This window comes from Burkholderiaceae bacterium (genome assembly GCA_024235995.1).
Classification (GTDB): Bacteria; Pseudomonadota; Gammaproteobacteria; order Burkholderiales; family Burkholderiaceae_C; genus Ottowia.
Genome location: JACKLI010000001.1, coordinates 557,727 through 610,946, shown reverse-complemented (window position 1 = coordinate 610,946; position 53,220 = coordinate 557,727). Strand labels below are relative to the sequence as shown.

Genomic DNA, 53,220 nt, shown 5'->3' with positions numbered 1-53,220 from the left:
CTGCTGCAGACGGACGACCCGCGGCCTTCACCAGCCGAATCGAAGCAGCGCTGGCTCTTGGTGGATGACAACCTCGAACTGCTGGCTTCGCTGCACAGTGAATGCCAAGTGCTAGGCATCGAGGCCGACATCGCACCGTCGCCGGCGATCGCCGCGAACATGATGGCCGTCAATTACTACGATCTGGCCCTTATCGATGTGAACATGCCGGGCCGGCGCGGCGACGAACTCGCGCGTGACTTCAGGCGCGGCAGTTCCATGGCAAATCCCCGGTGCCTGCTGTACGGCATGAGCGCCCTGCATCATGGACCCTCGCCGATTCGCTCGCCCTTTGACAAGCTGCTCGACAAGCCCATCCGCATCAAGTCGCTGCTTGCCGGCCTCACACGCCCAGCGTCAGGTTCGCCATCAGAACGCCGGCTGTGATCGGTTTCTGGCAGACGAAGAAGTGGTAGCGCTTCTGCGCCTGCTCGACGGCGCTGCTGTCGGCCTTTCCCCCGGCGCCCATTTCCCCAGTCAGCAGCACGATGCGCGCTTGCCTGGAGATGCGGCGCAGTTCAGCAAGGACGGTTTCCGCCGTGTCCTTGCCAAGCCACCAGTCCAGAACAAAGGCGTCGTACTCGTGGCCAGACTCTAGGTCGGCCAGCAGCGCGCGCGGTGACGTATAGGCCTTGCTGGTGCATCCCTCGTCGGCCAGCATGTCGGCAAGGCTAGCGGCCGTGTCGGCAACGTCGTCCAACACGGCCACGCGAAGCGGTGTCTGCCCGTCCTGGCCGTGAACCAGTTCGATGACCTTGATCGCTTCGAAGGAGAAAGGCACCTTATCGACCGTCATCACGAGCAGGCCGCCATCGGTGTTGAACGCCGCCCACATATCGCCGCGATCGGGCGGGCCGTCACCCAGGCGAACCATCACAGGCGCCTTGTGCTTGTCGTTTACCAATTGCGCAGCGAAGGTCTTGCCCATCACGCCGCGGATCATGCTCAACATGGACTCGCCGTAGTGCTCGCCCATGCGAGCCAAGTCATCCCAGGTCCATGCTGACGTTCCGGTGACCCGGTGGTGGGCGGCTGCGCGCGATAAGCCCAGAACCTCGATTACCGCCGTCACGTAGTGGCGGCGGTCCACCTTGTGGCGCGCCAGAAGCGCGCGAACGATCTCGGCAGCCGATGGCGCCGATCCGGTCCCTTGTGTCTGGCTGTCCTCTTGAGCAGGCATGCGCTGTCCCTGTGTTGTGTCAAACAAAATTTATGATAAGCTTATGTATCGTTGAACAATACAATTAGTGCGATTTGTATTGTATTTCGTTACACGGTGCGCCCAATCTGTCGGATTGTGCATTCCTTCCATGACCGGAGATGTAAGTGATTGACTTGCCGCCTGATCTCGCGCAGTGCGCTCCCCAAGTATCCCCGGTGTTGATGCAGGCCCTGGTCCGCACCGAATCGGCGTGGAACCCGTATGCCATTGGGCCTGATGCCGGCCAGCGCGCAATTGCCCAGCCGCAAACACTGGATGAAGCGGTCAAGACTGTAAAGCAACTTCAGGCGGCGGGAGCCAAATTCAGCGTGGGTTTGGCGCAGATTCATATCAGCAATGTCACCGGCCGGGGAATGACCTGGGAACAGGCATTCGACCCCTGCAGCAATTTAAGGATGGGACAGACCATCCTTTTTGAATATTACGGCAAGGCAATTAAAGAGGGTTACAGCGGGGTCGATGCGGTTTGGGCCGCGCTTCGCGGCTACAACTCGGGCGGCGTGCATAGAAAGGTCAGCGATAAATACGCTGAAAAGATATTCACGTATATGCAGGCCCAGCAGGCGTGGGTACGGACTTCCAAAGCCGCCAGAAGCACGCCGGCAAGCACCGATCCGCGATTTAACCAACTTGCCCGGTCCGTTCAGATCGACATTTCTGGCGCAAACGCGCCGCCGGCGCTGCCCGCCGCCATTGCGTCCAATCCCAATTCGCTGCGCGATGGTGAATCCCCTGACATTTTCCAGGCGCAGGAGGTTACCCAGGGATTTTGATGCTTTGCCTTTTCATTGACTCAACAGGAACCAACATGAATTCCCATATCTTGCAAACGAGTGAAAACACGCTGACGAAAATTATGCTGCTCAAGGGCATTCTTCTGATCGGAATCCTGGCTGCCTTGCTGTTCCATCCGGCCGAGGCCCAAACGCTCAAGCAGACGGGCGTTTCCATCTTCAATGCCCTGTACGCCGTCATCGGCGTAGTCGGAGCCATCTGCGTGCTGGTCACAGGCATCAACTGGGCGGCGGGCAACTTCCTCGGCGCCCACGATCCCAAGCGGCTCTTCTTCCAAGTGCTCGCGGGCACGGCCATCGCCTTCGCCTCGGTGGCCATCGTGCAGTTCATCAAGGAAGCCGTGGGCGGCAACGGCAGCATCGGGAACCTGTGAACCATGGCCGGGGGAAGCAACAAGCACGTCGATGAACCCTTGGAAAGGGTCCTCGTGTACCAGGGGCCGCAAACCAAGGCGATGCAGTTCTATGTGCCCTTGACGGTGTTTGCCGTGGAGTGCGTCGCCCTGCTGGTCTTCTTCCGATTCTTTCAGTTTTGGGCGCTCTTGTTCGTGCTCCCCATTCACTTGCTGCTGATGCTGAAAACGGCCAGCGATCAATGGTGGGTGGAGAACCTTGTCTGCAATATCAAGTACAGGTATTTCGCCAGGAACAAGGGCTTGCGGGGAAAGAACGTGGTGACATTCACCCCGCATGCCACGCGACGGGAATTGAGGGCGGAGCTTGGCCCCCAGCTGAAAACCAAGAGGCGCAAGCATGCTCAATGACCGAGTGGATGCCAAGGAAGTCAGCGACGCTTCCCAGCTGCCCTACAGCCAGCAGATCAGCCAGATGTTGATTCATCAGCACAACTGAGCCAGTGATCACGTTGAATATTGAGCCACTGGGTTGATGGATTCTTTGACTATTCGGTTGTGGATAAGTCTATCGGGTCTGCTGTTTTTCGATCTCCTTTCTGGCTCTTTGGGCGTTGCTTTGGGGGAGCCGCGCCAGCGGCACTGGAGTGCTTGAATCGCCAGCTCTCGTTGCCCGTCTCGACGATGTGGCAATGGTGCGTGAGCCGGTCAAGCAAGGCCGTGGTCATCTTGGCGTCTCCAAAGACGCTGCTCCACTCCGAGAAGGTGAGGTTGGTGGTGATCACCACGCTCGTTCGCTCATAGAGTTTGGAGAGCAGGTGGAACAGCATCGCGCCGCCCGACTGCGTGAATGGCAGGTAGCCCAGTTCATCCAGGATCACCAGATCGACGTACATCAGGCGGTGCGCCATTTGCCCGGCCTTGTTCTGCGCCTTCTCCAGCTCCAGGGCGTTGACCAGCTCCACCGTTGAGAAGAAGCGCACCCGCTTGCCATGCATGCGAATGGCCTCGATCCCCAGGCTCGTGGCCAGGTGGGTTTTACCCGTGCCGGGGCCACCAACCAGCACCACGTTGTGCGCCGACTCCACGAAGCGAAGGGTGTGCAACTGGCGCACCAGTGCTTCGTCGAGCTGCGCGTGGGCGAAGTCAAAGCCGGCGAGGTCACGGTGCGAAGGGAAGCGCGCCACGCGCATCTGGTAAGCCATGGAACGCACCTCACGCTGAGCGGTCTCGGCCTTGATGAGCTGGTGCAGCACGGCCTCATGATCCAGCGACTTCATGCGGGCGGTGCCCAGTACCTCCGGCCAGGCACTGGCCATGCCGTGCAGGCCCAGCGCTTTGAGGGCATCAATGACGTCATGCATGGTCGGACTCCGGTGATGCCTCATGAGGCTGGACGTTGCGCAGTGCGTCGTAGCGCTGCAGGTTGGCCAGTGGCGGCGTGTTGAGCTTGAGCATCGTGGCCACCGGTGGCTCGGGCACGCGCTGCTCCTTCAGACGCGAGAGCACGTTGAGCACGTGCTCGGCACTCACCCGCCCGGACTGCAGCGCCAGCTCTACCGCCACCACCACGGCCTCCAGTCCATGCAGGCTCACCCCCATGAGCACCTGCGCCATCACCCTGTCGCCACCGCTGTGGCGCAGCAACTGGCGCTGCATTTCCTGCAGTGGCTCGGGCATGGTCTTGAAGGGCGCGCCGTTGCGCAGCGCGCCGGGCTTTCGCTCGATGAGCGCGATGTAATGCATCCAGTCGTAGAGCGTCTGATCACGTTCGAAGCTGCGCGCCAGGCGCACCTGTCGCCCATCGGGCCCGACCACCAGCAGGCCATCCGCGTAGGCCCGCAGACTGACCACCGCATGAATCCATTCACACGGCACGCTGTAGCGGTTGCGCTGGAAGTGGATCAGTGCGGTCGCAGAGACCCGTACCGGCTGCTCCACGTAGCCATCAAACGCACGGGGGTTGGGCATGAGACGAGCACGTTCGTCCTGCCAGACATCGGCCACCGTGAGCTGAGTCCATTCCGGGTGACTCATCTCAGCCCAGGCCTTCACGCAGGCCTGCTGCAACCAGTCGTTGAGTTCACCAAGCGTCCCCCAGCGCCGCTCGCTGGCCTCACGCCAGATGTCCTTGCGCCGATCCTGAACGTTCTTCTCCACGACCCCCTTCTCCCAGCCGGCGGCCCGGTTGCAGAACTCCGGCTCGAACAGGTAGTGCCCGGTCATCGCCTCGAAGCGTGCATTGACGCTGCGCTGTTTGCCATGGCCGACCTTGTCCACAGCGGTCTTCATGTTGTCGTAGATGCCCCGCCGGGGCACGCCACCGAAGAGGGCGAACGCCCGTGCGTGCGCATCGAACAGCATCTCGTGCGCTTGGCTGTAGTACGCCACCAGGCAGAAGGCGCGACTGGCCGCCAGCTTGGTGTGTGCCACTTCCAGGCGGCGGCGCAGCCCGCCGATGAACAGGTACTCGCAGCTCCAGTCGAACTGGAACGCCTCGCCCAACTCGAAGCTCAGCGGCACGAACCCCGCACCACGCGCAGCGTTGCCTTGCTCTTGCTGCCAGCGCTGGGCAAAGGCGTAGACCGGCCCTCGGCTGCCGCTGTAGCCCTGCGCGCGCAGCGCCTCAAACATGGCCTTGATCCCGCGTCGATCGCGTTTGCTGCGATGGCTATCGGCCTTGAGCCATTGGCTCAACTGCTCCTTGTACGGATCCAGGATGCTGGGGCCCGACACCCGCTGCGGGTATCGGGGTTCGGCCATCTGCCCGTCTTTGAGCCACTTGGTGGCTGTGTTGCGCGAGATGCCCAGGCGCCGGCTGGCCTCGCGCACCGACACGTCCTGCCTCAGCACGAGGCGGCGTAACTTGCTCAATGTGCTCACGTTGATCACTCCTGCTCCCCCGTGCTGAAAAATTCAGCAGGATAGAGCGGCAACGTGGCTCAAATTTCAACGTGAATGCGTCCCGAAATGGCCCAGCTTTGGAAATGAATCAACACAGAGGGCCCGGTTCCGCAACAATCGTCGCTGATGGCGACTGCAGATCCTTGATCGGTGTGAGAGTGCTTCATGGATGATCCTTGCTTTTTCTATATTGAAAACCCTGTAGTCGGTGTAGAGTCAAGCCTTCTATACAGAAAGGTAGGATTTGCCCGTGAAGATTGGAGCACTGGCCGAAGCGACTGGAACGCCAGTTGAAACCATCCGCTTTTACGAGCGAGAGGGCTTGCTTCCGCCACCAGCGCGGGCTGAGAATAACTACCGCCTCTACCTGCCAATCCATGTTGAGCGGCTAGCATTCGTCCGCCAGTGCCGCGGGCTAGATATGACCCTGGACGAGATCCGCGCATTGATTGAGCTTCGCGATTCGCCTGCACAAGACTGTGGCGAGATCAATGCACTGCTTGACGAGCACATTGGCCATGTAGCGCAACGCATTCGCGAACTCCGCGTGCTGGAGAGGGACCTGAAGGCGTTGCGCGCGCGCTGCACGTCTCCGCATGCGGTCGCCGAATGCGGCATTCTCAGCGGCCTCGACCACGCGTCTGTATCAAAGCCTCTATCACCCAACTGGCCTCATTTGCACGGCACGCATTGATGCAGCTGTGGGGGCAGTCTCTTCATTGATTCACAGGATCAACCCAGCGGCCGCCGCGCTCGGGCTGGCCGACATAGATCGGGCGGACTGAACCCACGTCGAGGCCTGCGTTGTCGTAGTAGGCTTGGCAACTCGCCGGCATTGCATTGGAGATGTAGTACCCGTTGTCGCCACCGGCGGGCATCCAGCCGCGCCCATTGAGTGCGGCGGCGTCGCAGCGGCCGGAGCCGTCCACCAGTGCATTGACCAACTGGCGCGTGTAGCCGTCCTCTTTCGCCGTGGGGCACTGGTTCAGGAAGTCGCGCCGCGCGCCCAGTGTCTTGCCGAGGGTGCGCCTGACGATGGAGAAATAGCGCCGGATGGCGGGCTGGCACTCGCTGGGGCGCTCGCCGGTGGACAGGCACAGGATGGCTTCGCACGCCAGGCGGGTATCGCCCGTGAGCAGTTCCATGTCCGGGCTCTGGTCTGCCTGGGCCTGGGCGATGTTGCACAGAGCCAAGGCCAGGGCGGGCAGCAGATTCTTGGTGCGCGGTGTTGCCATGAGAAACCTCTTGCCTGTGTCGCCTTTGGGCTTTCATTGTATTGTCAAACGATAGTTAATATCCTTTTATGTTCTGATAAACGATACATATTCCCCTTTTTTAGGTTAATTATGTGGTGTAAAATGAGGTGTAGTTTTCAACATCTCCCATGAGGCCGACATGACCGACACCCCCCTGAAAAAACGTGTTCCGCAGCGCTGCACGCTGAAGGAGCTTGAAGAGGCGGTGTCGTATTTCAGGATCGCGCCGGCCACGATTGAGCGCGTGCAGCGCGTGCTGGTGGACGGCGAGGCGGTCTCAGTCGTGGCCCGCGGCGACAACCTCACCTACCAGCCGCTGGCCCGGACCTGCAACAAGGTGATGGACAAGGTGGAGGAACTGCGCAGCAATGCGCCCGTGCTGGTGCCGCCAGGCTGGGAAGAGGCCACGATCGTGGCGCCGGTGGAATTCATCGCCGAGACGCGCAAGCGCCTCGAACGCTACCTCTTGGACAAAGGATGGAAGAAATCGATCGCGTGATGCGGGACCCTGCCGCTTCCCGCTGGCTCAGGGACGCCCTGCGCGGCGCGCTGGTGCGCGACCCGGTAGATGCCGCCAACGATGCGCAGTTGCTGGCGCGACTGCTCGATGCGCGCTGCGCTGGCGTCCTGGCGCCCGGAAAGGACCCGCATGGATGCCCTTGAGCGGGAAAGCCGGCTGTGGCAGGCGCGCGCGGCGGTGGGCCAGGATCTGGACCGGCTTACCGCCGAGGCGGTGGCCCTGGCCCTGGACGCCGATCCTGGCCAGCGTGCGCGCGTGGCGGCGGCCAATGCCGCCAGCCGCCTGCTGCTGCGGCTGGTCGATCAGGTGGCCGATTCGGAGGCGAGGATCGAGGACGTGGCCGCGCTGTTCAGCTCGCGCCCGTTCACCTGGGATTTCACCGGCGGGGCAGGCGGCACGCGCATCGACGCGGCGCTGCAGCGCCTGTGCGTGTTGTCGGTTCTGACGCGGGCCGACGTCGAGCGCATGCGCGGCAAGCTGCACGGCGCTTCGCCGTGACGCCGGCCCACGCACGGAAAAGGTGGTGATGTATGGACCTGCTACTCGGCTGGCTTCGACTGCCCATCGTCCTGTGCGTGGCCGTGCTGCGGCTGTTGTCGTTTAGCGCCGGCATCGCCACCTTAGGCGGACTGCTAATGCAGCGCAGCGAATCGCGGTTCATCTGCTTCGTCGTGATGCCGCTCACGTCTTTCGCGTGCTACGTGCTGGCCTCGAAGCTGTCGGAGCAGTACCAGCGCGCGATGGCGCGGCGAGAGGCCGGTTCGGGTGCGCGGTGAGCGGGAGGCACTGGCGGCGCAGACGCGGCAGGTGGTCGGCATGCGCGCCGGCCGCGCGCACACCGGCGAGGAACTGAAGGAGTTGCAGGGACTGGAAAGCGTGGTTCGGCGGATCGCTTCGGCGCAGGGCTATGCGCTGGGCGAGTCCGCGCGGCCAACGCCCACGCCAGGGGCAAGGGTCTTTCCCCGGGCTACCCCCCCGATCTCGATTGGCGGCGGTCAAGCACGCCACCATGCCCGCTGAGGCGAAGCCTGCGGAGTCCAAAAGAGCCGCGCGCGATAGCGGGGTCTCCTCGTTTTCAGTGCAATAAGTGACGGTACGCAAAGCTAGCACTGGCGCGGGGGTGGTCTGGGTAGACCGTTGATTTCATTGACTTTCCTGTTCGCTTTGTAAACGGGTAAGCCATGGAACGCACCTCACGCTGAGCGGTCTCGGCCTTGATGAGCTGGTGCAGCACGGCCTCATGATCCAGCGACTTCATGCGGGCGGTGCCCAGTACCTCCGGCCAGGCACTGGCCATGCCGTGCAGGCCCAGCGCTTTGAGGGCATCAATGACGTCATGCATGGTCGGACTCCGGTGATGCCTCATGAGGCTGGACGTTGCGCAGTGCGTCGTAGCGCTGCAGGTTGGCCAGTGGCGGCGTGTTGAGCTTGAGCATCGTGGCCACCGGTGGCTCGGGCACGCGCTGCTCCTTCAGACGCGAGAGCACGTTGAGCACGTGCTCGGCACTCACCCGCCCGGACTGCAGCGCCAGCTCTACCGCCACCACCACGGCCTCCAGTCCATGCAGGCTCACCCCCATGAGCACCTGCGCCATCACCCTGTCGCCACCGCTGTGGCGCAGCAACTGGCGCTGCATTTCCTGCAGTGGCTCGGGCATGGTCTTGAAGGGCGCGCCGTTGCGCAGCGCGCCGGGCTTTCGCTCGATGAGCGCGATGTAATGCATCCAGTCGTAGAGCGTCTGATCACGTTCGAAGCTGCGCGCCAGGCGCACCTGTCGCCCATCGGGCCCGACCACCAGCAGGCCATCCGCGTAGGCCCGCAGACTGACCACCGCATGAATCCATTCACACGGCACGCTGTAGCGGTTGCGCTGGAAGTGGATCAGTGCGGTCGCAGAGACCCGTACCGGCTGCTCCACGTAGCCATCAAACGCACGGGGGTTGGGCATGAGACGAGCACGTTCGTCCTGCCAGACATCGGCCACCGTGAGCTGAGTCCATTCCGGGTGACTCATCTCAGCCCAGGCCTTCACGCAGGCCTGCTGCAACCAGTCGTTGAGTTCACCAAGCGTCCCCCAGCGCCGCTCGCTGGCCTCACGCCAGATGTCCTTGCGCCGATCCTGAACGTTCTTCTCCACGACCCCCTTCTCCCAGCCGGCGGCCCGGTTGCAGAACTCCGGCTCGAACAGGTAGTGCCCGGTCATCGCCTCGAAGCGTGCATTGACGCTGCGCTGTTTGCCATGGCCGACCTTGTCCACAGCGGTCTTCATGTTGTCGTAGATGCCCCGCCGGGGCACGCCACCGAAGAGGGCGAACGCCCGTGCGTGCGCATCGAACAGCATCTCGTGCGCTTGAGGGTGATGGCGGCATTGGGTGTGGCCTCTGACCTGGCGCTTGTGGCGGGCGACCTTTTGCGCGCGCCCCCGGCCGACTCTGCCGCTGGCCGCTCGCACCGCCCCAAGCCTCAGGTGAGCATCATCGTGAGCGCAGACAACAAGCGGCACCAGGCGCAGGACCTGCAAAGCCTTGTCTTGCATGAACTTGCTGTGGATTTGGTCAAAAAAGACCCCGAGCGCATCAAAGAGGCCCAGCAGGTGCTGGAACGCTGGATGGCGACGGCAGGTCCCCACTCCAGGCCACTGTTCGACAAGTGGATGGCGATTCTGCGCAACAGGCAGTGGTCCAAGGTGCTGGGACGAAATCGGAATGCGCAAGAGTTGCGCCAGTCTTCCCCCTTGACCGTCCTGCTCCCCAAGGGGACCAGGGAACAGGCCCTGGAGAGCGTTTCACGCCTCAAGGCTGGGTTGGTATTGAGCGACATGAGCAGCGCCACCCATGAACCGTGACGATCTTGAGCATCTGATTCGGGTCTCTGCGGAGATTGCCCAAGAATACGATCTGTTGATTGTGGGCAGTCAGTCCATTTTGGGGGCGATACCGTATCCGGCCCACGAGTTCAAGAGGTCCATGGAGGCCGACATGTACCCGCGGTACGCGCCAGAGAAGGCCACCAAGATCGAGGGTGCGATTGGCGAGGCGTCGGAGTTTCACAAGACCCATGGCTACTACGCTCAAGAGGTGGACCCCAGTACATTCACTGTGCCGCTGGGCTGGGAAGAACGCCTGTGCAAGATACAGAACGCCAACACAGACAGCAAAATTGGTTGGTGTCTCAGCCTTGTGGACCTCTTTCTGTCCAAGGCCGCTGCAGGCCGTGACAAGGACAGGGAGTTCTGTCAGGCCATGCTGCGCCATCGCTACGTCATTGCCTCCGAGGCTTTGGAGCTGGTTCCAGCCATGATGACCATGGATGAGGAAGAGCGCGAGCGCCTCGCGAAACGTATCCGCCGCTGGGACAAGACAAAGTAGCGGCACGCGCTAACAGGCCGTTGAAAAAATGCTCATCGAACGCGCCAGGGTCGTGGATTTCGAAGAAACGGATCGCGCAAACTGGCCTGCGCAGCGATTGGAGCGGCCATTTCGGCCTGTTTGCAGGCCGTTTTGCCCGTTCCGGGCGCACGTATCCCATGGTTCACGCATGATGCGCGTCCCACCAACCGCCCAGACTGCCCATGCGCACCAGGTTGTAGGTGGCAAAGCACAGCAGCGCCTGGCCCGCGAGCTTGGCCTGACCGATCAATTTGGTCTTGGCCAGACCGCCCACTGTCTTGATCCAGCCAAAGGCCTCCTCGATTCGCTTGCGCACTTTGAGGCTGGTTTTGTAGCCCTCGTGGCGCTTGATGCGCCCATCGACTGCAGAGTGCTTGTCCTTGGCCGCCACGTGCGGCGTGACCAAGAGCCGGCGACAGCCCTTGATGAAGGCCTTGCTGTCGTAGCCCTTGTCGGCGCCGACCGTGGCCCGCTTGTTCCTGTTGCCCCGGCGTTTGAGCATCGCCAGCGCCGCCTCGCGCTCGGCGGTGCCACTGGCATGTGTGATCTCCACATCCACGATCAGACCGTTGCGGTTCTCCATGAGGATGTGCCCCATGTGGCACAGGCGGGACTTGTCGCCCGCGCTCTTCTTGAACAGCCGGGCATCGGCATCGGTGGTGCTGGCATGGGTGCCGTTGCAGCGCTCCTGCCCTTTGAAGTTCACCTCGGGGTTGCGTCCGGGTGGCGTGCCGCTGTCGTCGTCTTTGCGTTTGAAACTCTTGTGCGAGGCCCAGGCCTCAATCAGCGTGCCGTCCACGCTGAAGTGTTCGTCGCTGGCAAGCCGGCCCCACTGGGCGCTGAGCTTGACGCGCTCGAAGAAGGCGCGCGCCAGGTCTTCGTTGAAGAGGCGTTCGCGGTTGGCGCTGAAGGTGGAGTGGTCCCAAACTTTGTCCTCGATGTTCAGGCCGACGAACCAGCGGTACAGCAGGTTGTAGTTGACCGCCTCGACCAGCTGGCGTTCGCTGCGGATGGAGAACAGGATTTGCAGCAGCAAGGCCTTGAGCAGCATCTCCGGCGGCACCGACGGTCGGCCACGGCGGGCGTACACCGCTTCGAACTCGCTGTTCATGCTCGCCAGCAGCGCATCCACCACGGCGCGCAACTTGCGCAGCGGGTGTGCCGCTGGCACTCTTTCTTCAAGGCTGATGTAGCTGAACATCGCCCCCTGGAAGTCTTGGTTGCCTCTCATCTTTCTTGTCGCAGTTGTTGCGGGATGGCTTCAGATCGTAGCGGCCGACGCGGACGCTCGCAGGGGATTTTTCAACGGCCTGCTAATGAGTGTGGCCAGCATTACGGGCCGTGCGCTCATTGGCGTGGGGCTGGGCCCTGTGCCGGGCGACTTTGAAATGGTCGAGGTGGGCACGGCCTTGGCGGTGTTCTTCTTTCTGCCCTGGTGCTACCTCAAGGGCGGGCACGCCACGGTGGACCTGTTCTACATGCACCTGCCCAAGCCGATGAAGTGGCTGGTGGACACCTTCAGCGACGTGATCATGCTGGTGCTGTGGCTGGCACTGACCTGGATGCTGTGGGAGGGCATGCTGGAAAAGCGTGAATACTTTGAAACCACCTTCATCCTGCAGATGCCGGTGTGGTGGGCGTATGCGCTGTGCATGGTGGGCGCCGTCATCGGTTGCCTGTCGTACATCGCCAAGACCCTGATCCAGTTTGGCCTGGCCAAGTACCCGCCAGGCTGGACGGTTGAATCCACCGGAGGACATTGACATGACTGGTATTGAACTCGCCTCCTGGTCCTTTCCGGTCCTGCTGGCTCTGATTTTCATTCGCGTGCCCATTGGCCTGGCCATGGCCGTCTGCGGCCTGGTGGGGGCGTACTTCATCTACGGTTCGCACGCACCCATCCTCAACCAGCTCAAGCAGGTCACCTACAGCACGTTCTCCAACTACAACCTGTCGGTGATCCCGCTGTTCCTGCTGATGGGGCAGTTCGCGGCGCTTGGCGGTTTGTCGCAGGCGCTGTTCAAGGCGGCTGAAGCCTGGGTGGGCCACCGCAAGGGTGGTGTGGCCATGGCGGCCATTGGCGCTTGCGCCGGTTTCGGTGCCATCTGCGGCTCGTCGCTGGCCACGGCTGCCACCATGGGCCAGGTGGCCCTGCCAGAGCTCAAGCGCGCGGGGTATTCCGGTGCGCTGTCCACGGCCACGCTGGCTGCTGGCGGTACGCTGGGTATCCTGATTCCGCCTTCCGTGGTGCTGGTCATCTACGCCATCCTGACCGAACAGAACATCGCCAAGCTCTTCCTGGCGGCGTTCATCCCGGGCATTCTGGCGGCGGTGGGCTACATCATCGTGATCTCGCTGTACGTTCGCCTCAAGCCGGGCAGCGCTGGCAGCATGCCCCCCATGCCCATGGCCGAACGCTGGAAGGCTACGTTCAAGGTCTGGCCTGTGCTGGTCATCTTCCTGGCGGTGGTTGGCGGTATCTACACTGGCCTGTTCACCCCCACCGAAGGTGCTGCGGTCGGCGCGTTCGGCACTGGTGTGGCAGCCTGGGCAGCAGGCGGCATCAACGCCAAGACGCTGCGAAACTCCATCTACGGCACGGCCATTGCCACGGGCATGATCTTCATGATCGTGCTGGGCGCGGGCCTGTACAACACCTTCCTGGCGCTGTCGCAACTGCCGCAGGAACTGGCGCAGTGGGTCATTGGCCTGGGCATGAGCCCCTGGCTGGTGCTGACCACCGTGCTGGTGGTGTACCTGCTGCTGGGCTGCGTGATGGACTCGCTGTCCATGATCCTGCTGACCATCCCGATCTTCTTCCCGATGATCATGGGCCTGGACTTTGGCATGAACCCGGAAGAAACGGCCATCTGGTTCGGCATTCTGGTGTTGATCGTGGTGGAGGTGGGTCTGATCACACCGCCCGTGGGCATGAACCTGTTCGTCATCAACAGCATGGCCAAGGACACGCCCATCACCCAGACCTACCGAGGTGTCACGCCCTTCGTGGTGAGTGATCTGGTGCGTACGGCGATCCTCGCGGCGTTCCCGGTAATAACGCTTGTTGCGCTGCGCATGACCTCCTGAGTCTGACGGTCAACGTGACAGATCAAATGACTCGGATGTGTTCAAGTATGTTTTAACTTGAAGGAAGCGGTTCACGGCGCCGCTTGCGACAACGAGATCCACAGTCATGAGCGGCGGAAATAAGTCGCAGACCTTACTTTCGTGCGGGACAGGCGACTGACCGCACGCGCTGTAGACTTGCCGGTCAAGACACGGATGTCGCAAGTAGGCTGGTTCCTGACATTCGCATGTCACGCCCCAGTCCAAGCCCCTACGCCTATCTCAAGGATGTGCTCACCCGGCTGCCCACCCACAAGGCCAGCCGGATTGAGGAACTGTTGCCGCACCTCTGGCAGCCCATTGCCAACACCTGATCCAGGCCAGGACCGCCCACAGCGGTCAATATGGGTTCACCGCGCGCTTACGGCGCATCTTCTGGATCTTTCCCTGCAGACGATCCGTCTTGGCCTGAATCTCCGCAGGCTGCGTCCTGTCTGCCGTCTCCAGGGCGTCTAGGTAGCGTTGAATACTTTCCTCCAACTCCCTCTCGCGACGTTCAATCTTGCCTGGCGTGAAGTTGCGCTCGCGGTTGTTGACCGCTTTGAACTTGCTGCCGTCGATGGCCACCACAGCGTCGGTGAACAGCTTCAGCTCGCGGCACAGCATCACGAAGCGACGACAGACATTGCGTATGCCCTTGCCGTTGTCGCGCCGGAAGTCGGCAATCGTCTTGAAGTCGGGCGCGAGCCTGCCAGTCAGCCACATCAGCTCCACGTTCCTCTGGCATTCCCGTTCCAGCCTGCGGCTGGACTGGATCCGGTTGAGGTAGCCATAGAGGTAGAGCTTCAGGAGCACCGAGGGGTGGTACGAGGGTCGGCCAGTTGAGGCCGGCTGCAACCCCTGGAACTCCAGGGCTGCCAGGTCCAACGTAACCGTCCGGCGAACCCCACCTTGTAATCAGGCGATGCAAGGCAACGCTGCTGACGATCTAAACTGACGGGAATGAATTCGAAGCAGACACTTCTTGACCGTGAGATGTTCGTGCAAGCCCTGCGTTACATGGGCGAGGACGATCTGCTGTATCTCAATCGAATGGTCGTGGAGCGGTTGAACCTGTTGGCCCAGGCACGCAGCACTGTGCAGTTGGCCCAGTTTGCCGAGGGTGATCGGGTGGAGTTCACCACCAACGATGGTGCCGTTAAACAAGGCACGGTCATCCGACTGAACAAGAAGACGGCCAGTTTGCTCACCGACGACGGCCAGAACTGGAAGGTCTCACCGGCACTGCTGCGCAAACAAGCGCAGGCCTGATCACCTCGGTGGCGACGAACGTGATTCAGACAGGCGCAGGCTGCCAGCGGTGCGCCAGCAGTTCCTCGATCCGGCTGGCTCTGTGTGTCGGCAGCCGAGTGAGGACATCCTTCAGATAGGCGTATGGATCATGCCCGTTGAGCCTGGCCGATTGGATCAAGCTCATCACCGCCGCCGCCCGCTGCCCCGCGCGCAGGCTACCGGCAAACAGCCAGTTGCCCCGGCCCACGGCGATGGGTCGGATCTGGTTCTCTATCCAGTTGTTGTCCACGGGCAGTTGCCCATCGTCAATGAAGCGGGTCAACGCCCCCCAGCGTTTGAGGCTGTAGTCCAGCACCTTGGCCGTCGCCGAGTTGCCCGCCACCTGCTGGCGTTGGCGCAACATCCATTCGTGCAAGGCATCCATGATCGGACGGCTGCGCTGTTGGCGTATTTCCAATCGCTGCGCCTCGGGCATGTCCTTGACCTGCTGTTCGATCTCGTAAACCTGAGCCAACTGCTTGATGGCGTGTTCGGCAATTTGGCTCTTGTTGGCCGCGTGCAGGTCAAAGAATTTGCGCCGGGCATGTGCCAGGCAGCCAATCTCCGTGACACCCTGGTTGAAGCTGGCCTTGTACCCGGCGTAGTCGTCACAGACCAGGCTGCCACGCCAATCGCCCAGGAAGGAGCGTGCATGCTCACCAGCGCGCGACTCGCAGAAGTTGTAGACCACGGCGCGCATGGATTCGAACGCACCCGGTGCATACGCCCAAAGGTAAGCCCGGTGGGTCTTGCCATGGCCGGGCTTGAGCATCGCCACCGGCGTCTCGTCGGCATGCAACACCGGCTGAGCCAGCAATTCGGCTTTCAAGGCATCGACCAGCGGCTGCAACCTCACCCCGCAGATGCCCACCCATTGAGCCAGCGTTGACCGGGGTATGGCCAGCCCAGCGCGGCCAAAGATACCCTCCTGGCGATACAGCGGCAAGTGGTCGGCGTACTTGGCCACCAGCACTTGGGCCAGCAGTCCGGTGGTCGGGATACCTTTGTCGATGACATGGGCAGCAACGGGGGCCTGGGTGATGGTCTCGCACTGGGCGCACGCCCACTTGCCACGGATGTGGCGCTCGACGGTAAACACGCCCGGGACGTAGTCCAGCTTCTCGGCCACGTCTACGCCGATGCGTTTCATCTGGCAGCCACAAGGGCATGTGGTGGATGCCGGCTCGTGGCGGATTTCGCGCCGCGGCAGGTTCGCCGGCAACGGGGTGCGTTTGGGTTGTTGTTTCTCGGTGACTGCCACAGGGGTGGCGCTGAGATGTTCAATCTCCTGGACTACCGCCGCCAGGTCAGCGTCGAGTTCTTCGTCCAGCAGGCTCTTTTGCTGAGGGTCAAATCGTTCGGACTGCGCCGCAAACTTCATGCGCTTCAAGAGCGCGTTCTCGTATTTAAGCTTGTCCAGCAGCGCCGCCTGGTGACGCAATTCGCCCAGCAGGCGTTGGGTCAGCTCGCGCAGTTGCGCGGCGTCCAGCTCGGCCAGGGTTTGCTCTTCCATCACCATGAACCGAAGTGTGCCTGCGCACCCGGGAGATGGCCATTGGCACATCTCCCAATTGCCAACGCGACGCTCGCAGAGCGACGATTCAGACCACGGTGATGGCGCCCTGTGAGCCCATGCGTTGCCAGGGCAGCCCCAACACCAAGGCGTTGAGCTGGGCGTGCTCGAGCGCAACGTTGGGGCTGCCCAGTGGCGCCCAGGTGAACTTGCCCTGGTGCAGCCGGCGTGCCGCCAGCCACAGACCGACGCCATCGTGCACCAACACTTTCAAACGGTTGGCTCTGCTGTTGGCAAACACGTAGGCATGGTGGGGCTGTGCTGAGCCGAAGGTCATGATGACGCGGGCCAAGGCGGTGTCGGGGCCGGCACGCATGTCCAGTGGGGCGGTGGCCAACCAGGCGGCATCGATACGGATCACCGCAACCACTCCCGCAGCATCTGCGCGCACTCGGGCGCAGCAGACAGCGGCCAGTGCACGGTCATGGATACGCCTTGGCGTTGGCAGTCGAGGCGAATGGTGGCCAGCGCTGGCACGGCCGCAGGTGTTGCCTGTACAGGTGTGGTCATGGCACATGAGGGCGCCACCGCGTTGAGTTCGAGGGGCACGAATGCCGGTGTCCTTTTCGGTGCCTGAGCAGGATCCGCCAATGGGTCGGTCGCAGTCGTCAGACGGTGACGGCCTTGCCCGTATTCCTTGAGCCAGCGGTGGAGCACGTTGGTGTTCATGCCGTGTTGCAAGGCCAAGGCGGCAATGGAGGCGCCAGGCTGTTGGCACGCGGCCACAAGTTCAGCTTTGAATTGCGGGGTGTAGGTGCGGTGCGTGCGCCGCACGGTGTAACGAGGGGTTTGAGGTTCTTTGAGCATAGTGTCCACGCAAGGTTGCGTGCACACGATCTTGCTCAGACCCCCACCTCCCTTCAAGATGGGTTCGCCGTTTGCTTACGGTCCAACTCATTGATGAAGGCATCCACGATTCGAACCGTGTTGTCCTCTGCGATGAAGTCATCCAGGCACTCCGGCAGCAATGTGACTTGCTGCCTGTCCTGACCTTCGATGAATCTGGACATATTGACCTCGCTGCTCAATATGTCCACAGACTCTACCAGCTGGGTCGCAGAGGTGAGAGAGGGTTTTCACACAGCCTCCAGCGAGTGCTGTCAGTCGCTCTGGCATAGTCGGCTCAAGCTGAGGGTCGCAAAGCTGACCTTCAACCAAGCGACCGATACTTCGATGTGCGATACCGACGGGTGGAATTGCCGAGACAGTTGGCACCCTGCCGCCTCGCGCTGTGAATGATTGATTCCCATCAGAGCGGCGGACTCGAATCGCCGCACAGCTGTCCCAGCTATGCGACACTGCGCGAAAGTAAGGTTGGAATCGCCCCGGCCGTTCAAGCCAACGCAGGCTTGGCCCAGTCATAGATTTCGCGGGCAAGATCGGCGGGCTCTTGCATGCTCACGAATCGGAAACCGTCACGTTCGAGCTTCCATTCATGTTCGCCTATCGTCTCTTCGATTCGACGGAATTCGCGAGGTTCCATTGAGCTTGGATCGGGAGTCAAGAGGAACAACCCTGCGGATTCGAGGTTCTTAACCTTTCTGCATGTTTTCAGGTCAAGACCGGCTTTCAACAGGTTCAGTTCCACAGACTGCTGCGACTTGTAGACGGCAGACGCAACTGCGCCACAGCTCTTGGGAGTCATCAGATTCAAGTCGAGGTAGTGGCGATCGTTGCCATCTCCTGGGACGAGCAGACCAGGATGGTCGACCATCACAAAGCGCTCGAAATCCATGGCGGCGATTTCCTTGAGTTTCTCGTTGACGAGCTTTCTGGCTGCTGCTGTGTCGATACTCGCGAACTCTCGGACCTTCTTCACGTTCGATGGGACCATGGCGACCACATCGCTGAAAAGTCGCTCTACAGCAGCTTCCCGATCACTGCCTGAGGTGTGGACTGGCCGGGAGAGCGAAAGTACGTGGCTGTCGAATAGGATTTGACTCAAGGGAGTCTTCTCCTTGATGGCGGCTTGAAGCACACCATAGGCATAGGCCATCAATGCCTTGGCGGAACTGTGAGGGAACCCCTCCGGATAGACACAATCGAACTTCTTGAAGTCATCAAGCAGTTTGAAGTAGAGCCTTTCGTCGTCCGCCTGCACGACCACGCCAATTGGGAAGCGCTGCGGCGAAAAGATGTCGGGTTGAAACTCGATGTAGGACCACCATCCCGAGAAGCCAGGCTTGGGAGTCGCCTTTGCTGATCGCAGCAAGGCGGAGTAGTCCAGTCTTGGCCGACTCCTTGTTGTTTCGCTCATGGCGTGTTCCCCTTTGTGGCCATATCTAGAACGCCCAACTCGCTTGCCAGCCATCCTCTTTGCGAGCGTGCAGCCAGAAAGTTCATGGCGGCTGAATGCTCCGCTGCTGCTCCCGGCAGTAAGAGGTTCAGAAGGGCATTGAGCTCTGCTTGCGCGCTGGCAAGTGCTTCAGCATGACCGGCGGCGGCCCGCGTCATATCGGCCTTAAATGCCCTGACCCGCTTGTGGTCCAAGGTCTTCTCAGCATGCTTGACAAGGCAGTTGTGGTTGAAGTCCGAGGAAACCCAGAGTATGTCGTGAAGCATCGTCTCATGGTCGATGGATGCGTAACCGCCAGCCTTGTGCCGAATTACGTTGCCCATGTTTCGGTCGCGAAGCCCCGTCCACTGATCGAAAGCCGCGAACTTGCGGGCATCGTTCGAGTTCATGAAGGTCTTGTGCTCGGTGATGAACTGCATGCCCGGCCTAGATGGCGACTTCGCGTGTGAGAGCACAGAGTTGCCCGGAATGGCTTCGCTGCACCAGGCTGGGATGAAGTCGCCTTGGAAAGCGGCGCATTCGAGAGTAAGCGGCTGGCTTTTAGCAAGCCTAGCCTTGTTCACAAGAATGATGGCTCCGAATTCGGATCGGCGCAACCCCGCGTGGCCGGCAAGAACCCAGCCGAGTGCTTCGCAGAGCAGTGTCGGCTTGTCGAGCCTGGGCGCAAGTTTTACAAAACATATGCGCTCCACACCCGCATCGTCTGCCACCACTGCGATGTGAGTGGAGTTGGCCGTCGCCTTACCTGGCTGGCCGCGATATTCACGCCATGCCGATGCGTCAAGCATGGGCACTTCTACGGGGAAAGCGTGAACAGGCGCTGAAGTCTCAATGGCGGTCGCGGGCGGTGGGGCTGCAGACTGGGTATCTGGCATGGGCTTCTCCTTGAACGGGGGCTGCGCCCTTCTATTTCTCAATGTTCTATTTTTACCGCAAATGTTTACCGCAAAGTTACCCTTTTCTGATGGGCAGCATGCGGCGTGATTTACCCGCTAACGACCGCGCGGCGCGGCTCTAGGCGACTGTGAGGCTTATGCCTAGACTCGGAGTGTCGACGATTTGGGGCAATTCAGCGGCAGGTTTCGGCCATCGCCGACAGTTGCCGACCCAAAGCGTCCGACCGCAACCAGCCTTGTAGCGACACCCGTGTCTTGACCGGCAAGTCTGCAGCGAGTGCGGTCAGTCACCTGTCCCGCACGACAGTACGGTCTGCGACTTATTCCCGCCGCCCAGGACCGTGGATTTCGGTGTCGCAAGCGGCGCCGTGAACCGCTTCCTTCAAGTTAAAACACACCTGAACATATCCGAGTCATTTGATCTGTCGGGTTGACCTTCAGACTCAGGACGTCATGCGCAGCGCAATGAGCGTGATGGCCGGGAACGCCGCCAGGATGGCCGTGCGCACCAGGTCGCTGATGACGAAGGGTGTCACGCCACGGTAGGTCTGCACGATGGGCGTGTCCTTGGCCATGCTGTTGATGACGAACAGGTTCATGCCCACGGGCGGTGTGATCAGACCCACCTCCACCACGATCAACACCAGAATGCCGAACCAGATGGCCGTTTCTTCCGGGTTCATGCCAAAGTCCAGGCCCATGATCATCGGGAAGAAGATCGGGATGGTCAGCAGGATCATGGACAGCGAGTCCATCACGCAGCCCAGCAGCAGGTACACCACCAGCACGGTGGTCAGCACCAGCCAGGGGCTCATGCCCAGGCCAATGACCCACTGCGCCAGTTCCTGCGGCAGTTGCGACAGCGCCAGGAAGGTGTTGTACAGGCCCGCGCCCAGCACGATCATGAAGATCATGCCCGTGGCAATGGCCGTGCCGTAGATGGAGTTTCGCAGCGTCTTGGCGTTGATGCCGCCTGCTGCCCAGGCTGCCACACCAGTGCCGAACGCGCCGACGGCCGCGCCTTCGGTGGGGGTGAAGATACCGGTGTAGATGCCGCCGACCACCGCCAGGAAGATGACCAGCACCGGCCACACCTTGAACGTGGCCTTCCAGCGTTCAGCCATGGGCATGGGGGGCATGCTGCCAGCGCTGCCGGGCTTGAGGCGAACGTACAGCGAGATCACGATGATGTAGCCCACCGCCGCTAGAATGCCCGGGATGAACGCCGCCAGGAAAAGCTTGGCAATGTTCTGTTCGGTCAGGATGGCGTAGATGACCAGAACCACGGAAGGCGGAATCAGGATGCCCAGCGTACCGCCAGCAGCCAGCGTGGCCGTGGACAGCGCACCGGAATAACCCGCGCGCTTGAGCTCCGGCAGGGCCACCTGGCCCATGGTGGCAGCCGTGGCCAGCGACGAGCCGCAGATGGCACCGAAACCGGCGCAAGCGCCGATGGCTGCCATGGCCACACCGCCCTTGCGGTGGCCCACCCAGGCTTCAGCCGCCTTGAACAGCGCCTGCGACAAGCCGCCGAGCGCGGCAAACTGCCCCATCAGCAAGAACAGCGGGATCACCGACAGGTTGTAGTTGGAGAACGTGCTGTAGGTGACCTGCTTGAGCTGGTTGAGGATGGGTGCGTGCGAGCCGTAGATGAAGTACGCCCCCACCAGGCCGCAGACCGCCATGGCCAGGCCAATGGGCACGCGAATGAAAATCAGAGCCAGCAGGACCGGAAAGGACCAGGAGGCGAGTTCAATACCAGTCATGTCAATGTCCTCCGGTGGATTCAACCGTCCAGCCTGGCGGGTACTTGGCCAGGCCAAACTGGATCAGGGTCTTGGCGATGTACGACAGGCAACCGATGACGGCGCCCACCATGCACAGCGCATACGCCCACCACACCGGCATCTGCAGGATGAAGGTGGTTTCAAAGTATTCACGCTTTTCCAGCATGCCCTCCCACAGCATCCATGTCAGTGCCAGCCACAGCACCAGCATGATCACGTCGCTGAAGGTGTCCACCAGCCATTTCATCGACTTGGGCAGGTGCATGTAGAACAGGTCCACCGTGGCATGCCCGCCTTTGAGGTAGCACCAAGGCAGAAAGAAGAACACCGCCAAGGCCGTGCCCACTTCGACCATTTCAAAGTCGCCCGGCACAGGGCCCAGCCCCACGCCAATGAGCGCACGGCCGGTGATGCTCGCCACGCTCATGAGGGTGATGGCACACAGCACCAACCCGCCCACAATGGCAGACCACTTCGCGCTCCGGAATATCCAGGCCATCATGTCGTCGTCCTTAAAAGAACGCGCATGGCCACCATGGCCATGCGCGATTTCGGTAATCGCTTATCGGTTGTATTTGGCGATCAGCGCGCGAGCCTCGCTGGCCAGCTTTTTGCCATCAATGCCTTTCTTGGCCACTTCCGTCACCCAGTCGCTTTCCACGGAGCTGGCGGTGCGCAGCCAGCGCTGCGTCTCGGCCGCGTCCAGAGTTACCAGATTGTTGCCAGCCTTGGCCGCGATGTCACGGCCAGCCTTGTCGCCCTCGTCCATGGCACGGCCGAACATGGCAGCGGCTTCCAGGCCGGAGTTGTTGTCGATCACCTTCTTCAGGTCGGGCGGCAGCTTGTCGTAGGTGGCCTTGTTCATGCTGAAGGCGAAGGCCATGTTGTACAGGCCCTTGTCACCGGCAAAGCTGGTGTGGTTCTTGACCAGTTCGGTCACCTTCAGGGACGGGCTAACTTCCCAGGTTGTCGTTGCCCCATCAATGACGCCTTTGGACAGTGCCTCAGTCACTGCAGGAACCGGCATACCCACGGGGGTGGCGCCCAGCTTGACCAGCATGTTGTTGACGATGCGGGTGCCACCGCGGATCTTCATGCCGCGCAGCGTTTCCAGACCAGTGACAGCCTGTTTGGTATGGAATACCCCTGGGCCGTGAGCATGGACAGCAATAAGTTTCACATCCTTGAACTCGTCGCCAGCATATTTGTCGACGTATTCCCAGACGGCCTTGGAGGTGATCTCACCAGCGTTCGGGCCGGAAGGGGCAATGAAGGGAATCTCGAACACTTCCGTCTTGACGAAGCGGCCCGGGGTGTAGCCCAGCACGGTCCAGGTGATGTCGGCCACGCCGTCCTTGGCCTGGTCGAACAGTTGCGCGGGCGAGCCGCCCATTTGCATGGCGTGGAACATCTGCACCTTGATCTTGCCGCCAGACTCTTTTTCGACCTTCTGCGCCCAAGGAATGATGGCCTTGGCCGGAATGGTGGCCTGCGGCGGGAGGAACTGGTGCAGACGCAGGGTGACCTGCTGCGCCATCGCGCTGCCTGCAAAGAGTGTTGCGCACACCAGACCGATGGCGCGGAACTTGAGCTTTTTCATGGGGAAGTCTCGGCGATCTCAACTCTGAAGTGCAACACCAGTGGTTGAGAATCAATGAATCGTAGCCGAATCTTTCTCGCTGATGGCCGTCATGATGCGCTTGAAAGCTTGGTAGGGACTGTCCCATCCCAGCGTCTGCCTGGGTCGGTTGTTCATCAAGTCGGCAATCGAGTCCAGCGCATCTTGGTCATGCACCGACAGATCGGTGCCCTTGGGCAGGAACTGGCGCAGCAATCCGTTGGTGTTCTCGCAACTGCCCTTTTGCCAAGGACTGTGCGGATCGCAAAAGTACACCTTCACGCCCGTGGCCTCACTGAGCGCCTTGTGCCGCGCCATCTCCCGACCCTGGTCGTAGGTGAGCGTTTTGCGCAGCGGCGCAGCCACCGCATTGAGCTTGGCCGAGAACGCCGCCAGCGCACTTTCTGCCGTGCTGCTCTGCATCTTGCACAGCAGCACAAGACGCGTTGTACGCTCCACCAGCACACCGACCGCAGACTGGTTGCCCGCACCCTTGATCAGATCGCCCTCCCAGTGCCCGGGCATCAGGCGGTCTTCGATCTCGGGCGGGCGCACATGGATGCTCACCATGTCAGGGATCTTCCCTCGTCGATCCTGGCCCGCAGAGCGGGGCCTGCGCGTGCTCTTGCCTTGGCGCAGCAAGGCGATGAGCTGGCGGCGCAGCTCCCCGCGTGGGTAGGCGTAGATGGTGTCGTAGATCGTCTCGTGCGAGACGTGCCAGGCGGGCTCATCGGGATGCATGCGCCTGAGTGTGCTGGCAATTTGCTGTGGCGACCAGCACCAGCTGAGCAGCGTGCAAACCGTCTGCCACAAAGCGCCATCGGCATGCAGCTTGGGCAAGGGTCGGGCATCGATGCGGCGCTTCAGATATGCGTGGTGGGCGCTGCTGCTGGCGTAGCCGCTATCGCTGCTGTTGCGCCGCAGTTCGCGACACAGGGTGCTGGGGCTGCGCCCCATCAGTCGCCCCATGGCCCGAAGGCTCCAGCCTTGCTGGTGCAGCGAGCTCAGCGTCATGCGCTCTTCAGCCTGCAGTTGTTTGTATCGTGTTCCCATCGGTGCAACTTACCTCATGTGAGGGTGTTGCACTTCAAAATTGAGATCGCCCTCCTTAAAGATATAAGTCAATAACGCAGAAAGCTTTCAGCAGATCAAAATTTCAACCTCATACCCGCTCGATGACGATTGCAATTCCCTGCCCCACGCCAATGCACATGGTGCACAGCGCGTAGCGGCCACCGGTGGTGTGCAACCGGTTGATAGCAGTGGTGGCCAGCCGCGCGCCCGAGGCCCCCAGCGGATGGCCCAGCGCAATGGCGCCGCCCCAGGCATTGACGCGCGGGTCATCGTCTTGCAAGCCCAGCAGGCGCAGCACCGCCAGGCCCTGCGCAGCAAAAGCTTCGTTGAGCTCGATCACGTCCATCTGGGCCAGCGTCAACCCGGTCTGGGCCAGCACCTTCTGCGTGGCCGGGGCCGGGCCAATGCCCATGATGCGTGGCGCCACCCCTGCAGTGGCCATACCCACAACGCGGGCCTTCGGCGTCAGGCCGTTCCTGGCAGCAGTGGCTTCGTCGGCCAGGATCAGTGCACAGGCGCCATCGTTCACGCCCGAGGCGTTACCGGCGGTCACCGTGCCGTCAGTGCGCACCACACCCTTGAGCTTGGCCAGCGCTTCCAGGCTGGTCTTGCGCGGGTGCTCGTCCGTATCCACCACGATGGCGTCGCCCTTCTTCTGCGGGATGGTGACGGCGCAGATCTCGCGCGCCAGGTGGCCTGCCTCGATGGCAGCCACCGCACGCAACTGGCTGTTGAGCGCCATCAGGTCCTGCGCTTCACGCTCGATGTTGAAGTCCACCGCCACGTTCTCGGCAGTCTCGGGCATGGAGTCCACGCCGTACTTGTCTTTCATCAGCTTGTTGATGAAGCGCCAGCCGATGGTGGTGTCATAGACCGCGTTCGCGCGGCTGAAGGCCGATTCGGCTTTGGGCATGACGAAGGGCGCACGGCTCATGCTCTCCACACCGCCTGCGATCATCAGGCCCGACTCACCGGCCTTGATGGCACGCGCCGCAGTGCCAATAGCGTCCAGCCCCGAGCCGCACAGGCGGTTGACGGTAGCGCCTGGCACCTCCAGCGGCAAGCCAGCGAGCAGGCTGCTCATGCGCGCAACGTTGCGGTTGTCTTCGCCCGCCTGGTTGGCACAGCCGTAGATCACATCGGTCACAGCAGCCCAATCGACGTTGGGGTTGCGGGCCATCAGTGCCCGCAGCGGTACGGCGCCAAGGTCGTCGGCCCGTACCGAAGACAAGGCACCACCGTAGCGGCCGAAGGGGGTGCGGATGGCGTCACAGATAAAAGCTTGATTCATGGCAGTCATGTCGTGTGTCTGTCAGGCCTGTACCGGCAGGCCAATGAGGTGTTCCAGCTCGGTGTGTTCAAGCCCTTCGACCTTGTCAATGAGCCTGAGGCCAGACGGTGTGCACTCCAGCGTCGCCAGATCGGCATAGATGCGCTTGACACAGCCGATACCGGTCAGCGGATAAGTACAGGACTGAACCACCTTGCTCTGCCCCTGTTTGGTCAGCAGGTCCATCATGACCCACGTCTCCTTGGCCCCCACGGCCAGGTCCATGGCGCCACCCACGGCGGGGATGGCACCGGCTTCGCCCGTGCTCCAGTTGGCCAGGTCACCGGTGGCCGACACCTGGAAAGCACCGAGCACGCTGATGTCCAGGTGGCCGCCGCGCATCATGGCAAAGCTGTCGGCGTGGTGAAAGTACGCGCCACCGGGCAGCAGGGTCACGGGCTGTTTGCCTGCGTTGATCAGGTCGTAGTCTTCATCGCCTGCGGCAGGCGCCGGGCCCATGCCCAGGATGCCGTTCTCGCTGTGCAGCACGACCTCCATGCCTTCGGGCAGGTAGTTGGCCACCAACGTGGGCTGGCCGATGCCGAGGTTCACATAGGCACCGTCGAATATGTCCTGCGCCACGCGCTGGGCCAGTTCCTGTTTGCTGCGTTTGGTGTAGTTGCTCATGGAAAAGACTCCTCTCAGGCTGCTCGCTTGAAGCCACCGGCCTGTGTGGCGACACGCTCGATCTTGACGATCCTGGACACGAAGATGCCCGGGGTGACGATGGCTTCGGGGTCGAGCTGGCCAAGCTCCAGGACCTCGTGCACGGTGGCAACGGTTCGCTTGGCGGCGGTGGCCATGACGGGGCCAAAGTTGCGCGCGGCCTTGCGGTAGGTCAGGTTGCCCCAGCGGTCACCCGTCTCGGCCTTGATGAGCGCCAAGTCTCCGTGAATAGGGTACTCCAGCACGTAGTCGCGGCCGTTGATGCGCCGGGTTTCCTTTGGCGTGCCGTCCGCGTTGAGCGCGAGTTCGGTGCCAAAGCCGGTTGGTGTGAAGAATGCACCCACACCTGCGCCTGCGGCGCGAAGACGTTCGGCCAGGTTGCCCTGGGGTACAAGCTCTAGTTCAATCTTTCCGCTGCGGTACAGCTCGTCAAACACCCAGGAGTCGGTCTGGCGTGGGAACGAGCAGATGATCTTGCGCACGCGCCCTGCCTTGAGCAGCGCCGCCAGCCCGCTGTCGCCATTGCCCGCGTTGTTGTTGACCACCGTGAGCTCGCGCGCGCCTTGCTCAATCAGGCCTTCGATGAGTTCGTTGGGGATGCCCGCCGTGCCAAAGCCGCCGATCAATACGGTTGAGCCATCGGCAACCCCAGTGAGCGCCTCGGCAATGGAAGGTGAGATTTTGTTGATCATGGGAGTCCATCTCTAGAAAAACAGGTGCACTTCCCCTTGGCGTTCGCGAACGAACACCCTGTAAGGGGGCGTGCCTAGGCCCTCGTGGGCCGAAGGCCGTCAGTCCGGCCGGATGCCTTCGTAAGCGCGTTGGAGCAGGTCGCGTATCTCGCCACGCTGTGCTGCTCCGAACGGGCGAGGGTTCCAGTACGGGTTGCTCACAGCAATCTCGGCTGCCCGGTCCAGGTCAGCCTCGTTCATGCCGATGTCCTTGAGTGCTACGGGAGCCCCGTTGGTGTGGGCCAGGTCAAAAAGGCCCGCTGCGGCACTGGCTCGGCCAGTTGCGCCCAAGGCGCGTTCGATGCGCCGCATTGCCTCGGGTGCGGCCGCTGCGTTGAATGCCATCGCCTGTGGCAGCACGACGGTGTGAACCTCCGCGTGCGGAAGGTTGAAGCTGCCTCCAAGGGTGTGACACAGCTTGTGGTGCAGCGCCATGCCCACGTTACCCAGCACCGAGCCGCAGAGCCAGGCGCCGTAAAGTGCATCGCCGCGTGCAGCCACGTCATCAGCGCGCTGGTGAATCACTGGGAGCGCCTGCGCAATGGCGCGGATACCTTCTTCGGCCATCAGATCCATCACCGGATTGCTGTCCTGGGCATACAGGCCTTCGGCTGCATGTGCAATAGCGTTCATGCCGCTGGTCACGCTCATGGCCACCGGTAGGGTCAGGGTCAGTTCAGGGTCGTAGATGACGGTGCGCGGCAGCACGCGTGGGTCTTTACCGGTCTTCTTGAGACCCGCCTCAGTGATGCCGTAGATCGGCGTCATTTCGCTGCCTGCGTAAGTAGTGGGAATGGCCAGAATGGGCAATCCTGAATCCAGGGCAATCGCCTTGCCAAGCCCAGTGGTGGAACCGCCACCAATTGCGATGGCACAGTCGGCACCAAGTCGGCGTGCCTCGTCCCGCGCTTCCCGGGCGGTTTCGATGGGGACATGCATCACCGCTCGCGGGAAGATTCCTGTAGCCCGGTTGCCCAGGCGATCGGCCACCATCTGAGCCTGCGCCGCCTGTTCCGGGGTGGACAGCACCAAGGCCCGCTTGGCACCCAACAGCTCGATCTCTCGCTCCAGGTGAGCCAGCGAACCTGGGCCGAACACCACACGCGAGGGTTGGCCGTTGTAAACAAAATCTTTCATGTCAATTCCTTTGCGCGCACATCGGATGGGACCACGGCGTAGTCCACTTGGTGGCGGGCGATGCGCATGTCGCCAATTTCTGCTTTTACCCTGAGATGTTCTGGATGGATGGCGTAGTCGTCGAGAGCGGATTGCGACTCGAACTCGCTGTAGAGAACTACATCGCAGGCGTAGTCCACGCCGCTGCTGTCCACGCCAATCTCCAAGTGCAGCAGTCCTGGGATGCGGCCCCGCAGGCTGAGGAAGCTCTGCGTCAGTCGTTCGACGTTGCGTTGTTTGGATAGGGGCGTGTCGCCTGCCAGCTTCCACATGACGATGTGCCTGATCACATTTCTTCCTTCATGTGGGAAATCCCGCCTTTTGGGGCCACAGGTTGACAAAGGCATGTACCGATGTGCTTGCAAAGATGCCCGCTTTCAGAAAAGGCTCTTGTGCCAACCAGTCTTGAGCTGTCTGTCGATCGGGGAAGTCAATCACCAGCAAACTGCCCAGCATGGTGCTGCCGTCATCTGTTACCAGCGGCCCTGCAAAGGCAATGTGTTCTTGCACTTTAGCCAAGTAGGTTTTGTGGACCGGGCGAATTTGCTGACGCAACTCGGCGGTCCCAGGCTTGTCCATCAGTGTGAAGGCATACAACATGGTGTCACCGGGTTCTCGTCGGGTTCAACACGAAGTCGTACTCCATTAGGTAGCTTCCATCCGTCTGCTGTACCCAGTCGCACACCAGCGACTGGCGAACGCCAAACACCGCATCGGAGTCGAGGTAGTCGCTGTGGTCGCGAAAGACATGAGTGATCAGCGTTTCGTAGCCGGGTGCTTTCACCATGAAGTGCAGATGCGCAGGGCGCCAGGGGTGGCGTCCCGTAGCTTCCAACATCTGACCCACAGGTCCGTCGTGGGGAATTGCGTACGGGACCGCCACGATGGAACGGAAGTGGTATTTGCCCTCTGCATCCGCTGTCACGATGCCGCGCGCCTGTGCATGACCAAGATCCGCGTGCTGTACGTCATACAGTCCGTCATCATCCGACTGCCAGACGTCCATGACGGCGCCGGGGATGGGCTGGCCGTCGATCCCTTTCACCGTGCCACGCACCGTGCAGGGCGTACCTTTGGCGCCGTTGGCAATGTCGTCACCCAGCTCGTAGTGGGGGGCGCCCTCCACATGGAAGGGGCCAAACACAGTGGCTTCGGTACAACCCGCAGGCTTGTCGTTGTTCATCGCGACGGTCAGCATTGACAAGCCGAGAACGTCTGACAGCAGTATGAACTCCTGGCGTTTGTCGTCTGTGATATGGCCACACCTTGTCAGGAAGTCAATGCCCTGGAACCATTCTTCCTCGGTCAGCTTCACGTCCCGGGCAAAGGCGTGCAGGTGCTGGACCAGGCTCGTCATGATTTCTTTGAGCCGAGCGTCAGGCGTTTTGGCGAAGCTGGCAATGACTGCCTGTGTGATGTTGTCTTGGTTGAGGTTGCGCATGGCTTGTTTGCAGTTGGCAGTGTTGAGTTGCGATGACCTGAACTCTATAATTTCAAAAAGATTTCTCAAATATCAAAATGGGAAATTACTTTTCCGAAAGATGGAAAAATGGATCGGTTCACAGAAATGGCGCTCTTTGTGGAGGTTGCCGATCGAGGCAGTCTCGGTGCGGCTGCAGAGGCCTTGGGACTGTCCAATCCAGCGGCCACTCGTTACTTGGCTTCGCTGGAAGAGCGCCTGCAGGTCCGTCTAGTCGAGCGCAACACGCGTCGGCTCTACCTGACCAGTGAGGGGCAGGATTTCTTGGAGCGGGCTCGTCACGTCCTAACTGAGTTGCGCGACGCAGAGGCGGCAATACATCAAACCACGCTGAACCCGTCGGGGGTGTTACGTGTGAGTGCTTCGCTGTCGTTCGCCATGCAACTCATCGCCCCGCGATTGCCGAAGTACCATCAGCGGTATTCACAAGTAAGAGTGCATGTTGAAACTGCGAACCGCTACTTGGACATCATTGACAACGGTATTGACGTAGCCATACGGACGCGTGAGTATGAGCCTGACAGCACCATAACCATTAGGCGTCTAGCTTCGACGCGCCGCATATTGGCGGCGTCTCCCGCTTATCTGGCCCAAAGGGGGCGTCCACAGTTCCCATCAGACCTGACTGACCACAATGTTCTTGTCTACTTGCACGCCAACCACCCCAACGAACTGAAGTTCAGTCGTGGAGGCGAAAGTCAGACGGTGAATGTCCAGGGGGTGTTGGAGTCCAACGACGGGCAGGTATTGCGTGCTGCTGCACTTAGTGGCTTGGGTATCCTCGTGCAACCTAGTTATATCGTCTATGAGGATATCGTCGCCGGACGCCTCGTACCCGTACTCGGTGACTGGGATCTGCCACGTTTGCAAATCAACATCGCATATCCCAGCCGAAAGCACCTGTCAGCGAAAGTCCGATCCTTCATTGACTTCATGGTGGATGAGTTCGCGACCCACGAGTACGAAAGAAAGTGGACTGGTCTTATGTGATTCGATGTATTCCCAGGGCAAGGGACAGAACCTGCTGGCCATCTTCATCGGAGGCCCCTCGCCAGGCGACGATCTGATCAGGGCGTATCAATACCAGTGGTGATTCGTATAGCTCCAGTAACTGCTGGGCGGGCAAACGGACCACCTTCAGGTCGATGCCCATAGACTGGGCCGCGTTCTTGAAGCCATCGGTTGCCGGGTCGGTTGCACCGAGGGCGAGCAATGTCCACTCGGTGTGGAATGTGTCGTACAGGGAACGGCCATCTTCCAGCCATGCATGGGGCGGGCGCCCCCCAGGACTGGCGGTGGGCACGTAGTCATTGGGTTCGTCGGGAGGTAGGTCCACACCGTCCTGCGCGATGATGGGCGAGTCGCCGTAGCGACCTCCAAAAGTCACGCCGGGGATGTTGAATTCAAGCCGGGCATGGCGGTTGAGGTACTCGGGGTCTCCTCGTTTTCAGTGCAATAAGTGACGGTACGAAAAGCTAGCACTGGCGCGGAGGTGGTGTTGGTAGATCGTTGATTTCATTGACTTTCCTGTTCACTTTCAAATCTGCGATTCGTGGCGTCAAACCGTGGTCGGTTTCATCCATTGGTGCCAGTTATCGATGCATTTGGCCGCGAAGGCAGGATTTGGTCAGCATAGCGGTCAACCGGGAAGCGAAACACACCCCGCAAGTTGATGCTCTCCAGCCTGGTGGGCGCAATCTTCCCGATCAGTTCCGGTGGAATGACCTGGCGGCGGTTCGACCAGCGATCCAGGACCGCCTGCATCTGTGAGGTATTCCACGCCATCACGATGTTGGCCATCAGGCTCAACGCATCGGCCACAGCCTGCATTTCATCGACACGTTTGGCCTGCGCCGGGCTGATCCGGCCGGTATAAATGGCGCGCTTGAGGGCGTTAACAGCCTCGCCCCGATTGAGCACCCGGCGCAACTCGTTCCTGAAAGCGTCCTTGACAAAGTAGTCAGCCAAAAACGCCGTACGCAGCAACCGCCCCAATTGCACGCCAGCCTCATAGATTGGATCGCCCTGGGCGGCAGAACCGAACCGCGCAAGAGCTGCCACCGCACTGGCATGTCCGCTCATGACCGAGGCTGCCAGGTGCACCAGACTATCCCAATGCTTTTCGATCAAAGCGACGTCGACATTGGCTTCGCACACCGCAGCGATTTCTGCGGGCACTTTGGTGCCGCGTGGCACAAAGAGGTGGCGCTGTTTGAGTTCCTTCAACCGCGGGCAAAGATCAAAACCAAGCAAACGGGCATGTGACATGGCAAAGTCGGTGTAGCCATGGGTATCCACAGCAAGCTGGCTGGTCTCCAGCTTTTCTTGGCGGATGACACCTTCAATGGCCACGCCCGCCTGGCGCTCATTGAGCACAAAGGGCTGCGCATGGAAGATGCCCCACCGGTCTTTTACATGGGAGTAGATTCCAATGGAAGGTGTGTTGCGCCGAGGATCAAGCCGGGCTTGCCACACCCGTTTGGTGGTCTCCATGCTCATCATGTCAGAAGATGCCAAATCGGACCGCCCCCAGGTGGCGGCAATCGGGTGTCGCTGCATGAATTCCAGCACAGCCTGGCAGGCCTGGCTCAGACGCCGTTCGTCCCGCGCCCAGCGCATGGCCTGGCGAATGCTGGTGGCAGACAATTGCGGAATCATGCGCGCGCATTCGACCGCAGTCAGACTGGTGCCGTGGGCCATGATGCCGGCATAGACCATCAGCAGCTCGTCGGTAGAGCGCGGCTCACGTCCGAGCATGATCCAGCTAAAGCGCACCTGGGCGTCAACGGCCAGAATCACTTCCGGCAATTGAACCTCACCGATGCGGTGATCCAAAGCCGCGCGCAGCTTGGTCACTTCTGGGTCTTCGTCCTCTGCGGGCAATGGCGACAAATGGAGTTCATCATCCACGCGCAGTACGCCACTGCGGGCTGCAGCGGCCACCGCATCGACACCGGCAGTTACTCTGGCCAGCAAAGGCTTCAAGAAAGTGGCAGCCTTGCTGGGTAACGATAGACGGGCATAGTGTTTCTTGGACTCTGCCTGCCAACGCTCGTCCGTGAAGAACAAGCGCGCACGACCCCGAAAGCTCAGGCTGTGCTCAATCCAGACCGAGCCATTGCGCACCGCGCGGCGCAGGGCAAACAGGGTGGCCACCTCCAACGCCTGAAACGCCCGTTCCCGGTCTGGGCTGGAGATCGAAACCTGCCAGATCATTCCCAGACTTGGTGCCACCACTTCAACTGGCAGCTTTCTGGATCCTTTGAGATATAAAGCTTGCAGCTTGGCAAGGTACTCGATGGCAGGATGCTCGCCGGTGGCCTGCCAGGGCAGCTTTGCAATGGCGACGAGCAACGACCGCACGGGGCGAATTCCATCAATCAATCCCTCGCGGACCAGGGAGGCCCTGCTCGGTGGTTTGCGTTTCTGGGTTTCGGTGATCAAGGCTTCAAGACGGGCACGCAACTCAGCATCTGGCACCGCACCTTGCGCGCTCAAGGCAACAAGTTCGCCGAGCAGCGTTTTGTACATTGCGGCCCAATTGACGGTAGCGGGGACATCGGCGGCAGCCTGACGCCACAGATCGGCGATCCGGCGCTGCACCATAAGGATCAACTGGTCTGTGGTGGTGAACAGGCAATACCGAAGAAAGCATGCGACCTCCACGGTGCGCGCTGGCTCTTTGATCTTGGCTCCGGCTGAGGGCGGCCTGGAGACAAGTCGGCGCGCGTAGCGGCGCAAGATGAGATCGGGGATGTCTGCCAGGTGCTTATGAACGTCCAGCGTGTAAAGCAGGTCGATGCGCTCCAGTACCTCGCTGATTTGGCGGGTTGAGTGTTTCGCCGGTGCAGCCCATAGCCAACTCTGCTGGGTTTGTCCATCTGGGCGCAGCTCTGAAACTGAGGCTCGCCAGCGATCAAGTGTTGCTGGATCAACGCTGGCGGCGATGGCGGTGCCTGTTTCAACTTCAAGCTGGGCAAGTGCCGCCGCAATCAGTGTCCGAATTGCCCGCTCGTGCACGATCACCAGCTTGTTCTTGTACAGCCATTGACGCGCCCGCACGAGTAGCTGATCGCGGTCGGCGCAGCGCGCCACTTCGTCGCGCAGTTCACGTACCAGTGAGCGGCGCTGGTGCTCGCTCATCCACTGGAATCCAAGGACCGTGCAGGCTACTTGTTGGTGATCGAATAGCGTGCGCCCGCGTTCATACATGGCTCTCAGCGAGGCGACTTCTGGTGCTGCAATGCCAAGCTCGTTGCCAAGGTGGCGCCACAAGGCTACTGGAATTACCCGAAAGGCACCGAGCAAACGCCCACTCATGCGCAGGAAACCAATATGGAGCGCCAGACCAAGCTTGTGGGAATCACCTCGGCGTGCATTGATTGCGTCGCGCTCGGCACCATCGAAGGTGAAAAATGCCTTCATCTCGAAGTCGCTGATATCGCGGGGGAGCCCACGCATCCCCAAAAACGTTGTGTGCCAACCCTGCATCGTGAACCTCAAAAGTGGGAGGCCACCATACCCGTTTACAAAGCGAACAGGAAAGTCAATGAAATCAACGGTCTACCCAGACCACCCCCGCGCCAGTGCTAGCTTTGCGTACCGTCACTTATTGCACTGAAAACGAGGAGACCCCGTCAGCCAGGTGCTGGAGGCGCGGTTGACGACTCGCGGGGTGGAGCTGCTGCATCGCGGCCAGCGGGTGGCAGCGCACGCCCGCAGCGCCCACCAGGGCGGCTTCACCACGGTGGTGGAGCACCTGCCGGCGGCGCATCGGGCGCACCTGCAGTGGACACCCGAGCGCTTGGTGCACTGGGGCCAGAGCATCGGCGTGGCCACCGGCCGCACGGTGCAGCGGCTGCTGGAGGAGCAGCGCCATCCCGAGCACGGCTACCGGGCTTGCCTGGGGCTGCTGTCGCTGGTGCGCAAGTACGGCAAGCCGCGGCTGGAGGCGGCCTGCCTGGTGGCCCTGGAGCTGGGCACGGCGCGCTACAGCCACGTGCGCGACATCCTGGCCAACGGCCGCGACCGGGTCCATGCGGCTGACACGCCGCAATGGACCAGCCCGCAGCATGCCCATGTGCGCGGCCCCGGCTACTACCAATGAACCGAGACCAGCAGGGAACACCGATGATGATGAACACCACCCTGGAGCAGCTGCGCGGATTGCGGCTGCACGGCATGGCCAGCGGGCTGCAAGAGCAGATGGCCGCCGGCGGCGGTACGCACTCCCTGAGCTTCGAGGAGCGCCTCGCGCTACTGGTCGAACGCGAGCTGCACCAGCGCGACGACAAGAGGCGCGAGCGGCTGCTGAAGGAGGCGCGCCTGAAGTACCCGCAAGCCGCCATCGAAGATCTGGACGGCCGCCCAGGGCGCGGCGTCGACCGCCGTGCGGTCATGAGCCTGGCGCTGGGCGACTGGATCGACTCCGGTCACAGCGTCCTGATCACAGGGCCGACCGACGCCGGCAAGTCCTGGCTGGCTTGCGCCCTGGCGCAGTACGCCTGCCGGCGCGGTCACAGCGCCGTCTACCAGCGCGTGCCGCGCCTGGGCGAGGAGCTACGCATCCGGCACGGCAACGGCACCTTCGGCAAGTGGCTGCTGCAGGTGGCCAAGACCGACGTGCTGCTGCTGGACAACTGGGGCATGGCGGCGCTGGACTCGCGAACGCGGGCCGACTTGCTGGAGATCATCGACGACCGGGCGGCCAGCCGGGCCACCATCATCACCAGCCAACTTCCTATCGAACATTGGCATGCCTGGGTCGGCGACGCCGGGGTCTCCTCGTTTTCAGTGCAATAAGTGACGGTACGAAAAGCTAGCACTGGCGCGGAGGTGGTGTTGGTAGATCGTTGTTTTCCTTGATCAAGCGCCAGTCGCAGGGTGCAGCGGATCAGCCCCGACGAAAACCGACACTGGCACTTCGGGCCACTCACGGCGAATCGCTTCGAAGTTGCCCTCATTCCAGCAACGCAGGAACGCCAATCCTTCATCCGTCTCCAGCGCAAATTGGATTGCCGCTACTGCAGCGTTTTGTGTTTGCATGTTGTTTCTTTCAAGCAAGGCGGCATGAGCCGTCAAGCGACTTGTTGATCACGCCAACGCGCAAGAGCGACTCAACTGTCGCCGGATGCACCGACCTGGTTGTGATGGCGTCCCGCAGTCGGAACAAGCCGGTGTCCACGTGGTGCCGCAACTCGGCACCGTCCTTCAACTTTCTGACGAGCCGTTCCTGTGGTTCGCTGAGCTTCATGCCGTCGGTTTCCTCTCATTTGAAGAGCTTGCTCGCGACACCTTTGACGGCGCCCGTCGCGGCCCCCTTCAATGTCTCAGCAAGCACGCCTGATGTTGCCGCCTTCACCGAGTCAGCGACATCGGCTACCGTCTTCTTCGCCCTATCAAGAGCGCCTGGATTCAGCATCGAAGGGGTACATTCTTTGCGTGCTCTCGCCAGGAGGGCCAGGGCCCCTTCGCTGCTCGCCTGAACGGCGTAGGAGGCCTTCTCGTCGGCAAGCCTCCTTGCTTCCATGCGGGCGCTTTCGCGCTTCGCCCATTCAACGGCATTACCTGCTGAAATGAACCCGTCTGCCTCCAGGCACCCGACTAGAAATGCTAATCCTTCTGGACTTGCGTCTGGAGCAGCAGCAACCTGCTCAAGCCAGCGGTCAGGCATCGGACGCTTCGATTTTTCGCTCGACTCCTTCACTCCCGTCACTACTTCATAGCCAATCCAGGCAACGGCAACGGCGGCAGCCAGTGGAATGCTGGCCATCGCCACCCCAGGTACCACACCAAATCCCATGACGGCTTCGCGGAGGCCTGCACCAGGCGCGGCTGTGGGGACGGCAGAATGGGCCTTGTTCATGAGGTTTTGTATCGCCTTGGTATCCATCATCTTTCCTTCACTTGATGGGCAGTTAAATCAGGGGGCATGCTTGAGATCAACCGCTCGCTTGCACTGTTCCAACTCACGGGGGGAGATAGCAGGCACACACTGCTTGACTCTGCTCAGGATATCTCGACCGTTAACAACTCGCGTTGACTTCAGCAGATCAGCCAAGGCCACTACTTGTGACCAAACATCAACCTTCCGCAGGTGCATCAACGCAAACGAGATGTAATCTTCAAAGACATCCCCCTGTTTCAATGCTGCGAGATGAATACGGGCTTCTGATTGGTCGCCGAAATGACCCAGCAAAATCTCGTCCTCGTCCCTGTCAGGAAAGCTTGACCAATGCAAGTAGTCAGCGACCATCCCAGATGCCAGCGTCAAGACGGCCCCAACTCTGGCAGTATCCGACATGAGTGAAGGCATCTGCCAAGCTGTGTATCCATAGCCGTCAACTGATGCGTGACAGGAAATCTCTGTTACCAAGAATCCGACCGACATTGCCATGACTGCATGGCCCGCCTCGTGATACGCGGTAATTTCAATTTGCTCCCTCTGCATCGATTTCCTTCGTGATCTTCAGTCCACGACTAGCAGGCCGTTGAAAAATCCCCTGCGAGCGTCCGCGTCGGCCGCTACGATCTGAAGCCATCCCGGAACAACTGCGACAAGAAAGATGAGAGGCAACCAAGACTTCCAGGGGGCGATGTTTAGCTACATCAGCCTTGAAGAAAGAGTGCCAGCGGCACACCCGCTGCGCAAGTTGCGCGCCGTGGTGGATGCGCTGCTGTCGAGCATGAACAGCGAGTTCGAAGCGGTGTACGCCCGCCGTGGCCGCCCCTCGGTGCCGCCGGAGATGCTGCTCAAGGCCTTGCTGCTGCAAATCCTGTTCTCCATCCGCAGCGAACGCCAGCTGGTCGAGGCGGTCAACTACAACCTGCTGTACCGCTGGTTCGTGGGCCTGAACATTGAAGACAAGGTCTGGGACCACTCCACCTTCAGCGCCAACCGCGAACGCCTCTTCAACGAAGACCTGGCGCGCGCCTTCTTCGAGCGCGTCAAGCTCAGCGCCCAGTGGGGCCGGCTTGCCAGCGACGAACACTTCAGCGTGGACGGCACGCTGATTGAGGCCTGGGCCTCGCACAAGAGTTTCAAACGCAAAGACGACGACAGCGGCACGCCACCCGGACGCAACCCCGAGGTGAACTTCAAAGGGCAGGAGCGCTGCAACGACACCCACGCCAGCACCACCGATGCCGATGCCCGGCTGTTCAAGAAGAGCGCGGGCGACAAATCTCGCCTGTGCCACATGGGGCACATCCTCATGGAGAACCGCAACGGGCTGATCGTGGATGTGGAGATCACACATGCCAGTGGCACCGCCGAGCGCGAGGCGGCGCTGGCGATGCTCAAACGCCGGGGAAACAAGAACAAGCGGGCCACGGTCGGGGCCGACAAAGGTTACGACAGCCAGGCCTTCATCAAGGGCTGCCGAAAGCTCAAAGTCACGCCACACGTGGCGGCCAAGGACAAGCACTCGGCGGTCGATGGCCGCATCCGGCGCCACGAGGGCTACAAGACCAGCCTCAAAGTGCGCAAGCGCATCGAGGAGGCCTTTGGCTGGATCAAGACAGTGGGTGGTCTGGCCAAGACCAAATTGATCGGTCAGGCCAAGCTCGCGGGCCAGGCGCTGCTGTGCTTTGCCACCTACAACCTGGTGCGCATGGGCAGTCTGGGCGGCTGGTGGGACGCGCATCATGCGTGAACCATGGGATACGTGCGCCCGGAACGGGCAAAACGGCCTGCAAACAGGCCGAAATGGCCGCTCCAATCGCTGCGCAGGCCAGTTTGGGCGATCCGTTTCTTCGAAATCCACGACCCTGGCGCGTTCGATGAGCATTTTTTCAACGGCCTGCTAGATCGTGATGGCCATGATGACGTAGCCAATCCTCGAACTCAAGTTCTGTGATTGCATCTGCCCAACGGGTTTTCTCGTAATCGCGGCGGGCAGATCGGAGGTGCATTTGTGCTGCCCGTGCAATCTCGTGAATCGCAGACGGATCGGTCAGGTTCGGCATCTCGTACCGTGTCGATTCGATCAAGCTCTGAACCTCTTGCGATTTGGCAATCGCTGCACTCAGTGCCTCAAGTGCAAAGCACTTCTTTTCCTCAAAGTAGCTCTTCTCCATTCGTCCATTCATTGATCTTCCTTCGTTAAGCCTCGTTGAGTCGTTCGGCGTCATCCATGCCGTCACTCTCCCCCTTGTAAGGGTTTTCTACCCGCAAGGCCCTGCCGGCTTCGTTCAACACCAACCACCAGAAGACCGCGCAGTTCGGCCAAGCGTCACAGTCTGAATCCACGCCCTTATCCACGTCCGCAACAACACCGAAGCCAGATAGATATCCGTCGATCCACTCTTGCGGCGGCAGCACTGGCGACGTGCTTGGAATTGGCCGGCCCCAACGCGAGAGCGCAGCCTCTCTGGATGGGAAATTGGCGACAAGGTGCATGCTTTCCTTCTAATCTTTAAGCAATCAAAGTCATGCCGGCGTGCTTGGATGCTTTGATATCAAACGTCATCGTCTCGGCACAGCCTGCCCCAGAAGCCGAGCGCTCAATCAGACAGTCGGCAAAATCTGCACCGCCCTCTCCAAACACTCGCAGAGCACGCATCACCTGATCGGCACGCTCCACCAGCAACTGTTTGGTTCGCAACATCACCTCCAACGCTTGCGCTACCTGCTGTCCAGTTAGCTCGTAGCAAGATGTCAGCACCCAATACAGCTCAACAACTGAGACCATGGTGATGTAGCCCGGTCTGTCGGCATCCAAAGACTCAATCAGCTTGGTCGCCTTTGCCGACTGTTTTGGATCGTCCTGCATGATGTAGCGCACAAGGACGTTCGTATCGAGGCCGATCATCGGGCAGCAGCTCCGCGCTGCGCAATGGCCGCATTCATGGATTCAATGGTCACGGCCTTCTTTGCCACTCCAAACATCCCCTTGAGCGCAGTAACCTCGCTGGTAGCGGCAACGAATTCGTAACGACCTGGCGCGATCTGCACAAATTCCACGCGGTCGCCCGCATCAACCTTGAGTTCATGGCGTACTTCGGCAGGAATGGTGATCTGGCCCTTGGAGGTGAGAGTGGCAGTAGACATGATTTTGAATCCTTTGCCTTACTATAAGGTAAGGCGGCCTGATTCGTCAAGTGCGCCTCTTCCAAATGAGCTTTGCTATAGCGCATTTGCAAACATATCCTCCAGCGTGACCGGGTCCACATCCACGTAGCGCTGCGAGCAATCGATGCTGGAGTGCCCCAGAAGCTGCGCCACGGTGTCCATATCGCCCGTGGTGGACAGCACCTTGCTCGCAAAGGTGCGCCGCCCAGAATGACTGGAACCGCCCTTGATGCCCGCACGCTGGTACAACTTCGTCACATGGGCCTGAAGGCTGTCGCAGGCCTTGTAGTCGCGTCGCTCTCCTGTCTCCAGAACCCGCCGCTTGGTGTTCTGCGACATGCCATCGCCCCGGCTGCTGTAGATCAGTGTTGATTCATCAGCACAACTGAGCCAGTGATCACGTTGAATATTGAGCCACTGGGTTGATGGATTCTTTGACTATTCGGTTGTGGATAAGTCTATCGGGTCTGCTGTTTTTCGATCTCCTTTCTGGCTCTTTGGGCGTTGCTTTGGGGGAGCCGCGCCAGCGGCACTGGAGTGCTTGAATCGCCAGCTCTCGTTGCCCGTCTCGACGATGTGGCAATGGTGCGTGAGCCGGTCAAGCAAGGCCGTGGTCATCTTGGCGTCTCCAAAGACGCTGCTCCACTCCGAGAAGGTGAGGTTGGTGGTGATCACCACGCTCGTTCGCTCATAGAGTTTGGAGAGCAGGTGGAACAGCATCGCGCCGCCCGACTGCGTGAATGGCAGGTAGCCCAGTTCATCCAGGATCACCAGATCGACGTACATCAGGCGGTGCGCCATTTGCCCGGCCTTGTTCTGCGCCTTCTCCAGCTCCAGGGCGTTGACCAGCTCCACCGTTGAGAAGAAGCGCACCCGCTTGCCATGCATGCGAATGGCCTCGATCCCCAGGCTCGTGGCCAGGTGGGTTTTACCCGTGCCGGGGCCACCAACCAGCACCACGTTGTGCGCCGACTCCACGAAGCGAAGGGTGTGCAACTGGCGCACCAGTGCTTCGTCGAGCTGCGCGTGGGCGAAGTCAAAGCCGGCGAGGTCACGGTGCGAAGGGAAGCGCGCCACGCGCATCTGGTAAGCCATGGAACGCACCTCACGCTGAGCGGTCTCGGCCTTGATGAGCTGGTGCAGCACGGCCTCATGATCCAGCGACTTCATGCGGGCGGTGCCCAGTACCTCCGGCCAGGCACTGGCCATGCCGTGCAGGCCCAGCGCTTTGAGGGCATCAATGACGTCATGCATGGTCGGACTCCGGTGATGCCTCATGAGGCTGGACGTTGCGCAGTGCGTCGTAGCGCTGCAGGTTGGCCAGTGGCGGCGTGTTGAGCTTGAGCATCGTGGCCACCGGTGGCTCGGGCACGCGCTGCTCCTTCAGACGCGAGAGCACGTTGAGCACGTGCTCGGCACTCACCCGCCCGGACTGCAGCGCCAGCTCTACCGCCACCACCACGGCCTCCAGTCCATGCAGGCTCACCCCCATGAGCACCTGCGCCATCACCCTGTCGCCACCGCTGTGGCGCAGCAACTGGCGCTGCATTTCCTGCAGTGGCTCGGGCATGGTCTTGAAGGGCGCGCCGTTGCGCAGCGCGCCGGGCTTTCGCTCGATGAGCGCGATGTAATGCATCCAGTCGTAGAGCGTCTGATCACGTTCGAAGCTGCGCGCCAGGCGCACCTGTCGCCCATCGGGCCCGACCACCAGCAGGCCATCCGCGTAGGCCCGCAGACTGACCACCGCATGAATCCATTCACACGGCACGCTGTAGCGGTTGCGCTGGAAGTGGATCAGTGCGGTCGCAGAGACCCGTACCGGCTGCTCCACGTAGCCATCAAACGCACGGGGGTTGGGCATGAGACGAGCACGTTCGTCCTGCCAGACATCGGCCACCGTGAGCTGAGTCCATTCCGGGTGACTCATCTCAGCCCAGGCCTTCACGCAGGCCTGCTGCAACCAGTCGTTGAGTTCACCAAGCGTCCCCCAGCGCCGCTCGCTGGCCTCACGCCAGATGTCCTTGCGCCGATCCTGAACGTTCTTCTCCACGACCCCCTTCTCCCAGCCGGCGGCCCGGTTGCAGAACTCCGGCTCGAACAGGTAGTGCCCGGTCATCGCCTCGAAGCGTGCATTGACGCTGCGCTGTTTGCCATGGCCGACCTTGTCCACAGCGGTCTTCATGTTGTCGTAGATGCCCCGCCGGGGCACGCCACCGAAGAGGGCGAACGCCCGTGCGTGCGCATCGAACAGCATCTCGTGCGCTTGGCTGTAGTACGCCACCAGGCAGAAGGCGCGACTGGCCGCCAGCTTGGTGTGTGCCACTTCCAGGCGGCGGCGCAGCCCGCCGATGAACAGGTACTCGCAGCTCCAGTCGAACTGGAACGCCTCGCCCAACTCGAAGCTCAGCGGCACGAACCCCGCACCACGCGCAGCGTTGCCTTGCTCTTGCTGCCAGCGCTGGGCAAAGGCGTAGACCGGCCCTCGGCTGCCGCTGTAGCCCTGCGCGCGCAGCGCCTCAAACATGGCCTTGATCCCGCGTCGATCGCGTTTGCTGCGATGGCTATCGGCCTTGAGCCATTGGCTCAACTGCTCCTTGTACGGATCCAGGATGCTGGGGCCCGACACCCGCTGCGGGTATCGGGGTTCGGCCATCTGCCCGTCTTTGAGCCACTTGGTGGCTGTGTTGCGCGAGATGCCCAGGCGCCGGCTGGCCTCGCGCACCGACACGTCCTGCCTCAGCACGAGGCGGCGTAACTTGCTCAATGTGCTCACGTTGATCACTCCTGCTCCCCCGTGCTGAAAAATTCAGCAGGATAGAGCGGCAACGTGGCTCAAATTTCAACGTGAATGCGTCCCGAAATGGCCCAGCTTTGGAAATGAATCAACAGGCGATCTCAACTCTGAAGTGCAACACCAGTGGTTGAGAATCAATGAATCGTAGCCGAATCTTTCTCGCTGATGGCCGTCATGATGCGCTTGAAAGCTTGGTAGGGACTGTCCCATCCCAGCGTCTGCCTGGGTCGGTTGTTCATCAAGTCGGCAATCGAGTCCAGCGCATCTTGGTCATGCACCGACAGATCGGTGCCCTTGGGCAGGAACTGGCGCAGCAATCCGTTGGTGTTCTCGCAACTGCCCTTTTGCCAAGGACTGTGCGGATCGCAAAAGTACACCTTCACGCCCGTGGCCTCACTGAGCGCCTTGTGCCGCGCCATCTCCCGACCCTGGTCGTAGGTGAGCGTTTTGCGCAGCGGCGCAGCCACCGCATTGAGCTTGGCCGAGAACGCCGCCAGCGCACTTTCTGCCGTGCTGCTCTGCATCTTGCACAGCAGCACAAGACGCGTTGTACGCTCCACCAGCACACCGACCGCAGACTGGTTGCCCGCACCCTTGATCAGATCGCCCTCCCAGTGCCCGGGCATCAGGCGGTCTTCGATCTCGGGCGGGCGCACATGGATGCTCACCATGTCAGGGATCTTCCCTCGTCGATCCTGGCCCGCAGAGCGGGGCCTGCGCGTGCTCTTGCCTTGGCGCAGCAAGGCGATGAGCTGGCGGCGCAGCTCCCCGCGTGGGTAGGCGTAGATGGTGTCGTAGATCGTCTCGTGCGAGACGTGCCAGGCGGGCTCATCGGGATGCATGCGCCTGAGTGTGCTGGCAATTTGCTGTGGCGACCAGCACCAGCTGAGCAGCGTGCAAACCGTCTGCCACAAAGCGCCATCGGCATGCAGCTTGGGCAAGGGTCGGGCATCGATGCGGCGCTTCAGATATGCGTGGTGGGCGCTGCTGCTGGCGTAGCCGCTATCGCTGCTGTTGCGCCGCAGTTCGCGACACAGGGTGCTGGGGCTGCGCCCCATCAGTCGCCCCATGGCCCGAAGGCTCCAGCCTTGCTGGTGCAGCGAGCTCAGCGTCATGCGCTCTTCAGCCTGCAGTTGTTTGTATCGTGTTCCCATCGGTGCAACTTACCTCATGTGAGGGTGTTGCACTTCAAAATTGAGATCGCCACACTTCGCAAGCAGCGTCTGGATATTTTTATCGGAGTAAGGACGCCCGCCGACATTTTCGCGACCGCGTCCCTCCAAGAGCTCATTGAGGCGGCTGGAGGGGCGGTGCGAGTTACCTGGGCCATTTCGGAAGCGGGCGAGTTCGCGGATTGGAAAGGCGAACGCGGCTATGTACATGAGGTGGTCGCCCGCAGTGCGGGAGACCTTTCTGCGCGCCAGGTCTATATGGGGGGGCCGCCCGCCATGATTGATGCCATGGTACGTTTGCTGCTCAAGTCACGGGTTAAGCGATCCCAGATTCGCTTCGACAAATTCGCTTAATCCTCACGGATCAGATGATGGGACAAGCATATGGAACAGGACAGCAAGGGCCAGGCAAAGGGCGCCCTCATGAAGTCGCTTGACAATGCATTGACGCTTCTTGAGCAATTTACCCCCGAGGCGCCGGCATTCGGGATCACGGAGCTCGCGACAAGGCTCGGCCTCAACAAAGCGACCGTTTTCAATATGCTCAAGACACTTGAAGCACACAGCCTGGTCGAGCAGCTTTCCGACACCAAGAAATATACCCTTGGTCACGGCATCATCGTGCTTGCGGGCACCAAACTGGCCCAAAGCGAGCTGTCCCATGTGGCAAGACCTCATCTGGCCCGGCTTTCCCATGAGACAAACGAAACAACCCATTTGGCGATCCTCCATCGCAACGAACTGCTCTACCTCGAAAAGATCGAGAGCAGCCAGCCGGTGCGCGTGGCGGCGCGCATAGGAGGAAGGGCGCCGCTGCATTGCACGGCAAACGGAAAGGTCCTGCTCGCCTTTCAGCCTAATGAAGTGATCGAAGAAGCGCTGCGCGCGCCCCGAGCCCGATACACGGAAAATACGATCGTCGACCCGGCCGTGCTTCGCAGTCAGCTTGCCGAGATCCGACAAGCCGGCTACTGCATCGAACGGGAAGAATTCATTGCCGACATCCGGGGCATCGCGGCGCCGGTCTTCGACTTCAACGGCACGGTTATTGCGGCAATTGCCGTCGTCGGACCGTCCGCACGGATTACAGAAGGGCAGATCGAAGCGCTTGTGCCACTCACCTTGCGAACAGCAGAATCGATTTCCCGTAGCCTTGGCCATAAACCGTATAAAGACGCTTGAAAGCGGATCTCGGACAGGACCTGCGTCACCGGCAGAGTCAGACCACGCGATTGATGGCGGCGACTTGCATCAGTCCCGTTTCGCTGGAGATGCCGGGGATTGCGCCGGCAGCCGCGCGTGAGTGTCGTGACTACCGGCATTCTGTTTATTTCATTAAGGCTTTAGCTTCTTCGAGCAGTTTTTTCCCGTCATAGCCTTTAGCAGTCACGTCCTTCACCCATTCGGCCACGACACCTTCAGAAGCCGCTTGCCAGCGTTGAACTTCCGCAGCCGGCACTGTGTAGAAGATATTCTTGCGATCCGCGGCGATCTTGCGTCCGGGCAGCCCGGACTCGGCGAACACCCTTCCTACCCAAGCCGACGCCTCGGGGGTAAATTGCTCAAGAAGCGTCAATGCATTGTCAAGCGACTTCATGAGGGCGCCCTTTGCCTGGCCCTTGCTGTCCTGTTCCATATGCTTGTCCCATCATCTGATCCGTGAGGATTAAGCGAATTTGTCGAAGCGAATCTGGGATCGCTTAACCCGTGACTTGAGCAGCAAACGTACCATGGCATCAATCATGGCGGGCGGCCCCCCCATATAGACCTGGCGCGCAGAAAGGTCTCCCGCACTGCGGGCGACCACCTCATGTACATAGCCGCGTTCGCCTTTCCAATCCGCGAACTCGCCCGCTTCCGAAATGGCCCAGGTAACTCGCACCGCCCCTCCAGCCGCCTCAATGAGCTCTTGGAGGGACGCGGTCGCGAAAATGTCGGCGGGCGTCCTTACTCCGATAAAAATATCCAGACGCTGCTTGCGAAGCAGGCCGCGGGATAGCGCATCGCGCGCAATCGACAGGATAGGCGCGAGGCCGGTACCGCCGGCGACGCAGAGTATATCGCGCTGTGCGGTCGCATCGATGAATGCGTGACCCACCGGCACCACCAGGCGCAAGGGGATGTCGCGCGCCCCGAGCAGAATTGGCGATGACACGCCACCCGGGACGCGGCGGATATAGAACTCGAGAGTGGAGGTCAGCGTATTGCCGGTGTTTGCCATCGAGTAGGCGCGATATCCTGTGACGCCGGGCACTTCAAACAATGCGTATTGGCCGGCGAGGAAAGTAATCGGCTCGTCGAGTTGAACCATCACGCGTGCGATATCGCTCGTCTCAGTTTCCGCGCTTGCCCGGCCCTTCACGATGCGGACCGGGGGTAGACTCGCGTCCCGCGATTTACATAACGCGTCCGGCAATCTACAGTCACTCTGTGGTAATGCCTGGCACAGGAGCACATGGCCCTCTTGGCGCTTTGTCTCGGGCAGCCCGGGCGCATCCGGCCAGCGGACGACGACAGCACCTTCAATGATCTGGGTACGGCATGAGCCACAAGTTCCTGTCGCGCATTCATACGGAAGCGCATAGCCTGCCCGCAGGCCTGAAATCAGGAGCGGTTCGTCCGTTGCAGCGTCGAAGCCGTTGGCGGCGTCAAAATGGATTCGATGAGGCATGGTCATTAGTCGAGAGTCCGGCAGTTGGTGATGAGGATTCCACTAGTGCGGAAAGAAATGGGCGATATCCGCCTTTATTGCCTGGTCTTGCTGGTTCTATCCGGCAAGACCAGGCAATTACTCGGCCGCTTCCGGGAGTTCGACGAACACCTCGTCGCCGATGACGCTCACAGGATACTGTTGCAGTTTTGCGTCCTCGGGTTCAATCCCGGCGCCCGTCTGTGCGTCGAACTGCCAAAGATGTTCTGTACAAGGGCGATCTCAACTCTGAAGTGCAACACCAGTGGTTGAGAATCAATGAATCGTAGCCGAATCTTTCTCGCTGATGGCCGTCATGATGCGCTTGAAAGCTTGGTAGGGACTGTCCCATCCCAGCGTCTGCCTGGGTCGGTTGTTCATCAAGTCGGCAATCGAGTCCAGCGCATCTTGGTCATGCACCGACAGATCGGTGCCCTTGGGCAGGAACTGGCGCAGCAATCCGTTGGTGTTCTCGCAACTGCCCTTTTGCCAAGGACTGTGCGGATCGCAAAAGTACACCTTCACGCCCGTGGCCTCACTGAGCGCCTTGTGCCGCGCCATCTCCCGACCCTGGTCGTAGGTGAGCGTTTTGCGCAGCGGCGCAGCCACCGCATTGAGCTTGGCCGAGAACGCCGCCAGCGCACTTTCTGCCGTGCTGCTCTGCATCTTGCACAGCAGCACAAGACGCGTTGTACGCTCCACCAGCACACCGACCGCAGACTGGTTGCCCGCACCCTTGATCAGATCGCCCTCCCAGTGCCCGGGCATCAGGCGGTCTTCGATCTCGGGCGGGCGCACATGGATGCTCACCATGTCAGGGATCTTCCCTCGTCGATCCTGGCCCGCAGAGCGGGGCCTGCGCGTGCTCTTGCCTTGGCGCAGCAAGGCGATGAGCTGGCGGCGCAGCTCCCCGCGTGGGTAGGCGTAGATGGTGTCGTAGATCGTCTCGTGCGAGACGTGCCAGGCGGGCTCATCGGGATGCATGCGCCTGAGTGTGCTGGCAATTTGCTGTGGCGACCAGCACCAGCTGAGCAGCGTGCAAACCGTCTGCCACAAAGCGCCATCGGCATGCAGCTTGGGCAAGGGTCGGGCATCGATGCGGCGCTTCAGATATGCGTGGTGGGCGCTGCTGCTGGCGTAGCCGCTATCGCTGCTGTTGCGCCGCAGTTCGCGACACAGGGTGCTGGGGCTGCGCCCCATCAGTCGCCCCATGGCCCGAAGGCTCCAGCCTTGCTGGTGCAGCGAGCTCAGCGTCATGCGCTCTTCAGCCTGCAGTTGTTTGTATCGTGTTCCCATCGGTGCAACTTACCTCATGTGAGGGTGTTGCACTTCAAAATTGAGATCGCCAAGTGATTACTTCACCATCAAAGGCGCCTTGGCAAAGCGGGATGTCCATATGTGGACACTTGTTCTGGAAGGCACGGATTGCTCCTTTGGTAGAGACCAAGAGCAGGCTGTTGTCAGTGCCCGGGACGGACATTTCGATCATCTCACCCTCCGGAATGTCGGTCCTGGCACATAGCTTGATCGGTTGCGTATTCATCAGTTATCTCGTTAAAGCGGCAAGGGGGTTGGCACTGTGAACATGCGCGTATGGAGCCGTACTGTCCGGCTGTCGATGAGCCAGGTGTCTCCGTTTTTCACGAGCCGATCCTCATAGTGGCCCACGGCGAACAGGTCGCTCTGTCCCTTCATGTCAGTACGGAACACTGAAAAGGTCGACCGCGCCAATGCCTCGCCTTTTTCGAGGCTGATTTGATCCACAGTGATCTGATGCGTCCGGTCGGCCAGGTCATGCACATGTTCCGCCGACTCCTTCAACAGGCGTAGAAGCTCGGCGCGTTTAACCGACATCCAAATCATTTCCTTGCCAATCTCGGGACTGTATGCGCGCAACACATAGCTCCCCGGTTCTGCAAAGGAAGCGATGACGGCAGCAAAATCCTTAGTGTCAAGCAGCCGCCCCACGCGCGCAATCAGCTCGCGTATCGCTTCACGCTCGAAGAGTTGGCTTGCGACGTCAGACATTGGTGATCTCCTTTATTGAATGAGAAACATCGGTATCCACATTACCGTGCCTGAACGGATCATTCGGCGCGCGTCCAAGGCACCGACCCCATTCCTGATAGAAGGCGCGGAGGTTGGCATCGTCCTGCGGTTTCAGCCCTTCTTCCCTGGCAAAGAGGCTGTATCGCGATCCACCCTGGACCATGGTCTCCCACTGCGTTTCGACGGCGGCGATATCCTCTGGGAGATTGCGACCGGCCGGTCCCCATACCTCATTGTGGTGCTGGATCCGCATTGCGCGGACGTCCGGTGTATCGGACTTGAGCCCTACGCCGCGCCATTCGACGAGGGTCTTGCCGGGTGCGAGTGGCGTCATTGTGTCTATACGCATCACGGTCGCGCGAATATTGAGCATCACGTCAGGAAACAGCAGCATGACGACCATGCCGTTCGGCTGCATTCCCGGCAATGCGCCCTCGCTCCGCTCCCCCAGCCCGTAACTGTCGTAGTGAATTACACCCTGCTGAATGATGTTGTGGGAATTCTGGTAAAGCAACCAATTGCGTTCGTGATAGCTCTTGTGTGCGACGGCGGTGCGCCGGTTCAGCACATGCAGGAATTCATGATAGAGCTCGGAGTTGTTGTCTACGAAGAGCTTCCAGTTCGTATTGATGATCGCGCGATGGTAATGGAATACCTCAAGCTCTTCCTGGCCAAGGTGGGTCTTCATATGGTCCGCCATACCACCCAAGAATTGCTCGAGTGGTGGCACGTCGTCCTTCAGGCAAACGAACACCATGCCGCAGAAGATTTCCGTTCGGACAGAGCGCAGTCCAACGTCGTCTTTTTTCAGACTGCAGCCGTCATATCCCTTGCTTCGGGTGATGCTTGTGCACTTACCGTCGAGCGCAAACGTCCATAGATGATAAAGGCACTGCAGGCCCTTCTTCGCATTTCCACGCTCGTCGCGCACTAGGCGCGCGCCCCGGTGTGGGCAAACGTTAAAGAACGCCATAATCGACCGGTCCTCGCTGCGCAGGATGACAACCGGTACCCCGGCGATTTCCTTCGCCCGGTAGTCGCCGGGTTCTGGCAGTTCCGATTCGTGACAGACAAGCCGCCACGTTGCAGCCAGGATTTTCTCTCGCTCTTCCTCGAAAATCACCGGATCCGTATAGATTCGGTTATCTACATAGTGCGTAGACGGAAGCTTAGGGGCAGTAGCCCAGGGACTGACATGATCCATTGCGTTCTCCACATGATCCATTGCGTTCTCCGTTTAGGTATAATAAACATCATTTATTTATAATAAATGATGGCATGTGTACCTCAAGCTGTCAACCACCACACGACGGTTGTGGTGCAAATAGCGGCATCGGTTAGAATCGGTCGATTTGACTGACATGGCCAAGCGCAAGACCATCGAAGAGCTGTTCAAGGGCAGACACTTTGAGCGGGAGATCATCATTCTGTGTGTGCGCTGGTACTTGCGCTTCAAGCTTTCATCGCGCGATCTGGTGGAAATGATGGCCGAGCGCGGTTTGACTGTCGCGCATACAACCATCCTGCGTTGGGTGCAGCGCTTCGTTCCCGAGTTCGAGAAACGCTGGAACCGGTATGCCACTGCAGCCGGCTCCGCTTGGCGCGTCGACGAGACATATGTGAAGGGCCTTGTCAACTTAACGCCGTATTGGCGAAGTGAGAGCTGGTGAAATGGTGCTCAGACTGCGGTAGACGGATTTTGGGTAACGCCAGTGACGAGATGCCAGATAGCGAAGCGTCTGGCGAGTTGATTACGATAGCGCACAGCGCCGAGTTGGTGGCGCTTGATGGCGAAATGCTGTCGGATCGGTCCGAAGCTGGACAGGAATGTTTGCGTTCGTCCTGGCGAGCGAAAGCCTTTCATGCGCCGTTCGCGTTCGCGTGTTGGCTGATGACTATTCTCGGCCCGGTTGTTGACCCGGGCTGCAGCTTTGACGAACACATGGCGATCTCAATTTTGAAGTGCAACACCCTCACATGAGGTAAGTTGCACCGATGGGAACACGATACAAACAACTGCAGGCTGAAGAGCGCATGACGCTGAGCTCGCTGCACCAGCAAGGCTGGAGCCTTCGGGCCATGGGGCGACTGATGGGGCGCAGCCCCAGCACCCTGTGTCGCGAACTGCGGCGCAACAGCAGCGATAGCGGCTACGCCAGCAGCAGCGCCCACCACGCATATCTGAAGCGCCGCATCGATGCCCGACCCTTGCCCAAGCTGCATGCCGATGGCGCTTTGTGGCAGACGGTTTGCACGCTGCTCAGCTGGTGCTGGTCGCCACAGCAAATTGCCAGCACACTCAGGCGCATGCATCCCGATGAGCCCGCCTGGCACGTCTCGCACGAGACGATCTACGACACCATCTACGCCTACCCACGCGGGGAGCTGCGCCGCCAGCTCATCGCCTTGCTGCGCCAAGGCAAGAGCACGCGCAGGCCCCGCTCTGCGGGCCAGGATCGACGAGGGAAGATCCCTGACATGGTGAGCATCCATGTGCGCCCGCCCGAGATCGAAGACCGCCTGATGCCCGGGCACTGGGAGGGCGATCTGATCAAGGGTGCGGGCAACCAGTCTGCGGTCGGTGTGCTGGTGGAGCGTACAACGCGTCTTGTGCTGCTGTGCAAGATGCAGAGCAGCACGGCAGAAAGTGCGCTGGCGGCGTTCTCGGCCAAGCTCAATGCGGTGGCTGCGCCGCTGCGCAAAACGCTCACCTACGACCAGGGTCGGGAGATGGCGCGGCACAAGGCGCTCAGTGAGGCCACGGGCGTGAAGGTGTACTTTTGCGATCCGCACAGTCCTTGGCAAAAGGGCAGTTGCGAGAACACCAACGGATTGCTGCGCCAGTTCCTGCCCAAGGGCACCGATCTGTCGGTGCATGACCAAGATGCGCTGGACTCGATTGCCGACTTGATGAACAACCGACCCAGGCAGACGCTGGGATGGGACAGTCCCTACCAAGCTTTCAAGCGCATCATGACGGCCATCAGCGAGAAAGATTCGGCTACGATTCATTGATTCTCAACCACTGGTGTTGCACTTCAGAGTTGAGATCGCCGGGTCAATGCAAGACAGCTTAGACCGCCGGCGTTGGAGAACCCAATGCAAACCGAAGCTGCATCAAATTCGACTCAAGGCGGTCTTGGCCGGGCCAGCATGTACAAGACACGCTGACGATGAAAAGAAGAGCGTTTACCACCTTTGCAGGTGCAGGCAGAGCACGATGTCTTTGCCAATGAATCCCGGCTTGACGGTCATCGCACCGAAATGCGAGGCATATGTATATAGGCGGTCCGTGGAGCCGCAGTAACACCCAGAGGGCGAAACGAGCCGCGATGGTACCAGCGTTTTTGGAGAACCTCGCGATCCCCTCCGCACCTGTTCGCGCACGGTGTAAACGTCAAACGCGAGTTATCCGGATCTTCTGTGGATAACTCCCGCCCGAGGTCGGCCGGAACAAGCCCCAAGCCCCGAAAACACAGCGACTTCATTGGATTGCTGAAATTTTGAGCAGCGACTCGGCGGTGCAGGCTTGGCCCCTGGAGATAAGCAAACCGGGTTTGCATGTGAGCACCCGATGGTGGGCGGCTTTGGGGCACAACCACTGCAAGGCCAGCTAAAATTTGCGCAACTGCGTTTCGCCGTTCGAGCTGTCGCACAGCATCTTTCTGATCTTCAACCCGGCACTGCTGTCGGTTTGTTCTTGATCTTTTCCACAACCCTTGCGGGCCTGCACCCGCACAGGGACATGCGTCCGCATTCATTTCAGAGCGTTCGCATGAACAGAAAATTTTGGCTCTCCGGAATAACTTGTGGAACAGGTGACCATGCAGTATCCTCCTGAGTCGGATTTTCGTGTGGAAAGGAAACCAAGTGAAACTGCATCCTAAGACCGCCGCCCTTGTGGACCGGTTCGCCGCAGCTCTGAAGGAAAAACTCGCCGCCGCAGAGGAGAAGTACGGCTACTCCGACGGGTGGGCGACTGACGACTGGATGGGCGAGTGTCGCAAGGAACTGCGGAAGCACGTTGCAAAAGGGGACCCACTGGATGTGGCGGCCTACTGCGCATTCCTGTGGCATCACGGCGAGGCGACCACCGGCCCATGTCCGCACGCAGACTACTGCAACGAGACGGGCTCCTGCGCGAACGGATGCGATGACCGGATGCCTCGGCTGACGGACCAAGATGTGGCCGACTGCTTGGGTCGGTCGTTCGATGCGGCGGGGAATATCCTGCCCAGCACCTTCGCACGCGAGGTTCTCCGGGCGGCTCAAGTCTTGGTCCGAGAGAAGTGAATTGACTGCCTTTTTCTTCATCTGCGCAGCCCTGTACTGCGCGTGGTTCATCCTGAGGTTCCTGCTATGAACGAGAATTACGAGGGCGCGCTGGCCAAGATTGACGCTGCAAGGAAACTGGCCCGGCAGACGATGGCGAAGCATGGCAAAGAGGAGGTGTGCGACCCGCCAATGGGCATCGACACGCCCCAGAGGCCGGCGCTGCCGGCTTGGCAGGACGTGTTGGGCGCTGCCGAGCAGCTCGTCCGGCAGAAGCCCGCCTTCCCCAAGTACATCAAGGGCACGGTCTTGGAGAACGATGTGCCGGTGTGGATTGCCACCTTCACCCAGCAAATGCTGGTGCGCGAGCTGTCTCGCATCCGGGCTGTCATCGCTTCCGACCGCTGTGACGGTGATACCGACTACGCAGCGGGAGCCAACGCCGCCCGAGCCAAGTACCTCGCCGCCATTGACAAGCGGTGACCCCATCCACACGACAATCCGGGGATGACGGACATCCTCGACCTGAAGGGCTGGACGGTGCTGGGTCGCACCGAGGAGGACGGGGCGGACGTGCTGGAGGCGGAGTACCCGCTGCCCATGCCTACCGCCTGCCCAAAGTGCGGCACCCTCGACTGCATCTACCGGCACGGCACCAAAGCTACTACT

General features: G+C 60.6%; 62 protein-coding genes and 10 pseudogenes (2 of these 72 running past the window's edge). 26 read left to right on the top strand and 46 right to left on the bottom strand.

Features of this window, described 5'->3' with window-relative positions:
- Window positions 1-426, top strand: partial view of a hybrid sensor histidine kinase/response regulator gene (locus H6927_03100; GenBank protein ID MCP5217076.1) — the final stretch only. It extends 1,305 nt beyond the left edge of the window; the window shows 426 of its 1,731 coding nt (coding positions 1,306-1,731); its start codon lies beyond the left edge, outside the window; its stop codon occupies window positions 424-426.
- On the opposite strand, the gene H6927_03095 is transcribed toward H6927_03100, so the two are convergent.
- Window positions 383-1,219, bottom strand: a complete 837-nt coding sequence (locus tag H6927_03095) for a hypothetical protein (GenBank protein ID MCP5217075.1) — start codon at window positions 1,217-1,219, stop codon at window positions 383-385. The genes H6927_03100 and H6927_03095 overlap by 44 nt on opposite strands.
- 146 nt (window positions 1,220-1,365) lie before the next feature.
- On the opposite strand from H6927_03095, the gene H6927_03090 reads away from it, so the two are divergent.
- The 3 genes from H6927_03090 to H6927_03080 are packed head-to-tail and all read left to right on the top strand — an operon-like array spanning window position 1,366 to window position 2,819.
- A complete protein-coding gene (locus H6927_03090; GenBank protein MCP5217074.1) occupies window positions 1,366-2,034 on the top strand; it encodes a lytic transglycosylase domain-containing protein in 669 nt (222 codons plus the stop codon).
- A gap of 35 nt (window positions 2,035-2,069) precedes the next feature.
- Window positions 2,070-2,429 carry a hypothetical protein gene (locus H6927_03085; GenBank protein ID MCP5217073.1) on the top strand — a complete coding sequence of 120 codons (360 nt, stop codon included), beginning with the start codon at window positions 2,070-2,072 and terminating at the stop codon, window positions 2,427-2,429.
- 3 nt (window positions 2,430-2,432) lie between these two features.
- A complete protein-coding gene (locus tag H6927_03080) occupies window positions 2,433-2,819 on the top strand; it encodes a hypothetical protein (protein ID MCP5217072.1) in 387 nt (128 codons plus the stop codon).
- A 137-nt stretch (window positions 2,820-2,956) separates the two neighbouring features.
- On the opposite strand, the gene H6927_03075 is transcribed toward H6927_03080, so the two are convergent.
- Both H6927_03075 and H6927_03070 read right to left on the bottom strand, forming a co-directional pair.
- A complete protein-coding gene (locus H6927_03075; GenBank protein ID MCP5217071.1) occupies window positions 2,957-3,796 on the bottom strand; it encodes an ATP-binding protein in 840 nt (279 codons plus the stop codon).
- Entirely contained in the window at window positions 3,765-5,291 is a 1,527-nt protein-coding gene (locus H6927_03070) for an IS21 family transposase (GenBank protein MCP5217070.1), read from the bottom strand. The genes H6927_03075 and H6927_03070 overlap by 32 nt, the downstream gene beginning before the upstream one ends.
- A 271-nt stretch (window positions 5,292-5,562) precedes the next feature.
- Here H6927_03070 and cadR point away from each other — a divergent pair, with 271 nt between their 5' ends.
- A complete protein-coding gene (gene cadR / locus H6927_03065; GenBank protein MCP5217069.1) occupies window positions 5,563-6,006 on the top strand; it encodes a Cd(II)/Pb(II)-responsive transcriptional regulator in 444 nt (147 codons plus the stop codon).
- Between the two features lie 22 nt (window positions 6,007-6,028).
- On the opposite strand, the gene H6927_03060 is transcribed toward cadR, so the two are convergent.
- Window positions 6,029-6,547 carry a conjugal transfer protein TrbM gene (locus H6927_03060; protein MCP5217068.1) on the bottom strand — a complete coding sequence of 173 codons (519 nt, stop codon included), beginning with the start codon at window positions 6,545-6,547 and terminating at the stop codon, window positions 6,029-6,031.
- Between the two features lie 160 nt (window positions 6,548-6,707).
- Here H6927_03060 and H6927_03055 point away from each other — a divergent pair, with 160 nt between their 5' ends.
- The 4 genes from H6927_03055 to H6927_03040 are packed head-to-tail and all read left to right on the top strand — an operon-like array spanning window position 6,708 to window position 7,864.
- Complete coding sequence (locus tag H6927_03055) at window positions 6,708-7,067, top strand: hypothetical protein (protein ID MCP5217067.1); 360 nt, start codon at window positions 6,708-6,710, stop codon at window positions 7,065-7,067.
- Entirely contained in the window at window positions 7,046-7,231 is a 186-nt protein-coding gene (locus H6927_03050) for a hypothetical protein (GenBank protein ID MCP5217066.1), read from the top strand. Before H6927_03055 ends, H6927_03050 begins: the two co-directional genes overlap by 22 nt.
- On the top strand, window positions 7,218-7,586 hold the full coding sequence (locus H6927_03045; protein ID MCP5217065.1) for a hypothetical protein: 369 nt from the start codon (window positions 7,218-7,220) through the stop codon (window positions 7,584-7,586). Before H6927_03050 ends, H6927_03045 begins: the two co-directional genes overlap by 14 nt.
- Before the next feature lie 32 nt (window positions 7,587-7,618).
- Complete coding sequence (locus H6927_03040; protein ID MCP5217064.1) at window positions 7,619-7,864, top strand: hypothetical protein; 246 nt, start codon at window positions 7,619-7,621, stop codon at window positions 7,862-7,864.
- A 398-nt stretch (window positions 7,865-8,262) separates the two neighbouring features.
- Here the strand turns inward: H6927_03040 and H6927_03035 are convergent.
- Both H6927_03035 and H6927_03030 read right to left on the bottom strand, forming a co-directional pair.
- A pseudogene (locus tag H6927_03035) lies at window positions 8,263-8,430 on the bottom strand (ATP-binding protein).
- A pseudogene (locus tag H6927_03030) lies at window positions 8,423-9,442 on the bottom strand (DDE-type integrase/transposase/recombinase). The pseudogenes H6927_03035 and H6927_03030 overlap by 8 nt, the downstream one beginning before the upstream one ends.
- Between H6927_03030 and H6927_03025 the strand changes: the two are divergent.
- Together H6927_03025 and H6927_03020 are read left to right on the top strand one after the other, a co-directional pair.
- Window positions 9,440-9,934, top strand: a pseudogene (locus H6927_03025) (transcriptional regulator). The pseudogenes H6927_03030 and H6927_03025 overlap by 3 nt on opposite strands.
- Window positions 9,924-10,457: a hypothetical protein gene (locus H6927_03020; protein MCP5217063.1), complete on the top strand. Its 534-nt coding sequence runs from the start codon at window positions 9,924-9,926 to the stop codon at window positions 10,455-10,457. Before H6927_03025 ends, H6927_03020 begins: the two are co-directional and overlap by 11 nt.
- A 163-nt stretch (window positions 10,458-10,620) precedes the next feature.
- On the opposite strand, the gene H6927_03015 is transcribed toward H6927_03020, so the two are convergent.
- The gene (locus H6927_03015) at window positions 10,621-11,709 is read right to left on the bottom strand and encodes an IS5-like element ISCte5 family transposase (protein MCP5217062.1); all 1,089 of its coding nucleotides are present in this window, start codon (window positions 11,707-11,709) and stop codon (window positions 10,621-10,623) included.
- A gap of 85 nt (window positions 11,710-11,794) precedes the next feature.
- Between H6927_03015 and H6927_03010 the strand changes: the two genes are divergently transcribed.
- The 3 genes and pseudogenes from H6927_03010 to H6927_03000 all read left to right on the top strand — a co-directional run bounded on the left by H6927_03010 (window position 11,795) and on the right by H6927_03000 (window position 13,918).
- On the top strand, window positions 11,795-12,241 hold the full coding sequence (locus tag H6927_03010) for a TRAP transporter small permease (protein ID MCP5217061.1): 447 nt from the start codon (window positions 11,795-11,797) through the stop codon (window positions 12,239-12,241).
- A gap of 1 nt (window position 12,242) precedes the next feature.
- Window positions 12,243-13,565, top strand: coding sequence for a TRAP transporter large permease (locus H6927_03005; protein ID MCP5217060.1), 1,323 nt, complete (start codon window positions 12,243-12,245; stop codon window positions 13,563-13,565).
- A 248-nt stretch (window positions 13,566-13,813) separates the two neighbouring features.
- Window positions 13,814-13,918, top strand: a pseudogene (locus H6927_03000) (transposase domain-containing protein).
- A gap of 106 nt (window positions 13,919-14,024) precedes the next feature.
- Here the strand turns inward: H6927_03000 and H6927_02995 are convergent.
- Window positions 14,025-14,435: pseudogene (locus tag H6927_02995) on the bottom strand (transposase).
- A gap of 111 nt (window positions 14,436-14,546) precedes the next feature.
- Here H6927_02995 and H6927_02990 point away from each other — a divergent pair.
- Complete coding sequence (locus tag H6927_02990) at window positions 14,547-14,855, top strand: hypothetical protein (protein ID MCP5217059.1); 309 nt, start codon at window positions 14,547-14,549, stop codon at window positions 14,853-14,855.
- A gap of 25 nt (window positions 14,856-14,880) precedes the next feature.
- Here H6927_02990 and H6927_02985 read toward each other — a convergent pair whose 3' ends face one another.
- The 17 genes from H6927_02985 to H6927_02905 form a co-directional block, all read right to left on the bottom strand.
- Window positions 14,881-16,389 (bottom strand): IS66 family transposase, encoded by a 1,509-nt coding sequence (locus H6927_02985; protein MCP5217058.1) that lies wholly within the window; start codon window positions 16,387-16,389, stop codon window positions 14,881-14,883.
- A gap of 88 nt (window positions 16,390-16,477) precedes the next feature.
- Window positions 16,478-16,765, bottom strand: a complete 288-nt coding sequence (gene tnpB, locus H6927_02980; protein MCP5217057.1) for an IS66 family insertion sequence element accessory protein TnpB — start codon at window positions 16,763-16,765, stop codon at window positions 16,478-16,480.
- Between the two features lie 41 nt (window positions 16,766-16,806).
- Complete coding sequence (locus tag H6927_02975) at window positions 16,807-17,256, bottom strand: transposase (GenBank protein ID MCP5217056.1); 450 nt, start codon at window positions 17,254-17,256, stop codon at window positions 16,807-16,809.
- A gap of 53 nt (window positions 17,257-17,309) precedes the next feature.
- The gene (locus tag H6927_02970) at window positions 17,310-17,459 is read right to left on the bottom strand and encodes a hypothetical protein (GenBank protein ID MCP5217055.1); all 150 of its coding nucleotides are present in this window, start codon (window positions 17,457-17,459) and stop codon (window positions 17,310-17,312) included.
- Between the two features lie 323 nt (window positions 17,460-17,782).
- The gene (locus H6927_02965; GenBank protein MCP5217054.1) at window positions 17,783-18,706 is read right to left on the bottom strand and encodes a hypothetical protein; all 924 of its coding nucleotides are present in this window, start codon (window positions 18,704-18,706) and stop codon (window positions 17,783-17,785) included.
- Window positions 18,703-19,533, bottom strand: a complete 831-nt coding sequence (locus H6927_02960; protein MCP5217053.1) for a hypothetical protein — start codon at window positions 19,531-19,533, stop codon at window positions 18,703-18,705. The genes H6927_02965 and H6927_02960 overlap by 4 nt, the downstream gene beginning before the upstream one ends.
- 551 nt (window positions 19,534-20,084) lie before the next feature.
- Window positions 20,085-21,407: a TRAP transporter large permease gene (locus tag H6927_02955; GenBank protein ID MCP5217052.1), complete on the bottom strand. Its 1,323-nt coding sequence runs from the start codon at window positions 21,405-21,407 to the stop codon at window positions 20,085-20,087.
- 1 nt (window position 21,408) lies between these two features.
- Window positions 21,409-21,930 carry a TRAP transporter small permease gene (locus tag H6927_02950; GenBank protein ID MCP5217051.1) on the bottom strand — a complete coding sequence of 174 codons (522 nt, stop codon included), beginning with the start codon at window positions 21,928-21,930 and terminating at the stop codon, window positions 21,409-21,411.
- Between the two features lie 60 nt (window positions 21,931-21,990).
- On the bottom strand, window positions 21,991-23,028 hold the full coding sequence (locus H6927_02945) for a TRAP transporter substrate-binding protein (GenBank protein ID MCP5217050.1): 1,038 nt from the start codon (window positions 23,026-23,028) through the stop codon (window positions 21,991-21,993).
- Window positions 23,029-23,079: 51 nt separating this feature from the next.
- On the bottom strand, window positions 23,080-24,099 hold the full coding sequence (locus H6927_02940; protein ID MCP5217049.1) for an IS30 family transposase: 1,020 nt from the start codon (window positions 24,097-24,099) through the stop codon (window positions 23,080-23,082).
- Between the two features lie 109 nt (window positions 24,100-24,208).
- Window positions 24,209-25,411, bottom strand: a complete 1,203-nt coding sequence (gene pcaF, locus H6927_02935) for a 3-oxoadipyl-CoA thiolase (protein MCP5217048.1) — start codon at window positions 25,409-25,411, stop codon at window positions 24,209-24,211.
- A 21-nt stretch (window positions 25,412-25,432) separates the two neighbouring features.
- Window positions 25,433-26,077 (bottom strand): 3-oxoacid CoA-transferase subunit B, encoded by a 645-nt coding sequence (locus H6927_02930; GenBank protein MCP5217047.1) that lies wholly within the window; start codon window positions 26,075-26,077, stop codon window positions 25,433-25,435.
- 14 nt (window positions 26,078-26,091) lie between these two features.
- The gene (locus tag H6927_02925) at window positions 26,092-26,808 is read right to left on the bottom strand and encodes a 3-oxoacid CoA-transferase subunit A (GenBank protein ID MCP5217046.1); all 717 of its coding nucleotides are present in this window, start codon (window positions 26,806-26,808) and stop codon (window positions 26,092-26,094) included.
- 99 nt (window positions 26,809-26,907) lie between these two features.
- Complete coding sequence (locus H6927_02920; protein MCP5217045.1) at window positions 26,908-27,984, bottom strand: maleylacetate reductase; 1,077 nt, start codon at window positions 27,982-27,984, stop codon at window positions 26,908-26,910.
- Window positions 27,981-28,370, bottom strand: coding sequence for a Dabb family protein (locus H6927_02915; GenBank protein MCP5217044.1), 390 nt, complete (start codon window positions 28,368-28,370; stop codon window positions 27,981-27,983). Before H6927_02915 ends, H6927_02920 begins: the two co-directional genes overlap by 4 nt.
- The gene (locus tag H6927_02910) at window positions 28,324-28,623 is read right to left on the bottom strand and encodes a YciI family protein (GenBank protein MCP5217043.1); all 300 of its coding nucleotides are present in this window, start codon (window positions 28,621-28,623) and stop codon (window positions 28,324-28,326) included. Before H6927_02910 ends, H6927_02915 begins: the two co-directional genes overlap by 47 nt.
- A gap of 4 nt (window positions 28,624-28,627) precedes the next feature.
- Window positions 28,628-29,464, bottom strand: coding sequence for an intradiol ring-cleavage dioxygenase (locus tag H6927_02905; GenBank protein ID MCP5217042.1), 837 nt, complete (start codon window positions 29,462-29,464; stop codon window positions 28,628-28,630).
- 108 nt (window positions 29,465-29,572) lie between these two features.
- On the opposite strand from H6927_02905, the gene H6927_02900 reads away from it, so the two are divergent.
- On the top strand, window positions 29,573-30,493 hold the full coding sequence (locus tag H6927_02900) for a LysR family transcriptional regulator (protein MCP5217041.1): 921 nt from the start codon (window positions 29,573-29,575) through the stop codon (window positions 30,491-30,493).
- On the opposite strand, the gene H6927_02895 is transcribed toward H6927_02900, so the two are convergent.
- A complete protein-coding gene (locus H6927_02895) occupies window positions 30,486-30,890 on the bottom strand; it encodes a hypothetical protein (protein ID MCP5217040.1) in 405 nt (134 codons plus the stop codon). The two genes, H6927_02900 and H6927_02895, sit on opposite strands and share 8 nt — an antisense overlap.
- A 188-nt stretch (window positions 30,891-31,078) precedes the next feature.
- Window positions 31,079-33,994, bottom strand: coding sequence for a Tn3-like element IS1071 family transposase (locus H6927_02890; protein MCP5217039.1), 2,916 nt, complete (start codon window positions 33,992-33,994; stop codon window positions 31,079-31,081).
- A gap of 157 nt (window positions 33,995-34,151) precedes the next feature.
- Here H6927_02890 and H6927_02885 point away from each other — a divergent pair.
- Window positions 34,152-34,610, top strand: a pseudogene (locus tag H6927_02885) (transposase).
- Between the two features lie 23 nt (window positions 34,611-34,633).
- Entirely contained in the window at window positions 34,634-35,305 is a 672-nt protein-coding gene (locus H6927_02880) for an ATP-binding protein (protein MCP5217038.1), read from the top strand.
- A gap of 63 nt (window positions 35,306-35,368) precedes the next feature.
- Here H6927_02880 and H6927_02875 read toward each other — a convergent pair whose 3' ends face one another.
- Genes H6927_02875 through H6927_02860 form a run of 4 tightly spaced genes read right to left on the bottom strand, consistent with a single transcriptional unit; the run spans window position 35,369 to window position 36,953 of the window.
- Entirely contained in the window at window positions 35,369-35,548 is a 180-nt protein-coding gene (locus H6927_02875; GenBank protein MCP5217037.1) for a hypothetical protein, read from the bottom strand.
- A 10-nt stretch (window positions 35,549-35,558) separates the two neighbouring features.
- Complete coding sequence (locus H6927_02870) at window positions 35,559-35,756, bottom strand: hypothetical protein (GenBank protein ID MCP5217036.1); 198 nt, start codon at window positions 35,754-35,756, stop codon at window positions 35,559-35,561.
- Between the two features lie 15 nt (window positions 35,757-35,771).
- Window positions 35,772-36,395, bottom strand: a complete 624-nt coding sequence (locus H6927_02865; protein MCP5217035.1) for a hypothetical protein — start codon at window positions 36,393-36,395, stop codon at window positions 35,772-35,774.
- Window positions 36,396-36,425: 30 nt separating this feature from the next.
- Entirely contained in the window at window positions 36,426-36,953 is a 528-nt protein-coding gene (locus H6927_02860; protein ID MCP5217034.1) for a hypothetical protein, read from the bottom strand.
- 115 nt (window positions 36,954-37,068) lie between these two features.
- Here H6927_02860 and H6927_02855 point away from each other — a divergent pair, with 115 nt between their 5' ends.
- Window positions 37,069-38,157: an IS5 family transposase gene (locus tag H6927_02855; protein MCP5217033.1), complete on the top strand. Its 1,089-nt coding sequence runs from the start codon at window positions 37,069-37,071 to the stop codon at window positions 38,155-38,157.
- A 139-nt stretch (window positions 38,158-38,296) separates the two neighbouring features.
- Here H6927_02855 and H6927_02850 read toward each other — a convergent pair whose 3' ends face one another.
- The 8 genes and pseudogenes from H6927_02850 to H6927_02815 form a co-directional block, all read right to left on the bottom strand.
- Window positions 38,297-38,581 carry a hypothetical protein gene (locus H6927_02850; GenBank protein ID MCP5217032.1) on the bottom strand — a complete coding sequence of 95 codons (285 nt, stop codon included), beginning with the start codon at window positions 38,579-38,581 and terminating at the stop codon, window positions 38,297-38,299.
- 25 nt (window positions 38,582-38,606) lie between these two features.
- Window positions 38,607-38,903, bottom strand: coding sequence for a hypothetical protein (locus H6927_02845; protein MCP5217031.1), 297 nt, complete (start codon window positions 38,901-38,903; stop codon window positions 38,607-38,609).
- 16 nt (window positions 38,904-38,919) lie between these two features.
- On the bottom strand, window positions 38,920-39,315 hold the full coding sequence (locus tag H6927_02840) for a type II toxin-antitoxin system VapC family toxin (protein ID MCP5217030.1): 396 nt from the start codon (window positions 39,313-39,315) through the stop codon (window positions 38,920-38,922).
- A complete protein-coding gene (locus H6927_02835) occupies window positions 39,312-39,554 on the bottom strand; it encodes an AbrB/MazE/SpoVT family DNA-binding domain-containing protein (GenBank protein MCP5217029.1) in 243 nt (80 codons plus the stop codon). The genes H6927_02840 and H6927_02835 overlap by 4 nt, the downstream gene beginning before the upstream one ends.
- 75 nt (window positions 39,555-39,629) lie before the next feature.
- A pseudogene (locus tag H6927_02830) lies at window positions 39,630-39,941 on the bottom strand (tyrosine-type recombinase/integrase).
- Between the two features lie 72 nt (window positions 39,942-40,013).
- Window positions 40,014-40,853 (bottom strand): ATP-binding protein, encoded by an 840-nt coding sequence (locus H6927_02825; protein MCP5217028.1) that lies wholly within the window; start codon window positions 40,851-40,853, stop codon window positions 40,014-40,016.
- Window positions 40,822-42,348, bottom strand: a complete 1,527-nt coding sequence (locus H6927_02820; GenBank protein MCP5217027.1) for an IS21 family transposase — start codon at window positions 42,346-42,348, stop codon at window positions 40,822-40,824. The genes H6927_02825 and H6927_02820 overlap by 32 nt, the downstream gene beginning before the upstream one ends.
- Before the next feature lie 155 nt (window positions 42,349-42,503).
- A complete protein-coding gene (locus tag H6927_02815) occupies window positions 42,504-43,523 on the bottom strand; it encodes an IS30 family transposase (GenBank protein MCP5217026.1) in 1,020 nt (339 codons plus the stop codon).
- Between the two features lie 27 nt (window positions 43,524-43,550).
- On the opposite strand from H6927_02815, the gene H6927_02810 reads away from it, so the two are divergent.
- Together H6927_02810 and H6927_02805 are read left to right on the top strand one after the other, a co-directional pair.
- Entirely contained in the window at window positions 43,551-43,895 is a 345-nt protein-coding gene (locus tag H6927_02810) for a hypothetical protein (GenBank protein ID MCP5217025.1), read from the top strand.
- 30 nt (window positions 43,896-43,925) lie between these two features.
- Window positions 43,926-44,723 carry an IclR family transcriptional regulator gene (locus H6927_02805; protein ID MCP5217024.1) on the top strand — a complete coding sequence of 266 codons (798 nt, stop codon included), beginning with the start codon at window positions 43,926-43,928 and terminating at the stop codon, window positions 44,721-44,723.
- A 145-nt stretch (window positions 44,724-44,868) separates the two neighbouring features.
- On the opposite strand, the pseudogene H6927_02800 reads toward H6927_02805, so the two are convergent.
- From H6927_02800 to H6927_02775, 6 genes and pseudogenes are all read right to left on the bottom strand, one after another.
- A pseudogene (locus tag H6927_02800) lies at window positions 44,869-45,093 on the bottom strand (C4-dicarboxylate ABC transporter).
- 114 nt (window positions 45,094-45,207) lie between these two features.
- The gene (locus H6927_02795) at window positions 45,208-46,218 is read right to left on the bottom strand and encodes a 2Fe-2S iron-sulfur cluster binding domain-containing protein (protein ID MCP5217023.1); all 1,011 of its coding nucleotides are present in this window, start codon (window positions 46,216-46,218) and stop codon (window positions 45,208-45,210) included.
- Window positions 46,219-46,506: 288 nt separating this feature from the next.
- A complete protein-coding gene (locus H6927_02790; protein MCP5217022.1) occupies window positions 46,507-47,526 on the bottom strand; it encodes an IS30 family transposase in 1,020 nt (339 codons plus the stop codon).
- A gap of 34 nt (window positions 47,527-47,560) precedes the next feature.
- Entirely contained in the window at window positions 47,561-47,773 is a 213-nt protein-coding gene (locus tag H6927_02785) for a Rieske 2Fe-2S domain-containing protein (protein MCP5217021.1), read from the bottom strand.
- An 11-nt stretch (window positions 47,774-47,784) separates the two neighbouring features.
- The gene (locus tag H6927_02780) at window positions 47,785-48,258 is read right to left on the bottom strand and encodes a nuclear transport factor 2 family protein (protein MCP5217020.1); all 474 of its coding nucleotides are present in this window, start codon (window positions 48,256-48,258) and stop codon (window positions 47,785-47,787) included.
- Entirely contained in the window at window positions 48,251-49,504 is a 1,254-nt protein-coding gene (locus H6927_02775) for an aromatic ring-hydroxylating dioxygenase subunit alpha (GenBank protein ID MCP5217019.1), read from the bottom strand. Before H6927_02775 ends, H6927_02780 begins: the two co-directional genes overlap by 8 nt.
- A gap of 136 nt (window positions 49,505-49,640) precedes the next feature.
- Here H6927_02775 and H6927_02770 point away from each other — a divergent pair.
- Window positions 49,641-49,904 (top strand): annotated as a pseudogene (locus H6927_02770) (IS6 family transposase).
- 53 nt (window positions 49,905-49,957) lie between these two features.
- Here H6927_02770 and H6927_02765 read toward each other — a convergent pair.
- Window positions 49,958-50,227: pseudogene (locus H6927_02765) on the bottom strand (IS6 family transposase).
- 47 nt (window positions 50,228-50,274) lie between these two features.
- Between H6927_02765 and H6927_02760 the strand changes: the two are divergent.
- From H6927_02760 to H6927_02745, 4 genes are all read left to right on the top strand, one after another.
- Complete coding sequence (locus H6927_02760; protein ID MCP5217018.1) at window positions 50,275-51,294, top strand: IS30 family transposase; 1,020 nt, start codon at window positions 50,275-50,277, stop codon at window positions 51,292-51,294.
- Between the two features lie 855 nt (window positions 51,295-52,149).
- Complete coding sequence (locus H6927_02755) at window positions 52,150-52,572, top strand: hypothetical protein (GenBank protein ID MCP5217017.1); 423 nt, start codon at window positions 52,150-52,152, stop codon at window positions 52,570-52,572.
- A 66-nt stretch (window positions 52,573-52,638) separates the two neighbouring features.
- Window positions 52,639-53,034, top strand: coding sequence for a hypothetical protein (locus tag H6927_02750; GenBank protein MCP5217016.1), 396 nt, complete (start codon window positions 52,639-52,641; stop codon window positions 53,032-53,034).
- Between the two features lie 24 nt (window positions 53,035-53,058).
- Window positions 53,059-53,220, top strand: partial view of an ISL3 family transposase gene (locus H6927_02745; protein ID MCP5217015.1) — the 5' portion only. It continues 1,254 nt past the right edge of the window; the window shows 162 of its 1,416 coding nt (coding positions 1-162); the start codon lies at window positions 53,059-53,061; its stop codon lies beyond the right edge, outside the window.

What these genes read in the sequence shown, in the direction of transcription:
- H6927_03080 (MCP5217072.1), top strand. Translation starts at nt 2,433, where the DNA reads ATGGCCGGGGGAAGCAACAAGCACGTCGATGAACCCTTGGAAAGGGTC.
- H6927_02825 (MCP5217028.1), bottom strand. Translation starts at nt 40,853, where the DNA reads ATGAGGCATCACCGGAGTCCGACCATGCATGACGTCATTGATGCCCTC.
- H6927_02890 (MCP5217039.1), bottom strand. Translation starts at nt 33,994, where the DNA reads ATGCAGGGTTGGCACACAACGTTTTTGGGGATGCGTGGGCTCCCCCGC.
- H6927_02960 (MCP5217053.1), bottom strand. Translation starts at nt 19,533, where the DNA reads ATGCTTGACGCATCGGCATGGCGTGAATATCGCGGCCAGCCAGGTAAG.
- H6927_02860 (MCP5217034.1), bottom strand. Translation starts at nt 36,953, where the DNA reads ATGCAGAGGGAGCAAATTGAAATTACCGCGTATCACGAGGCGGGCCAT.
- H6927_02955 (MCP5217052.1), bottom strand. Translation starts at nt 21,407, where the DNA reads ATGACTGGTATTGAACTCGCCTCCTGGTCCTTTCCGGTCCTGCTGGCT.
- H6927_02865 (MCP5217035.1), bottom strand. Translation starts at nt 36,395, where the DNA reads ATGGATACCAAGGCGATACAAAACCTCATGAACAAGGCCCATTCTGCC.
- H6927_02870 (MCP5217036.1), bottom strand. Translation starts at nt 35,756, where the DNA reads ATGAAGCTCAGCGAACCACAGGAACGGCTCGTCAGAAAGTTGAAGGAC.
- H6927_02850 (MCP5217032.1), bottom strand. Translation starts at nt 38,581, where the DNA reads ATGGAGAAGAGCTACTTTGAGGAAAAGAAGTGCTTTGCACTTGAGGCA.
- H6927_03075 (MCP5217071.1), bottom strand. Translation starts at nt 3,796, where the DNA reads ATGAGGCATCACCGGAGTCCGACCATGCATGACGTCATTGATGCCCTC.
- H6927_02835 (MCP5217029.1), bottom strand. Translation starts at nt 39,554, where the DNA reads ATGTCTACTGCCACTCTCACCTCCAAGGGCCAGATCACCATTCCTGCC.
- H6927_02975 (MCP5217056.1), bottom strand. Translation starts at nt 17,256, where the DNA reads ATGCTCAAAGAACCTCAAACCCCTCGTTACACCGTGCGGCGCACGCAC.
- H6927_03020 (MCP5217063.1), top strand. Translation starts at nt 9,924, where the DNA reads ATGAACCGTGACGATCTTGAGCATCTGATTCGGGTCTCTGCGGAGATT.
- H6927_03050 (MCP5217066.1), top strand. Translation starts at nt 7,046, where the DNA reads ATGGAAGAAATCGATCGCGTGATGCGGGACCCTGCCGCTTCCCGCTGG.
- H6927_03005 (MCP5217060.1), top strand. Translation starts at nt 12,243, where the DNA reads ATGACTGGTATTGAACTCGCCTCCTGGTCCTTTCCGGTCCTGCTGGCT.
- H6927_02965 (MCP5217054.1), bottom strand. Translation starts at nt 18,706, where the DNA reads ATGAGCGAAACAACAAGGAGTCGGCCAAGACTGGACTACTCCGCCTTG.
- pcaF (MCP5217048.1), bottom strand. Translation starts at nt 25,411, where the DNA reads ATGAATCAAGCTTTTATCTGTGACGCCATCCGCACCCCCTTCGGCCGC.
- tnpB (MCP5217057.1), bottom strand. Translation starts at nt 16,765, where the DNA reads ATGCGTGCCGGCCCCGACACCGCCTTGGCCCGCGTCATCATGACCTTC.
- H6927_02985 (MCP5217058.1), bottom strand. Translation starts at nt 16,389, where the DNA reads ATGGAAGAGCAAACCCTGGCCGAGCTGGACGCCGCGCAACTGCGCGAG.
- H6927_02920 (MCP5217045.1), bottom strand. Translation starts at nt 27,984, where the DNA reads ATGAAAGATTTTGTTTACAACGGCCAACCCTCGCGTGTGGTGTTCGGC.
- H6927_02925 (MCP5217046.1), bottom strand. Translation starts at nt 26,808, where the DNA reads ATGATCAACAAAATCTCACCTTCCATTGCCGAGGCGCTCACTGGGGTT.
- H6927_03040 (MCP5217064.1), top strand. Translation starts at nt 7,619, where the DNA reads ATGGACCTGCTACTCGGCTGGCTTCGACTGCCCATCGTCCTGTGCGTG.
- H6927_03055 (MCP5217067.1), top strand. Translation starts at nt 6,708, where the DNA reads ATGACCGACACCCCCCTGAAAAAACGTGTTCCGCAGCGCTGCACGCTG.
- H6927_02910 (MCP5217043.1), bottom strand. Translation starts at nt 28,623, where the DNA reads ATGTTGTATGCCTTCACACTGATGGACAAGCCTGGGACCGCCGAGTTG.
- H6927_02780 (MCP5217020.1), bottom strand. Translation starts at nt 48,258, where the DNA reads ATGTCTGACGTCGCAAGCCAACTCTTCGAGCGTGAAGCGATACGCGAG.
- H6927_02945 (MCP5217050.1), bottom strand. Translation starts at nt 23,028, where the DNA reads ATGAAAAAGCTCAAGTTCCGCGCCATCGGTCTGGTGTGCGCAACACTC.
- H6927_02970 (MCP5217055.1), bottom strand. Translation starts at nt 17,459, where the DNA reads ATGTCCAGATTCATCGAAGGTCAGGACAGGCAGCAAGTCACATTGCTG.
- H6927_03095 (MCP5217075.1), bottom strand. Translation starts at nt 1,219, where the DNA reads ATGCCTGCTCAAGAGGACAGCCAGACACAAGGGACCGGATCGGCGCCA.
- H6927_02855 (MCP5217033.1), top strand. Translation starts at nt 37,069, where the DNA reads ATGAGAGGCAACCAAGACTTCCAGGGGGCGATGTTTAGCTACATCAGC.
- H6927_02785 (MCP5217021.1), bottom strand. Translation starts at nt 47,773, where the DNA reads ATGAATACGCAACCGATCAAGCTATGTGCCAGGACCGACATTCCGGAG.
- H6927_02880 (MCP5217038.1), top strand. Translation starts at nt 34,634, where the DNA reads ATGATGATGAACACCACCCTGGAGCAGCTGCGCGGATTGCGGCTGCAC.
- H6927_02875 (MCP5217037.1), bottom strand. Translation starts at nt 35,548, where the DNA reads ATGCAAACACAAAACGCTGCAGTAGCGGCAATCCAATTTGCGCTGGAG.
- H6927_02760 (MCP5217018.1), top strand. Translation starts at nt 50,275, where the DNA reads ATGGGAACACGATACAAACAACTGCAGGCTGAAGAGCGCATGACGCTG.
- H6927_03060 (MCP5217068.1), bottom strand. Translation starts at nt 6,547, where the DNA reads ATGGCAACACCGCGCACCAAGAATCTGCTGCCCGCCCTGGCCTTGGCT.
- H6927_02795 (MCP5217023.1), bottom strand. Translation starts at nt 46,218, where the DNA reads ATGACCATGCCTCATCGAATCCATTTTGACGCCGCCAACGGCTTCGAC.
- H6927_02940 (MCP5217049.1), bottom strand. Translation starts at nt 24,099, where the DNA reads ATGGGAACACGATACAAACAACTGCAGGCTGAAGAGCGCATGACGCTG.
- H6927_02750 (MCP5217016.1), top strand. Translation starts at nt 52,639, where the DNA reads ATGAACGAGAATTACGAGGGCGCGCTGGCCAAGATTGACGCTGCAAGG.
- H6927_02900 (MCP5217041.1), top strand. Translation starts at nt 29,573, where the DNA reads ATGGATCGGTTCACAGAAATGGCGCTCTTTGTGGAGGTTGCCGATCGA.
- H6927_03010 (MCP5217061.1), top strand. Translation starts at nt 11,795, where the DNA reads ATGAGTGTGGCCAGCATTACGGGCCGTGCGCTCATTGGCGTGGGGCTG.
- H6927_02815 (MCP5217026.1), bottom strand. Translation starts at nt 43,523, where the DNA reads ATGGGAACACGATACAAACAACTGCAGGCTGAAGAGCGCATGACGCTG.
- H6927_02950 (MCP5217051.1), bottom strand. Translation starts at nt 21,930, where the DNA reads ATGATGGCCTGGATATTCCGGAGCGCGAAGTGGTCTGCCATTGTGGGC.
- H6927_03045 (MCP5217065.1), top strand. Translation starts at nt 7,218, where the DNA reads ATGGATGCCCTTGAGCGGGAAAGCCGGCTGTGGCAGGCGCGCGCGGCG.
- H6927_02775 (MCP5217019.1), bottom strand. Translation starts at nt 49,504, where the DNA reads ATGGATCATGTGGAGAACGCAATGGATCATGTCAGTCCCTGGGCTACT.
- H6927_02930 (MCP5217047.1), bottom strand. Translation starts at nt 26,077, where the DNA reads ATGAGCAACTACACCAAACGCAGCAAACAGGAACTGGCCCAGCGCGTG.
- H6927_02905 (MCP5217042.1), bottom strand. Translation starts at nt 29,464, where the DNA reads ATGCGCAACCTCAACCAAGACAACATCACACAGGCAGTCATTGCCAGC.
- H6927_02805 (MCP5217024.1), top strand. Translation starts at nt 43,926, where the DNA reads ATGGAACAGGACAGCAAGGGCCAGGCAAAGGGCGCCCTCATGAAGTCG.
- H6927_03015 (MCP5217062.1), bottom strand. Translation starts at nt 11,709, where the DNA reads ATGAGAGGCAACCAAGACTTCCAGGGGGCGATGTTCAGCTACATCAGC.
- H6927_02990 (MCP5217059.1), top strand. Translation starts at nt 14,547, where the DNA reads ATGAATTCGAAGCAGACACTTCTTGACCGTGAGATGTTCGTGCAAGCC.
- H6927_03085 (MCP5217073.1), top strand. Translation starts at nt 2,070, where the DNA reads ATGAATTCCCATATCTTGCAAACGAGTGAAAACACGCTGACGAAAATT.
- H6927_02840 (MCP5217030.1), bottom strand. Translation starts at nt 39,315, where the DNA reads ATGATCGGCCTCGATACGAACGTCCTTGTGCGCTACATCATGCAGGAC.
- H6927_02845 (MCP5217031.1), bottom strand. Translation starts at nt 38,903, where the DNA reads ATGCACCTTGTCGCCAATTTCCCATCCAGAGAGGCTGCGCTCTCGCGT.
- H6927_02790 (MCP5217022.1), bottom strand. Translation starts at nt 47,526, where the DNA reads ATGGGAACACGATACAAACAACTGCAGGCTGAAGAGCGCATGACGCTG.
- H6927_02915 (MCP5217044.1), bottom strand. Translation starts at nt 28,370, where the DNA reads ATGCCTTTGTCAACCTGTGGCCCCAAAAGGCGGGATTTCCCACATGAA.